General features: G+C 45.4%; 49 protein-coding genes and 1 pseudogene (2 of these 50 running past the window's edge). 23 read left to right on the top strand and 27 right to left on the bottom strand.

The window, feature by feature from the left end:
• The 4 genes from MSG33_RS06055 to MSG33_RS06040 all read left to right on the top strand — a co-directional run.
• Positions 1–361, top strand: partial view of a calcium-binding protein gene (locus MSG33_RS06055; RefSeq protein ID WP_005392412.1) — the 3' portion only. It extends 230 nt beyond the left edge of the window; 361 of the gene's 591 nt are visible here — the last part of the coding sequence; the start codon falls outside the window, past its left edge; its stop codon occupies positions 359–361.
• A 152-nt stretch (positions 362–513) separates the two neighbouring features.
• Positions 514–2,232 carry a type I secretion system permease/ATPase gene (locus tag MSG33_RS06050; RefSeq protein ID WP_104970486.1) on the top strand — a complete coding sequence of 573 codons (1,719 nt, stop codon included), beginning with the start codon at positions 514–516 and terminating at the stop codon, positions 2,230–2,232.
• Positions 2,207–3,547, top strand: coding sequence for an HlyD family type I secretion periplasmic adaptor subunit (locus MSG33_RS06045; protein WP_047008476.1), 1,341 nt, complete (start codon positions 2,207–2,209; stop codon positions 3,545–3,547). Before MSG33_RS06050 ends, MSG33_RS06045 begins: the two co-directional genes overlap by 26 nt.
• Positions 3,548–3,643: 96 nt before the next feature.
• A complete protein-coding gene (locus tag MSG33_RS06040; protein ID WP_005392418.1) occupies positions 3,644–4,492 on the top strand; it encodes a mechanosensitive ion channel family protein in 849 nt (282 codons plus the stop codon).
• 99 nt (positions 4,493–4,591) lie between these two features.
• On the opposite strand, the gene fhuB is transcribed toward MSG33_RS06040, so the two are convergent.
• Genes fhuB through MSG33_RS06020 form a run of 4 tightly spaced genes read right to left on the bottom strand, consistent with a single transcriptional unit; the run spans position 4,592 to position 10,419 of the window.
• On the bottom strand, positions 4,592–6,559 hold the full coding sequence (fhuB, locus tag MSG33_RS06035) for a Fe(3+)-hydroxamate ABC transporter permease FhuB (RefSeq protein WP_248380257.1): 1,968 nt from the start codon (positions 6,557–6,559) through the stop codon (positions 4,592–4,594).
• On the bottom strand, positions 6,556–7,485 hold the full coding sequence (locus tag MSG33_RS06030; protein ID WP_248380255.1) for an iron-siderophore ABC transporter substrate-binding protein: 930 nt from the start codon (positions 7,483–7,485) through the stop codon (positions 6,556–6,558). The genes fhuB and MSG33_RS06030 overlap by 4 nt, the downstream gene beginning before the upstream one ends.
• A complete protein-coding gene (locus MSG33_RS06025) occupies positions 7,476–8,261 on the bottom strand; it encodes an ABC transporter ATP-binding protein (RefSeq protein WP_248380253.1) in 786 nt (261 codons plus the stop codon). The genes MSG33_RS06030 and MSG33_RS06025 overlap by 10 nt, the downstream gene beginning before the upstream one ends.
• Before the next feature lie 52 nt (positions 8,262–8,313).
• Complete coding sequence (locus MSG33_RS06020; protein ID WP_248380251.1) at positions 8,314–10,419, bottom strand: TonB-dependent siderophore receptor; 2,106 nt, start codon at positions 10,417–10,419, stop codon at positions 8,314–8,316.
• Positions 10,420–10,564: 145 nt separating this feature from the next.
• Here MSG33_RS06020 and MSG33_RS06015 point away from each other — a divergent pair, with 145 nt between their 5' ends.
• From MSG33_RS06015 to MSG33_RS05990, 6 genes are all read left to right on the top strand, one after another.
• Complete coding sequence (locus MSG33_RS06015) at positions 10,565–12,418, top strand: ABC transporter ATP-binding protein (RefSeq protein WP_248380249.1); 1,854 nt, start codon at positions 10,565–10,567, stop codon at positions 12,416–12,418.
• 236 nt (positions 12,419–12,654) lie between these two features.
• Positions 12,655–13,689, top strand: coding sequence for an ATP-binding protein (locus MSG33_RS06010; protein ID WP_248380248.1), 1,035 nt, complete (start codon positions 12,655–12,657; stop codon positions 13,687–13,689).
• The gene (locus MSG33_RS06005) at positions 13,686–14,384 is read left to right on the top strand and encodes a response regulator transcription factor (RefSeq protein ID WP_248380246.1); all 699 of its coding nucleotides are present in this window, start codon (positions 13,686–13,688) and stop codon (positions 14,382–14,384) included. The genes MSG33_RS06010 and MSG33_RS06005 overlap by 4 nt, the downstream gene beginning before the upstream one ends.
• A gap of 151 nt (positions 14,385–14,535) precedes the next feature.
• The gene (locus MSG33_RS06000; protein ID WP_005375180.1) at positions 14,536–15,189 is read left to right on the top strand and encodes a TrkA family potassium uptake protein; all 654 of its coding nucleotides are present in this window, start codon (positions 14,536–14,538) and stop codon (positions 15,187–15,189) included.
• A 1-nt stretch (position 15,190) separates the two neighbouring features.
• Entirely contained in the window at positions 15,191–16,555 is a 1,365-nt protein-coding gene (locus MSG33_RS05995) for a TrkH family potassium uptake protein (RefSeq protein WP_248380236.1), read from the top strand.
• Between the two features lie 248 nt (positions 16,556–16,803).
• Positions 16,804–17,730, top strand: coding sequence for a LysR substrate-binding domain-containing protein (locus MSG33_RS05990; RefSeq protein WP_005392445.1), 927 nt, complete (start codon positions 16,804–16,806; stop codon positions 17,728–17,730).
• 92 nt (positions 17,731–17,822) lie between these two features.
• Here the strand turns inward: MSG33_RS05990 and MSG33_RS05985 are convergent, their stop codons facing one another.
• The gene (locus MSG33_RS05985; protein WP_248380234.1) at positions 17,823–19,559 is read right to left on the bottom strand and encodes a BCCT family transporter; all 1,737 of its coding nucleotides are present in this window, start codon (positions 19,557–19,559) and stop codon (positions 17,823–17,825) included.
• A 319-nt stretch (positions 19,560–19,878) separates the two neighbouring features.
• Here MSG33_RS05985 and MSG33_RS05980 point away from each other — a divergent pair, with 319 nt between their 5' ends.
• The 7 genes and pseudogenes from MSG33_RS05980 (at position 19,879) to MSG33_RS05950 (ending at position 28,203) form a co-directional block, all read left to right on the top strand.
• Entirely contained in the window at positions 19,879–21,066 is a 1,188-nt protein-coding gene (locus MSG33_RS05980; RefSeq protein WP_248380232.1) for an aromatic ring-hydroxylating dioxygenase subunit alpha, read from the top strand.
• Position 21,067: 1 nt separating this feature from the next.
• Positions 21,068–22,504, top strand: a complete 1,437-nt coding sequence (locus MSG33_RS05975; protein WP_248380230.1) for an aldehyde dehydrogenase family protein — start codon at positions 21,068–21,070, stop codon at positions 22,502–22,504.
• Positions 22,505–22,646: 142 nt separating this feature from the next.
• Positions 22,647–22,808, top strand: a pseudogene (locus MSG33_RS05970) (rubredoxin); the annotation flags it as partial.
• Complete coding sequence (locus MSG33_RS05965; RefSeq protein ID WP_237309053.1) at positions 22,797–24,080, top strand: FAD-dependent oxidoreductase; 1,284 nt, start codon at positions 22,797–22,799, stop codon at positions 24,078–24,080. The pseudogene MSG33_RS05970 and the gene MSG33_RS05965, both read left to right, overlap by 12 nt.
• 12 nt (positions 24,081–24,092) lie before the next feature.
• Positions 24,093–25,409 carry an FAD-binding oxidoreductase gene (locus MSG33_RS05960; RefSeq protein ID WP_134646012.1) on the top strand — a complete coding sequence of 439 codons (1,317 nt, stop codon included), beginning with the start codon at positions 24,093–24,095 and terminating at the stop codon, positions 25,407–25,409.
• Positions 25,406–25,756, top strand: a complete 351-nt coding sequence (locus MSG33_RS05955; protein WP_025768531.1) for an ethanolamine utilization protein EutQ — start codon at positions 25,406–25,408, stop codon at positions 25,754–25,756. The genes MSG33_RS05960 and MSG33_RS05955 overlap by 4 nt, the downstream gene beginning before the upstream one ends.
• Positions 25,757–26,157: 401 nt before the next feature.
• Positions 26,158–28,203 carry an EAL domain-containing protein gene (locus MSG33_RS05950; RefSeq protein WP_248380228.1) on the top strand — a complete coding sequence of 682 codons (2,046 nt, stop codon included), beginning with the start codon at positions 26,158–26,160 and terminating at the stop codon, positions 28,201–28,203.
• Positions 28,204–28,270: 67 nt separating this feature from the next.
• Here MSG33_RS05950 and azu read toward each other — a convergent pair whose 3' ends face one another.
• The 3 genes from azu to norR all read right to left on the bottom strand — a co-directional run bounded on the left by azu (position 28,271) and on the right by norR (position 31,357).
• Positions 28,271–28,723, bottom strand: a complete 453-nt coding sequence (gene azu, locus MSG33_RS05945) for an azurin (RefSeq protein ID WP_005392455.1) — start codon at positions 28,721–28,723, stop codon at positions 28,271–28,273.
• Between the two features lie 362 nt (positions 28,724–29,085).
• Entirely contained in the window at positions 29,086–29,736 is a 651-nt protein-coding gene (locus MSG33_RS05940) for an HAD family phosphatase (protein ID WP_225461277.1), read from the bottom strand.
• Between the two features lie 88 nt (positions 29,737–29,824).
• The gene (gene norR / locus MSG33_RS05935; RefSeq protein ID WP_248380226.1) at positions 29,825–31,357 is read right to left on the bottom strand and encodes a nitric oxide reductase transcriptional regulator NorR; all 1,533 of its coding nucleotides are present in this window, start codon (positions 31,355–31,357) and stop codon (positions 29,825–29,827) included.
• Between the two features lie 190 nt (positions 31,358–31,547).
• On the opposite strand from norR, the gene norV reads away from it, so the two are divergent.
• Genes norV through MSG33_RS05920 form a run of 3 tightly spaced genes read left to right on the top strand, consistent with a single transcriptional unit; the run spans position 31,548 to position 34,621 of the window.
• A complete protein-coding gene (gene norV / locus MSG33_RS05930; protein ID WP_248380224.1) occupies positions 31,548–33,050 on the top strand; it encodes an anaerobic nitric oxide reductase flavorubredoxin in 1,503 nt (500 codons plus the stop codon).
• Between the two features lie 9 nt (positions 33,051–33,059).
• Positions 33,060–34,208 (top strand): NADH:flavorubredoxin reductase NorW, encoded by a 1,149-nt coding sequence (gene norW / locus MSG33_RS05925; protein ID WP_248380222.1) that lies wholly within the window; start codon positions 33,060–33,062, stop codon positions 34,206–34,208.
• 44 nt (positions 34,209–34,252) lie between these two features.
• A complete protein-coding gene (locus MSG33_RS05920) occupies positions 34,253–34,621 on the top strand; it encodes a DUF1971 domain-containing protein (protein WP_248380220.1) in 369 nt (122 codons plus the stop codon).
• Between the two features lie 99 nt (positions 34,622–34,720).
• On the opposite strand, the gene manA is transcribed toward MSG33_RS05920, so the two are convergent.
• Positions 34,721–35,953 carry a mannose-6-phosphate isomerase, class I gene (gene manA, locus MSG33_RS05915; protein WP_248380218.1) on the bottom strand — a complete coding sequence of 411 codons (1,233 nt, stop codon included), beginning with the start codon at positions 35,951–35,953 and terminating at the stop codon, positions 34,721–34,723.
• Between the two features lie 75 nt (positions 35,954–36,028).
• The gene (locus tag MSG33_RS05910) at positions 36,029–37,936 is read right to left on the bottom strand and encodes a fructose-specific PTS transporter subunit EIIC (RefSeq protein ID WP_248380216.1); all 1,908 of its coding nucleotides are present in this window, start codon (positions 37,934–37,936) and stop codon (positions 36,029–36,031) included.
• Positions 37,937–38,321: 385 nt separating this feature from the next.
• Between MSG33_RS05910 and MSG33_RS05905 the strand changes: the two genes are divergently transcribed.
• Positions 38,322–39,164 carry an AraC family transcriptional regulator gene (locus tag MSG33_RS05905; RefSeq protein ID WP_006742228.1) on the top strand — a complete coding sequence of 281 codons (843 nt, stop codon included), beginning with the start codon at positions 38,322–38,324 and terminating at the stop codon, positions 39,162–39,164.
• A gap of 34 nt (positions 39,165–39,198) precedes the next feature.
• On the opposite strand, the gene MSG33_RS05900 is transcribed toward MSG33_RS05905, so the two are convergent.
• Positions 39,199–39,975 (bottom strand): PTS sugar transporter subunit IIA, encoded by a 777-nt coding sequence (locus MSG33_RS05900; RefSeq protein WP_069498896.1) that lies wholly within the window; start codon positions 39,973–39,975, stop codon positions 39,199–39,201.
• A gap of 8 nt (positions 39,976–39,983) precedes the next feature.
• Positions 39,984–40,286 carry a PTS fructose transporter subunit IIB gene (locus MSG33_RS05895; RefSeq protein ID WP_005463048.1) on the bottom strand — a complete coding sequence of 101 codons (303 nt, stop codon included), beginning with the start codon at positions 40,284–40,286 and terminating at the stop codon, positions 39,984–39,986.
• Between the two features lie 267 nt (positions 40,287–40,553).
• Here MSG33_RS05895 and MSG33_RS05890 point away from each other — a divergent pair, with 267 nt between their 5' ends.
• The gene (locus MSG33_RS05890) at positions 40,554–42,425 is read left to right on the top strand and encodes a fructose-specific PTS transporter subunit EIIC (protein WP_248380214.1); all 1,872 of its coding nucleotides are present in this window, start codon (positions 40,554–40,556) and stop codon (positions 42,423–42,425) included.
• Positions 42,426–42,605: 180 nt separating this feature from the next.
• A complete protein-coding gene (locus MSG33_RS05885) occupies positions 42,606–43,484 on the top strand; it encodes an NAD(P)-dependent oxidoreductase (protein ID WP_104970214.1) in 879 nt (292 codons plus the stop codon).
• Positions 43,485–43,650: 166 nt separating this feature from the next.
• On the opposite strand, the gene MSG33_RS05880 is transcribed toward MSG33_RS05885, so the two are convergent.
• The 15 genes from MSG33_RS05880 to MSG33_RS05810 all read right to left on the bottom strand — a co-directional run.
• A complete protein-coding gene (locus MSG33_RS05880; RefSeq protein WP_248380213.1) occupies positions 43,651–45,090 on the bottom strand; it encodes a catalase in 1,440 nt (479 codons plus the stop codon).
• A 289-nt stretch (positions 45,091–45,379) separates the two neighbouring features.
• Entirely contained in the window at positions 45,380–45,997 is a 618-nt protein-coding gene (locus tag MSG33_RS05875) for a glutathione S-transferase (protein WP_047008454.1), read from the bottom strand.
• A 15-nt stretch (positions 45,998–46,012) separates the two neighbouring features.
• Positions 46,013–47,047: an NADP-dependent oxidoreductase gene (locus tag MSG33_RS05870; RefSeq protein ID WP_006742222.1), complete on the bottom strand. Its 1,035-nt coding sequence runs from the start codon at positions 47,045–47,047 to the stop codon at positions 46,013–46,015.
• 149 nt (positions 47,048–47,196) lie between these two features.
• On the bottom strand, positions 47,197–47,796 hold the full coding sequence (locus MSG33_RS05865) for a TetR/AcrR family transcriptional regulator (RefSeq protein ID WP_006742221.1): 600 nt from the start codon (positions 47,794–47,796) through the stop codon (positions 47,197–47,199).
• 50 nt (positions 47,797–47,846) lie between these two features.
• Positions 47,847–48,167 (bottom strand): N(4)-acetylcytidine aminohydrolase, encoded by a 321-nt coding sequence (gene yqfB / locus MSG33_RS05860; RefSeq protein ID WP_005385855.1) that lies wholly within the window; start codon positions 48,165–48,167, stop codon positions 47,847–47,849.
• A 67-nt stretch (positions 48,168–48,234) separates the two neighbouring features.
• The gene (locus MSG33_RS05855; RefSeq protein WP_248380212.1) at positions 48,235–48,630 is read right to left on the bottom strand and encodes a VanZ family protein; all 396 of its coding nucleotides are present in this window, start codon (positions 48,628–48,630) and stop codon (positions 48,235–48,237) included.
• A 2-nt stretch (positions 48,631–48,632) separates the two neighbouring features.
• Positions 48,633–49,940 (bottom strand): oligosaccharide flippase family protein, encoded by a 1,308-nt coding sequence (locus tag MSG33_RS05850; protein ID WP_248380211.1) that lies wholly within the window; start codon positions 49,938–49,940, stop codon positions 48,633–48,635.
• Positions 49,894–50,979 carry a glycosyltransferase family 4 protein gene (locus MSG33_RS05845; protein WP_248380210.1) on the bottom strand — a complete coding sequence of 362 codons (1,086 nt, stop codon included), beginning with the start codon at positions 50,977–50,979 and terminating at the stop codon, positions 49,894–49,896. The genes MSG33_RS05850 and MSG33_RS05845 overlap by 47 nt, the downstream gene beginning before the upstream one ends.
• Positions 50,976–51,809, bottom strand: a complete 834-nt coding sequence (locus tag MSG33_RS05840) for a putative capsular polysaccharide synthesis family protein (protein WP_248380209.1) — start codon at positions 51,807–51,809, stop codon at positions 50,976–50,978. Before MSG33_RS05840 ends, MSG33_RS05845 begins: the two co-directional genes overlap by 4 nt.
• A gap of 15 nt (positions 51,810–51,824) precedes the next feature.
• Positions 51,825–53,078, bottom strand: coding sequence for an O-antigen ligase family protein (locus MSG33_RS05835; RefSeq protein WP_248380208.1), 1,254 nt, complete (start codon positions 53,076–53,078; stop codon positions 51,825–51,827).
• Positions 53,044–54,096 (bottom strand): glycosyltransferase, encoded by a 1,053-nt coding sequence (locus MSG33_RS05830; RefSeq protein WP_248380206.1) that lies wholly within the window; start codon positions 54,094–54,096, stop codon positions 53,044–53,046. Before MSG33_RS05830 ends, MSG33_RS05835 begins: the two co-directional genes overlap by 35 nt.
• 2 nt (positions 54,097–54,098) lie before the next feature.
• Positions 54,099–54,908: a putative capsular polysaccharide synthesis family protein gene (locus MSG33_RS05825; RefSeq protein WP_248380204.1), complete on the bottom strand. Its 810-nt coding sequence runs from the start codon at positions 54,906–54,908 to the stop codon at positions 54,099–54,101.
• Positions 54,886–57,066: a polysaccharide biosynthesis tyrosine autokinase gene (locus MSG33_RS05820; protein ID WP_248380202.1), complete on the bottom strand. Its 2,181-nt coding sequence runs from the start codon at positions 57,064–57,066 to the stop codon at positions 54,886–54,888. The genes MSG33_RS05825 and MSG33_RS05820 overlap by 23 nt, the downstream gene beginning before the upstream one ends.
• Positions 57,067–57,081: 15 nt before the next feature.
• The gene (locus MSG33_RS05815; protein ID WP_248380551.1) at positions 57,082–57,594 is read right to left on the bottom strand and encodes a polysaccharide biosynthesis/export family protein; all 513 of its coding nucleotides are present in this window, start codon (positions 57,592–57,594) and stop codon (positions 57,082–57,084) included.
• A gap of 33 nt (positions 57,595–57,627) precedes the next feature.
• Positions 57,628–57,671: the 3' portion of an outer membrane beta-barrel protein gene (locus MSG33_RS05810; protein WP_065645719.1), read on the bottom strand. Its footprint extends 1,162 nt past the window's final position; only the last 44 of its 1,206 coding nucleotides appear in the window; the start codon falls outside the window, past its right edge; its stop codon occupies positions 57,628–57,630.

Raw genomic sequence — 57,671 nt, 5'->3', positions numbered from 1 at the left:
TACAGGTAATGATTTGCTTTTGGGTTTGTTGGGTGACAACAAACTAAATGGCGGCGTCGGTGAAGATATTCTTGTAGCTGGTTCTGGTGATAATGTTCTAGTTGGCGGCAGCAATGGCGATAAGTTTGTGTTCACGGATAAGTTTGGTGGCCATGGCGAAGCAAAAGTTGTGGATTTCACCATTGGTGAAGATTCTTTGCACATTATTAGCGACTCGGTCACAGACTTCGGTGATTTAAGCTTTAGCTATGATGCTGTAGGTAATGCCGTGTTTACCGATGGTGCTGATCTAACCGTGAAACTCATTGGCGTTACCGAAACTGACATCAATACTTACGGTGCGGATTTATTTGCAATCTAAATGACTTAAATCACTCTAAATGGGATTAGTTTGTGTGGCTCTGTCACGCTGAGGTGAACTAACTCGGTCATTCTAGAGTGTATTTGAGGCTGTCTTAAGTTAGGTGCTAGCTTTTGCTAGCGCCTACATTTTCAATTTAAACGGAAATAGTCGTGCAAAAAACGGTTTTCAAAGAAGTGAGACAAAAACTATGCACGCTTGCGGGCTTGCTAATCGCTTTTAGCCTTTTTATCAACATACTAGTCCTCTCGATTCCCTTGTACATGCTTCAAGTGTACAACCGAGTGATATCCTCCTATTCAACCGATACTCTACTTTTGCTCACTATTATCGTGATTGTCGCGTTACTAACCATGTCGATTATTGATATCGCTCGCGCGCAAATGAGTAAATCATTTGGTTATTGGATGGACACCAAACTGTCCACTTTTATGCTTAAGCGCAGCATTCAATACCAATCGCACACAGGGAAGAGTTACACCTCGCAAACGCTGCGAGATATTCAGAACATCAAAAGCTTTTTGAGCAGCCAAGCACCCTATCCACTATTGGATGCGCCTTGGACACCGCTGTTTATTTTGTTCGTATATTTATTGCACCCAGTATTGGGTCACATCGCGTTACTCGGGTCTATCGTATTGTTTAGTCTCGGGCTACTCAATGAGCTAATGACGCGTAAAACCATGCAAGAAAGTGAAGTTAGGGCGATCTCTCATATCAACAACGCCGAGCTAGCCACGCAAAATGCCAATTCAATTCTTGCGATGGGGATGATGAACGCGTTTTTAGAGAAATGGCAGTCGCGCGTGAATGAAGTCAATGTGCTCGAAGAGCGAGTGGCAGGTAAGTCCATTTACATGGCTAACTTTTCTAAGTTTGTACGTGGTTCACTACAGATCTTTTTGTTGGGAGGCGGAGCATGGTTAGTGATCCAACATGAGATTACTGCGGGAGCGATGATCGCGAGTTCCATTTTAATGAGTCGGGCACTCTCGCCGATGGAGCAGGCGATTGGAACATGGCGAAGTGCTATGTCTGCTAAAGGCGCGTATAAACGACTAAAAGAAATCGACGCAATCGTGCGCCAAGATGAATCGAATATGCCACTGCCAAAGCCAAAAGGGCACTATGAACTTACTGGACTTGCTTATCGCCATCCTGGCACAGCAGAGCCTGTACTCTCATCGATCAACTTATCTATGCCTCCCGGAGTCGCTGTCGGAGTTATTGGCCCTTCTGGTACTGGTAAATCGACGTTTGCTCGGTTGTTATTAGGTACGATCAAGCCATTAGCAGGTAAGGTTACGCTTGATGGTATGGAAGTGTCTACTTGGGCATCGGAAGATCGCGGCGCCCATTTTGGTTATCTCGCTCAAGAAGTAGAGTTGTTTCCTGGCACAATTCGGGAGAACATCGCGCGCTTCAAAGAAGAAGACCCCGCTAAAGTCATTAAGGCGGCGCAACTAGCAGGATGTCATGAATTAATACTCAAGAAAAACAAAGGCTATGATTTCGTTATTGGCGAAAATGGCCGTGGTTTATCTGGAGGAGAAAGGCAGAGAATCGCACTTGCAAGAGCCGTTTATGGCGATCCATCTATTGTGATTTTCGATGAAGCTAATGCCAACCTTGATGGTGAAGGAGAGGCTGCATATCAACGTTTGATTGCCCATTTAAAGGCGCAAGGATCAACGATTATCGTCATTGCCCATAATCCGAGTACATTACGACAAATGGATAGATTGCTGTATTTGGCTGAAGGTCGAGTCAAATTATACGGTGATAAAGATGAAGTATTAAAACGCTTGATGGGCGAAGAAAGAACAGATATTCCAAGGGTAAGAAATGAGCAATCAACTGCCAGCCGTTAATCAGCATCCGTCTGAAACCGTTTATCGTTTTAGTCCGCAAGCGAAACTAAGCTTTCGAAAGCCAATTTTACTCGGTGTGGTGACGCTAAGTGTTTTTCTTGGCGGTCTAGGCTACTGGGCTGCGACAGCGAAATTAGAGAGTGCTGCGATTGCTTATGGCGATTTGTCTGTTCTCACTAAGCGCCAAGAAATTCAACATCTAGAAGGCGGCATTATTGAAAAGCTGTACGTGCAGGAGGGGGACTTAGTTGAAAAAGGTCAATTATTAATTCAACTCTCTAAGCGACAAGCTATGGCGAAGTTGGATTCATTAAGTGGTCAGTTTATTCATACTCTAGCGAAGGAAAACCGTCTAAGTGCTGAGCTAGATGAATTGCCAACGATCGTATGGTCTGATGATCTTGAAAGTATTCCTCGCGTCGATATCGTCCAAGAAGCTCAACTGGTTCAAAACAAGATCTTTGAAGCGAGAAAGCGATTCTTTGATAGTAAGCTGAGCATCATTGAGCAGAGTATTTCTGGGGCAAATTTGGAGCTGGAAAACCTCCAGCAAACCAAAGTAATTGAGAGAGAAAGACTCAATTTTATCGCCGAAGAAATAGACAGTAACCAAGCTCTAGTTCAAAAAGGTTTTTCGGGTAAATCCACCTTACTTCAACTCAAACGTCTTGCAGCGGAAGTGCGGAGTACCTTAAGTCAGTTAGACAGACAATCACTCACAGTAAGCAAAAGGTTGGATGAAAACCAAGCGCAAATTGAAGAGTTGAAGCTTGAAAGACTGAATGAGATTGTCGAGGAGCTACGAAACACCAAAAAGGAAATCGTAGCCATTCGTGAAGAGTATCGCTCAGCCCAAGATATTGTAGCGAGAACAACCATCAATGCACCTATTGCAGGCCGTGTGGTCAACATGCAGGTGTTTACCGAGAAAGGTGTGATTGGTTCGGGTGAAACGCTATTAGAGTTGGTTCCTCAAGACGATAAGTTGTTAGTCGAGGCTCGCGTGAATCCTCAGGATATCGATTTAGTTAACCCAGGTCAGCAGGCGCATGTTCGTCTGACCGCTCTGAATGCTAGAACGTTGGCACCATTAGACGGCACGGTGTTAACGATTTCTGCGGATAAGCTTTCACAAGAAAACCAAGAGGATTTTTACCTCGCTAGAATTGCAATTTCGCAAGAAGATGTAGCCAAACACCGCTTAACTTCAGGAATGAACGCGGAAGTGCTTATTTTATCTGAACCGCGAACGCCTTTAAGTTATTTAATAAAGCCAATCACTGAAAGCATGAATCGCGCCTTTAGAGAGGAGTAATCTCAAAAGTACTTGAGTGAACACGGACAACTGACAAAATAATTTGTTATGGTTACCCGTTACTAGGCCGTATTTTAATTCTAAGGGAGCCGTGGAATGGAGAAAGTGCAGTTAGTCGTCGATTTTCTTCTCACTCATAAACTGATTTTTACCGCACTGATCTTTGTGATTATGTGGTTAATTCGTCGTACCATTTTATCGATGATTCGTGGTGACCATGCCTTTCTTTCTGAAGATCAGCGCAGCTGGATGTCCAGAACTAAGAACGGCACCTTTGCCGTTACATTACTGATTTTATTTATTTTATGGCAATCAGAAATAAACGAGTTTGCTCTAAGTGTCACGGCGATAGCGGTTGCCATTGTTGTGGCATCCAAAGAGATAATTTTGTGTTTTACAGGCTCGATTCAAAGAGCAAGCTCACGTTCTTTTCGTGTCGGTGACTGGATTGAGGTCGGTAAACTGTGCGGCGAAGTGATCGAGCACAATATGATGGCGACGGTGATTCAAGAGATCGACCTGCACCATGGTCAATATCACTACACCGGAAAAACCGCGACCTTACCCAATAGTATGTTTTTTACTTACCCAGTAAAGAACCTCAATTTTATGAAGCGCTACGTCTACCACAATTTCTCTATCGTGGTGAAAGACTTCGTTAATTTGTATCCTCTGTTACCAATCTTGACCGACAAGATTGAAGAGCATTGTAGCTACTTCAGTGATGTTGCACATCGCTACAATGCGATGATTGAAAAACACGCTGGGGTCGATCTTCCCGGTGCAGAGCCACATATGCATATTTCTAGCAATATCAATGGTGAGCAGATTTTGCATGTTATGATTTTCTGCCCGACCGATAAAGCTAACCACTTGGAGCATTTGATTCGTAAAGACTTTATGGAACTTTATGAGCAGCGCTTTCCTGTGGTGAGTGAAAAATAGAGAAGTGTCGTACGCCAGTTAAAACAAACCCCGCTATCAAACATAGCGGGGTTTGTTTTTCTAACGGTATTTCCAGCTCTAACTATATTCCCTGAATACTTAGCTGAATTTACTTTTCAGCATTAAAAACAGAAAGTAAGTACTGCCTAAAATAGCGACCAGTGTGCCAGCTGCGACCTGACTTGGATAAATAGCGATTTGTCCCAGCCAATCTGCCCACAACATTAGGGTTGCACCAATTAAGGCTCCGACACTTAGTTGCTCTTTCACTTTTCTTGCTCCTAACATCATCGCCATATGGGGAGCGACCAAGCCAACAAAAGATATCGGACCAACTGTAGCGGTAGAAAAGGCGCATAATAAAGCAACGATGGTGAGCATTAGCGTATTGGCTACGGTGGGGTTAAGTCCTCGTGCATTTGAGAATTGTCGTCCGATGGAAATTAATGTTAGCCAGCGAGAAATCGCGAATACAGCGGTAAGCAGAACCATTATTGCCAAACATAGCATCAGTGCGGTGTCGGCTGTGACTCGATAAATTGAACCAGTTAGCCACAATAAAATTTTGTAACTGTCACCAGAACCTTGAGCTAGCGAAAATTGAACAAGGGCTTCTAATAGTGCCGTTAGTGCGATGCCGGACAACACGAAGTTAGATGGATTAAAATGGCTTCGTTTACCGATAATCAGCAATAACATCAATACGGACATACTTCCGAAAAAAGCGATACCCCAGTTAAATGCGGAGAGAAGTGACCCAGCGATGACTCCTGTCGTAATAATGGCAAACGTGGCTCCGGAAGACACACCGAGAATATCTGGGCTGGCCAGAGGGTTGTAAACAATGCGTTGCAAAATGATTCCGGCAACGGATAGCGCAATACCGACAGAAAGTGCGGTTAGCATTCGCGGCCAGCGTAATTGCCATTGGAACTCCCCTGGCACGGACCATTGGATCCCGTTTATACCATGGGTAACGAATGAGTAAGCTAGAATCCCAACCAGACTGAATAGCGCAATGCTACAAACTGCGCGCTTAGAAAGCGCCGTTTTTCCTTGGCTCATTGAAAGGTTAAGTTGATCGGTTGCCGTCAGCTTTTTACGAGTAAACCAAATTAAAGCGGGAGCGCCAATAGCTGCAGCCGCTACGCCGCTAGGAATGGTTTCCTCTAACCATAAGCTTAGCGAGATGGCGGCAGAGTCTGTGATGATTAATAGCATTGCGCCCATTAGCATGCTGCTGATCAATTCGTCACGTGGCGTTCTCGCTCCCATTGCACGGGCGATGTTTGGTGTTAACAAGCCGATAAAACTGATGATACCAACCGCAGTGATTGAGGCAGATACCAGCCAAATACCCATCACCATTAACGTGCTAAAAGCAGGTAATACCGCTAAGCCTCGGGCTGCTGCGCCTTCTTGTCCTAGTTTCATTAAGGTCAGAATACGTGGTGCGACGATCAAAATGACGATTGCAATAGCAGAGCGTGGCAGCAACCATTCAAACCAATCCCAGCTGTATTGTGAAAGGTCGCCCGCTCCCCACATAAAAATATTCTGTGCAAACTGGGCGTTTAAAATAATAATGGCTGTGGCGATAGAACCGAGCAAGATATTGATCACCATCCCCGAAACGACCAACGGCAAACCTGTCATATTACGCACACCGGCAATAGATACGATCAGGCCAAACGCCACTAAGGCGCCTACCATTGCGGCTAATGCAGAGTAGTCGGCTACCCAATCAACAAACCAAATGTTTACCACGACTAATGCAAGCCAAGCCCCAGAAGAGGTGCCAAGAGTCAAAGGAGAGGTGAGGTTATTCTGCGTTAATTGCTGCATTAAGCTGCCAGTGAGACCAAGCATGGCACCAACAAGTAGAGTAATACTTAACCTAGGAAGCTGAGCTTGCGTAAAAAATACGTCACGAAATTCGCTCGCTACCTCTGGTTTTGTTAATAATTGCCACTGTTCGAAGAGTGATAAGTTAGTGTCAATTTGTAGACTAAAGACGCTAAGTAACGTAATCAGCGCCAGGTAACCAATATAATGTTTCGTTCTCATTGCTTTGGTGCCAACTCTATTAGACTGTCGGTAATCGCTTCAGCGGTGTATTGCAAAGACATGGCACCGCCATACGCCCACACTGCTCTGACTGAATTTACCCGCTGCTTCTTTACAAACGGCATCGCTTGCCAAAGTGATGAATCTTTCAGTTTGCGTTCTTCTGGGAAAGGTTGTACGTAGAGAACGTAGCTGTTTTGAAGGTTTTGAAGTCGATTAATCCGATCTTGCTTTACCCCCCACGCACGTGGGTCCTCTTTAATTGGAGTCTGTAATCCCAGCTTTCTGACCACGTAGTCTGTGGTGGAATTTTCGGTTGCAAGTAATACAGTATTCGGGGTTGAAAATCGCATCACAAGAACACTGAGTGGTTCAGAGTAATAGTGGCGAATTCGCTGGCGCATCTGCGCAAATGAAGCATCTAATTCTGCCAGTTTCTGTTCAGCAAGAGCCTCTTTATTGAATAGCTTGCCGAGCGTACGAAAGTGACGAATGGCCGTTTCAGCTGCGGCCTCACTTTCAGAAAAATTAGGTAAATAGATTACCGGAGCAATTTGTTTGAGTAATGGAATCAAGTCTTGTTGTGGAGACGCAGCAAGGATGACATCTGGCTTCAAGCTGGCGATTTTTTCTAAGTTGGGCTCTGCTCGGGTTCCAATATCTTCAATTGACTCTGGTGCAGTTGGATTGACGACCCATTGGCGGTAGCCTGGTAAATTTGGGGCTGCGATTGGTTCTACGTTTAGCGCCAAAACTTGTTCTAAGATGTCCCAGTTTAAGGCAACAACGCGTTGTGGCGCTTGCTCAAAACAATGCTCACCATATTCATCGGTAATGGTGATTTTTGCATATGCGTTGGTCATAAAAAATGCCGATAGGAAGGCAGATTGCATAACCAAAGTAAGTAAACGAGCCACTATGCGCATACAACAGCCACCTTTTGGCTCGCCAATGTGTTGGCTGGAGTTGGATGATCAATGAGCTTAATTGGTGATTCGTAAAGTGCAGACAAACGCGCTTCATCTAACAACATGTCGGCGGTGCCTTCAAAGGCAATTTGACCTTTTTTGAGCGCGACAATGTGCGTTGCGTAGCGCAGTGCTAAGTTCAAATCGTGCAGGATCACGATAATGCCTACGTTCTCGGTTCGATTCAGCTCTGCAAGTAGCGCCATCAGTTGAAATTGATGGTGAACATCGAGCGCGGAGGTCGGTTCATCTAGGATCAAAATTGGTGATTGTTGAGCCAACAGCATAGACACCCAAGCGCGTTGGCGCTCGCCGCCCGATAAGTCATCCGCCAAAGCTTGAGCAAAAGGTGTAACTCCTGTTCGTTCCATAGCCTGCGTGATGATCTGTTTGTCTTCAGGTTTCCAACGACCAAGTGCGCCACGCCACGGAAAGCGGCCCAAGCGCACTAGCTCTTCTACCGTTAAACCAGCCGAGGAGGGCAGCTTTTGTGGCAAATAGGCGATCTGCTTTGCCAGCTCTTTGGTTTTGAGTGACGAAAGGGAAGTGTCGTTTAGTGTTACCGTGCCTTTATCTGGTGACATTTGACCAGAAAGCAAGTTCACCAGTGTCGATTTGCCTGAACCGTTATGGCCCAAAACGACAGTTAGTTCATTCGTTGGGATGTTAAGTTGGTCGATGCCGAGGATCTGACGTCCACCTCGAACGATCTCAATATTAGACAGTTGAAACATGGATGACTCTTAGGAGAAAACTCCCCTCAAGAGAGGGGAGTAGAAAGTTCAATTACCAGCGGTAGTTTGCGTTTAGCATGACAGAGCGAGACTGGCCGTAGTAACACCAGTAATCGCAACCTGAAACAAACTCTTTATCCAGAATGTTGTTCACGTTTAGCTGTGCTTGCCACTGTGAAGTGATGTCGTAAGTGACTGACGCATCCCAAAGAGTGACTGAAGGAACAGTTAGGTTCGAGCTCTTAGGGTTATCTTTTGACTCACCTACGTAGCGCACACCAGTACCGATATTGAGGCCTGGAATCAGGCTGTAGGCGCTGTAGTCTACCCATGCTGAAGCTTGGTGTTCAGGAATAAGTGCGGCTTGTTTTTTACCTTGGCCAAAACTCTCATCTGTTTTCGCTTTAGTGTAGGTGTAGCTTGCCATCAGTTTTAGATCGTCGGTTAGCTGCGCCGTGCTTTCAAGCTCAATACCTTGAGAAGTCACTTCCCCCGTTTGTGTCGCGATCCATGTTGAAGGGTTAGTCACCAACGCGTTCTTTTGCGTAATGTCGAACCATGCAAGGTTGAAAAAGCCATCCATAAAGCCTGGCTCATACTTCACACCTACTTCTACTTGTTCGCCTTCTAGCGGTTTGTATAGTTCATTGGTTGCTGTATCAATTGTACTGATCACTTCAAACGACTGAGAGTAGTTTGCGTAAGGTGACAGACCATTGTTTGCAAGGAACATAACACCCGCGCTGAGAGACAACTGACCATCATCACGAGATTCGTTTTGATCAACGCCTGCGCCTTTGCCAGAGTTTTCTGTTTTCACCCAGTCGTAACGAGCACCGATGTTACCAATCCACTGTTCATGCAGTTTCAATTGGTATTGTGAGTAGACACTTGCTTGAGATTTCTCAATCTCACGTTTCACGTTGTTGGCAGGATCAAGAGGGGTGAAGTTGCCGTAAACTGGGTTCCACGGGTTGATGGTGCCAAACGCGTAGTTGTCCTGCTCGTCGCCATCGGTTTTGTGGAATTGCAGATCCATACCGACAAGCACCGTGTGCTCTGCGTTGTCAGTCATCCAGTTGCCGACAGCGTTATTGTCGAATGTGATGCTCTGGTTTTTGCCGTCACGGAATACGATGCCTTGCGCTAATTCTTCTTTCGCAGGATCGTTGTTTGAGAATGCGTAAGAGCTGCGCAAGTACAACTCATTGGAGCCGTAGTTGAGGTTTTGAGAGAATGACCACGTGTCATTGATGTCGTGCTCTAGCAAGTAACCTAGAGAGAACTGCGTGCGTTCGTATTTATCGTAGTTTGGCTGACCAAGGTTAGTCGAGGGATCGATTTTGCCAAAGTTAGAACCAATCAAAGTTCCTGCTGCTGGGAAGAATGGGTTGGTTGGCACACCGTCATCACGAAGGTAAGTAGCCAAAATGGTCAGCATTGTACGGTCAGAAATGTCGAACTCGACGCTTGGCGCTAGATAAAAACGCTCGTTGTTAGTGCCGTCCAGTTCGCCATCTTGGCTTGTCATCAGGCCAACCAAACGGTAGCGGATTGTGCCAGCGTCGTTTGCTTCATCAGCAATGTCAAAACCTACAGACTGGTGTTGGTTGTTGCCTACTTCGACTTTTACTTCACCTTGAGGCGTAAACGTTGGTTTTTTCTGCACCGCATTCACGATACCGCCTGGTGCCGATTCACCAAACAGAATAGCTGATGGGCCTTTAACCACTTCCACACTTTCTAGGCCGTAAGGTTCGACCAACCATGTGTAGTAACCATCGCGGAATAGGCGGTTGCCGTTTAGGTAAGTAGCAGCATCAAAACCGCGAACTTTGAACCAATCGGTGTCGTTGTCGGCGCCATAAGGCTGAGCGGTTACGCCAGATGTGTAGCGTAATGCTTCGTCCAATTTTTGCGGTGCACGAACACGAAGTTCATCTTCAGAAATGATAGATACGCTGCGCGGCGTTTCTGCCGCAGGGGTTTCTACTTTAAGTGCTTGCGCGGTGACCGTAATGGTCTCCATTGCAATAATGTCATCTTGTACAACGTCTTCTTGAGCTTGTGCTGTGAATGCAACCACTGCTGCTGTTGGTGCCAAAGCACAGACCAACGCGTTACGGATCGCGATGGTCAGTAAGTTATTCTTTGTCATAAATATATTCCCGACAATTATGATTAACGCTAAGCTTAATTGTAATTATTATCATTTGAACTTTTGTTTCGGTATTTTACTGACTTTTGTATCAAAAGATAGTAAAACGTTCGCAAATTCATTCGCGGTACTTAAAGTCGTTGTTATGTTCAATTGGTTTGAAAAACTGACCCAACCCTTTCCCCAGATGGAAACCGAAAAGCCACCGAAGACACTTTTTGGCTTCTGTCGCTTTTACACTCGTGGCTTTGAAGCCCCTTTACTTGTTATGGCTGTGTTCAGTGCGCTTATTGCCATTACTGAGGTGACGCTGTTGCGTTATATGGGCGAGCTCGTCGATATTCTCTCTAATCAAGATCGCGCAACATTCTGGCAAGATCAGGGTGATCGCATGCTAATGATGCTGTTCTTAGTGGCGGTTGTGATGCCAGTTCTCGGTTTTGTCCACTCAATGGTGATGCACCAAACGTTATTGGGTAACTACCCGATGTCTATCCGTTGGTTGATTCACCGTTACTTGCTAAAACAAGCGGTTGGATTTTTCCAACGTGACTTTGCAGGCCGAGTTGCGACCAAAGTGATGCAAAGTGCGTTAGCGGTACGAGAAACGGTCATGAAGTTGGTGGATGTACTGGTTTATATCAGCGTTTATTTTCTTTCGATGCTTTGGATGATGGGCGAGGCCGATGGTTTGCTGATGTTGCCTATTGTGATTTGGATAGGAATGTACGCGGTTATCCAGTTCTACTTTATCCCTAAAATGAAACAAGTAGCGACAGAGCAAGCGGATGCTCGCTCTGCAATGACTGGGCGCATTGTCGATTCTTACACCAACATTTCTACCGTAAAACTATTCGCTCATTCACAGCGAGAGTTGGAATACGCAGAAAGCAGCATGAAGCAGTTTTTGGTGACGGTTTACCGCCAAATGCGCATGGTGACTTGTTTACTGTTTAGTGTGGATGCCATCAACTATTTGCTGCTGATGTCTATTAGTGCCATTTCGGTTTATCTATGGCTAGATCACGCTGTAACAATTGGTGCTATTGCGATTGCCATCAGTATTGCGTTGCGCGTACAAGGTATGTCGAAGTGGATCATGTGGGAAGTTAGCGCACTGTTTGAAAACATCGGTACAGTAGTAGACGGTATAAATACGATTTCAAACGATGTTGAAGTGAAAGACGTACCAAATGCTAAGCCTTTGCAAATCTCTCAAGGTGAGATCTGCTTTGATCACGTAGGTTTTAACTACAGTGATGAGAAGGCAGTATTTGAGAACTTGAATCTGACTATCAAACCGGGCGAAAAAGTCGGCATTGTCGGTCGCTCTGGGGCAGGTAAATCCACGTTGGTCAACTTGTTGCTGCGCTTTTACGACGTAAATAGCGGTAAGATTTGTATTGATGGACAGGACATTTCGCAAGTCGAACAAGAGTCGCTTCGCCAACACATCGGTATGATCACGCAAGACACCTCTTTGCTGCATCGTTCAATTAAAGAGAACATTCTTTACGGTGATCCAGATGCTTCAATGGATGCCGTTATCGCAGCTGCTGAGAAAGCACATGCCCATGATTTCATTCAATCTCTACGAGACGAGCAAGGTAACGTTGGCTATGACGTTGAAGTGGGTGAACGCGGTGTGAAGCTGTCTGGTGGTCAGCGTCAACGTGTGGCGATTGCTCGCGTGCTGCTGAAAAACGCGCCAATTTTGATCATGGATGAAGCAACGTCTGCACTTGATTCAGAAGTAGAATCGGCAATTCAAGAAAACCTTGAAGTTCTGATGGAAGGAAAAACTGTGATTGCGATTGCTCACCGTTTATCAACGATTGCCGCGATGGATCGTTTGATTGTGATGGATGACGGCAAAATCATTGAGCAAGGCTCGCATTACGAGCTGCTGCAATTGGGTGGTGTTTACGCTCAGTTGTGGAAGCATCAAACCGGCGGCTTTTTGTCTGAGCAAGGTGATGCTCAACTGCAAGTCATCTAATATGATGCTACACGAAAGAGGAGCAAATGCTCCTCTTTTTTATGTCTGCCGTTTATACCGAGTGAGTAGGCGTCAATGGGTGACGTTTACTTGTGATTATTCATTAAGTTAGGCTAACTTAATGATGGTTATGTTTATAACTGACTGTCGTTCTTGCATTTTTTACGCTTTTTTTACGCGAACTCCGAATGGGCTTTTGCTAAAGTTTCTGCATCGAATTTTGGTTGATGTACTTTATGTTTGCTCATTGGCGAGATAACACATTTCTCTTTTCTGCCATCGTGATTGTTGGCGCGGTTGTGGCCTCATGGCTGTTAGACCAATTGTTTGGCTCTACCGCTGCGGTCCTGCTGATTTTGCAGTTAGCAGTCGTGGTGGTGGCATTTCAATGCAACTCGCGATTCGCTTATACGGCGGCGGTGATCGAAGCGCTGAGCTTCAACTTCTTTTTCACGACGCCTCGTTACTCTTTACAGATGTTTCGTCCGGAAGACATTTTTAATCTAGTCGTGTTTATGGTGGTGGCATTTATCACCAGTACCTTTGCGGATCTCTATCGTCGCCAGCAGGGCGAGTTAAAACAAACCAAGCTGCAAAATAGCATCCTGCTATCGGTGTCCCATGACCTACGCACACCGCTGGCAACCATTATTGGAACACTGACCACACTCAGCGAGTACATGCCCAAGCTCAATGACTTAGAGCGCAAAGAATTGCTCGACAGTGCGACTTCAGAAAGCCACCGCTTGCATCAATATATAGAAAACCTCTTACAAGCGACTAAGCTCCAGCACGGTACATTAAAAATTACCAAAAAAGACGAGTCGATTGCAGATATTGTTCGGGATGCGGTTTCTCGTTTGCCGAATTACACCGAGAAAGTGTCCATGAATATAGATGATTCCGTTGGTCATTTGTCAGTAAGTCGTTCGCTCATCGAACAAGCGATTTTTAATGTGTTGGATAATGCCATGCGATTTTCACCAGAGAATGAATCTGTTGAGGTTTCACTTTCTAAGCAGGGTTCGTCGTGCGTGATTGATGTTCGGGACATGGGGATTGGCATCAAAGCTGAAGATGCGGAAAAAATATTCAACCTTTTCTATTCCGGCGTGAACAACAAATCGGCCGATTCAGGAACCGGAATGGGACTCGCGGTTGCCAAAGGCATCATCACCGCACACCAAGGAGAGATTCAATCTATGCCAGTATCAGAAGGGACGCTGATCCGCATTCGACTTCCACTCAATCAAGGAGCAGAGCAGGCGTGAGTTACAAAGTTTTAGTCGTGGACGATGAGCCTCGCATTCATACCTTTATTCGAATTTCGCTGTCTGCTGAAGGGTTTGATTACATTGGCGCGAGTACCATTGCAGAAGCCAAAGCGTGTTTCGAAGCGCATTCGCCACACGTCATTCTGCTAGATTTAGGCTTGCCCGACGGCGATGGGACGGATTTTCTCACTACGCTCCGTCAGACGTATAAAACGCCAGTGCTAGTGCTGACAGCTCGCGATCAAGAAGAGGAAAAAATCCGCCTTTTAGAAGCGGGCGCGAATGATTACTTGAGCAAGCCTTTTGGCGTAAAAGAGCTCATCGCGCGCATCAAAGTGCTGGTTCGAGATTTGGTGGGTGAGCAAACCGTCGCTGACGAGCTGGTGGCTGGCAGAGTCAAAATCATCAAAAGTACTCACCAATTTTGGTTGGATCAGAGGGAAATTCCACTCACCAAGAAAGAGTTTTCTTTCATTGAACAGTTGATTCTCAAGCCGGGAAAACTCATTGAGCAAACTCATTTGCTAGCGGTGATTTGGGGAAAAAGTCATGTCGAAGATACTCACTACTTACGCGTGTTAGTGAGTCAACTACGCAAAAAACTGAACGATAGTGCTGACGAACAGCGGCTATTAAAAACCGAGCCGGGGCTGGGTTATCGTTTAGTGCTTGAGACGTCCAAGCACCACTAAAGTCCAAATTTAATCAACGTTAATGCCAAGGTTTAGTGCTGGTTATCGGCACTCGAACAGGATTCGTGTTGCCTATTTTCCGTGACGGAAAATCAGTCTAGCCCTTAACGCATTAGCATTTTCTATACATAAAACACAGTTAGGGATTGATATGGCTCACTTTACAGTAATTGGTTTAGGGCGATTTGGCGTTGCCGCCAGCTTAGAACTTATTCATCTTGGACACACCGTAACGGGGGTGGACAGCGACCCGAAAATCGTCGAAAAATACGTCGAAGAGTTAACGCAAGCGGTCATATGTGACGCAACAGACGAAGGTGCACTCAGAGAGTTAGCGTTAGCGAACAGTGATGTGGTGTTGGTGGCGATTGGCGAAGACATGCAAGCCAGTTTGTTGTGTACTCTGGCGCTGAAAAATCTGGGTGTGAAATCCATTTGGGTCAAAGCGAGCACCAAAGCGCACCACACCATCGTGTCTAAGCTTGGTGTGCAACGCATTATTCATCCGGAAGAGGAGATGGGCGTAAGAGTCGCGCAGGCACTCAACTATCCGATGGTGAACAACTATTTAGAAATGGGGCATGGCTTGTATGTGGTGGAAATCCACGTTAAATCCAATCTGCACGATACGCCGCTTTCTAAGTTGATCAGCCGAGGCAGTTACAACATTCAGCCTATCTTGGTGAAGCGCGAAGAAGCCGTCTACACCAATATCAATGATGAGTTTGTGCTTAATGAGTTCGACACGCTGTTGCTTTGCGGTAGTCGCGCTGAGCTGAAATACGTCGCTCCAAGGTTGGTGTAACATGGTTTTGTGGCATCCCTCTATTATCCCAATCGAGCGAAAACCCAAAGCGGGTAAAAAATTGTTGGGCGCCCCTCCATTGATACTTAGCCTCAGTTTTGCGTGCTTGATCATACTCGGCACAGTTTTACTCAAACTGCCGATTGCCACCACAGAGCCCATCACTTGGATTCAAAGCTTGTTTACTGCGACATCGGCCATTACGGTGACGGGATTAGTTGTGGTAGACACGGGCACGGCGTTTACGCCTTTTGGGCAAGTGGTTATCGCTTTCCTGATTCAATGTGGTGGCCTAGGTTTAATGACGTTTGCCATCGTGACCTTGCTGGCTCTGGGCGGAAAAATTGGCTTTTTGGAGCGAGCAGTCGCGAGAGAGGCGTTCAACCAAACTGACTCATCGACACTCATTGCCACTGCTAAATCTGTATTGATGTTCGCTCTGCTCGTTGAACTTATTGGTTTTACCATTTTGAGCGTTTATTGGAGTGAAGAGCTGGGCTGGAAAACCAGTTTGTTCCATGGTTTCTTCTACACCATCAGTGCGTTTAACAATGCAGGTTTTGCGTTGAGTGCCGATAGCTTAATGCCTTACGTCGACGACCCGGTCGTTAACTTCACCATTACCAGTTTGTTCATTATTGGTGGTTTAGGCTTCTCGGTTTGGATTGACTTAAAACGCAATCGCCGTTGGCACCGACTCACCGTTTACAGTCGAATGATGATCTTAGGCACGATGATCATTAACGTGGTGGCACTTATCGCCATTTACCTGATTGAATATGATAACCCCAACACGCTTGCCCCTTTGAGCGAAGCAGGGAAATGGTGGGCATCGTGGTTTCAAGCGGTGACGCCAAGAACGGCGGGGTTCAATACTTTAGCTATCGATCAGTTGGAAGATGCCACAACGGCGATCATTCTGGTGTTGATGTTTATCGGCGGTGGATCATTGAGCACGGCAAGTGGCATTAAAGTTGTGACATTTATGGTGTTAGTCTTGGCAACTTACAGCTATTTGCGTCGCGATGAAGCAACCTATGCCTTTCAACGCGAGATTCCCAAAGAGACCATCAGCAAGGCATTGGCGCTGACTCTGATCTCGGTGGGCGTGACTTGGTTTGCCATCTTCATGCTGTTACTGACAGAGAAAGCGTCTATGTTAGACATTATGTTTGAAGCGGTCTCAGCGCTGGGTACGGTTGGGTTATCGCGAGGCTTAACGGGCAGTTTGTCCGAACCGGGTGAGTTAGTGATCATCTTCATGATGTTTATGGGACGATTAGGCCCACTTACTTTGGCGTACTTCTTAGCCAGCCCAAGAAAGAAAAAAGCGCGTTACGTGAGTACTAAACTGGCAATAGGGTAAATGGGCTAACTCGGAGAAAATGACCAAAAGGCTAAGCATAAGAGGAGTAACTGCTCCTCTTTTTTGTGCTCGTTGTAGCCACGAAACTGTATACGGCAGTCTCTCTCACAACAATTTATGATTCATCTCTATTTTTTATCATTTATAAATTGTCGTTTTTGAGGTGTTGTCCAGAATGGCATTATCCACGTGCAACATAAGATTGCCGGGAATAAAAATAATTACAATACTGCCTTACTGGAAGATACATGAAAATCAAACCCCTCCCACCTTTAAATAGCCTCGTTGCGTTTGAAGCGTCGGCGCGGCACTTGAGTTTTACGTTAGCCGCTGACGAGCTAAACGTGACCCAAGGTGCTATCAGTCGCCAAATTAGACAATTAGAAGAATACTTAGGCAAGGCTATGTTCACGCGAGCCAATCGAAGCATTAACTTAACGCCTACAGGTCTTCAATATTATCAAGCTGTCAGCCAATCTTTGCTCGATATTGCTCAAATCACGGGTGAAGTGAAGAAATGGCAGGGCGAACAAAAGATCACGGTTGCGACGACAAACGCAATGGCCGCTTTGTGGTTGTTGCCTAAGGTCGCTCAATTTCAAAATGAACATGATGACATCGATATAAGGATATTGGCCTCAGATAATGTGTTGGACTTACGCCGATTAGATTGCGATATCGCCTTGTTTTATTGTCGCACTCCACCTGCGGAAATGGATGTGACAACGCTATTTTCGGAAGAAGTATTCCCTGTGTGTAGCCCGCTTTATTTAGAGAAAATCGGCCAGCCTAGTGAGCCAGAAGAAATCTTCAATAAAACGTTACTCTATCTGGAAGAGTCTCAAAGAGATTGGGTGAATTGGGAGCAGTGGTTTGCGAGTGTGGGGTTGCCAAATATTTCGCCTCGTAATCGCATGAACATCAATAACTATCCAATGCTGTTACAAGCGGCAATTAATGGTCAGGGCATCGCGTTAGCCTGGGGCTCATTAGTGGACGACTATTTACAAAGCGGCGCTTTGGTTAGGCCAGTCGAGCACGTGCTTTCAACACCTTCCAATTTTTCTATGCTTGAACCTAAAAATAGAGGTTTAATCCCAGCCAGCGTCAAACGTTTTAGAGAATGGCTTTTGCATCAGTTGCCAGATGAGGTGGGTGATCGAGGCTTAGCCTAAATCAATAAGCAGAGAAAAGAACAGAGTTTGGTAATGTTAAAAAAGCGGGAATATCAGTTCCCGCTTTTTTAATTGATTGATGAAACGACGCACTAACTTAGTACTGGTCCCTGATTAAGTGTGGAATCATCTTTTAGTGAGGATGTTGAAGCGATAGGCTCGGAAGCCACAGTTTTGCTTTCAACAAGCGGTTCAACAGGACCATCAAGTTTCTCTTGCTCTGGGTGAACATGCTCAGGAAGCATTGCCCATGGCTTAGGCTCGCGTCGAATACTATGAAATAGCGTTAAGCTCATCACCGCGATAAAAATGGCGATAGGGAAACCAGCAATAATGGAGGCCGTTTGCATTGCTTTTAACCCTCCTGCATATAGAAGCACTCCCGCAATGGCGGCGATCATGATCCCCCACAATACGCGTATAGACGTAGGAGGCTCACTGTGTCCAGCGGCATCGAGGGTACATAGAACTAAGGTACCCGAGTCAGCGGAGGTAATGAAATAAGTACCGAGTAATAAACACGCAAGTACGCTAAGTAGTTTACCAAACATACCTGTATCTAGATTGTCGAATAGCGTAAACAAAGCGCGTGTCGTATCGGCTTTAGTCGCTTCAAGAATCGGGCCGCCAGAAAAATCTGCAGGTGGTGTTTGTTTTGCTTCTTGTGCCGCAGTGACTTGCTCTTGATGAGCAACACGAGCGTCTTGCTCTACCTTCAACGCTGCGCCACCAAATACTGAAATCCATAAAAACGTGATCAGCGTGGGTACGATGAGAGCACCGCCGATAAGCTCACGTATTGTGCGCCCTTTAGAGATACGAGCCACAAACATGCCAACGAAAGGTGCCCAAGTCATCCACCAAGGCCAGTAATAAGCCGTCCACCAGTTTTGCCAGCCAGAGTCATTCTGTGCATCGCTCCATAAGCTCATACCGACAATGTTTTGTGCATAAAGCCCCGTGCTTTCAAGTAGCGTATTTAAGATATAGCGAGTTGGGCCAATATAAAGTACGACCAGCACGAGTGCGAGTGAAAGCAGCATGTTCCATTCTGATAAACGGCGAATACCTTTCCCTACACCAGATAGCACCGACGCAACCGCACAAGTACAAAGGGAAACGATAATAAAGAGTTGAATCCCCAAACTAATGTCTAGACCAAAGGCTTGATTCAAACCAGAGTTTATTTGGATAACTCCCATCCCCAAGGTTTGAGAGATACCGAAAGCAGTCACCGCGACTGTTAGGATATCAACCGTGTGTCCGATAGGCCCATAAATACGATCGCCAATCAAAGGGTACAAGATAGAGCGTAGGGTAAAAGGCAGATCTTTACGGTAGGAAAAGTAAGCTAATGCGAGTGCAACAATGATAAAGACAGACCAAGGATGTAGACCCCAGTGAAAGAATGTCAGTTTCATTGATGTTGTTGCGGCTTCATTGGTCAGGCCTTGAGTAAATGGGTTGTCAGCGTAATGCCACATCGGTTCGGCGACCGACCAGAAAATTAAGCCTATCCCCATGCCTCCGGAAAAAAGCATGGATACCCAAGACAAATAACTAAACTCTGGTTTTTCGTCATCTTTACTCAAACGAATATGTCCATATCGACTAACCATAAGATAAAGAAGAAAACCGACAACGAGTGAAACAAGTCCGATGTAAAACCACTTCATATTCTGCAGCAAAATGCCGGAAATCGTTTCGAAGTATTGGCCCGCTTGGTTGGCGAGAATGGCGCAGAAAAGTACAAAACCGCTAACGACGATCTTTGATGCGATAGTCACAGTCGGATTGAGTCCTTTCAATATCCCAGATGTTGCTCTCATAGGCATCCCTCACAGTGCTTTTGTTTTAGCGTTATTGTTTGTTGCGTTATTGTTAATTTTTGAAAGAGAGTAGAGAGAGGGCTTTTGTGTTTCAACTGATTAATACTCATCGGTTAATGAGTATTAATCATGACAAGAAGAACCTTGTTAATTAAAAGGTTATTTTGTTGTTTGAGATCAATGCATGAATGACAAAAACTCATCCAAACCCGGCGAAAAAGTCGTTTGTTTGTTGCTGGGTTGTTAATCAAAATCATCTCCACTAACACAACACGATGTTGTACGCACTGGATGCAACTCGACTCTCGGAGATAAGAATATGAGCAATGTCAACCAAACCATTATTCCTGTTGAACTTGTTGATAATGCACTGAACCCAATCAGTGAAGCAACAGGGATGCCGAATCAGGCCTACACCAGCGAAGAGTATTTTACCTTTGAGCGTGATCAGGTGTTTGGTAACACTTGGGTATGCATTGGTTTTGCATCAGACCTGCTTAAAAATGGTTATGTGATGCCACTTGATTTCATGAATCTTCCACTACTCATGATGAGAAATCGTCAAGGTGAAGTCCAAGTCTTCCACAACGTATGTAGTCATCGTGGTATGAAGCTGGTGCATGAGGCAGGCGAAGTTCAAGGCATGATTCGCTGTCCTTACCATTCATGGACGTACGATCTTGACGGTAATCTAAAAGGCACACCACACATCGGTGGTATCGCAAAACACAAAGATGACCGATTTAAGTGTGAAAAACACGGCCTTAAGCCACTTCGTTCAGCCGTTTGGATGGACATGGTATTCGTTAACTTATCGGGCAATGCAGAAAGCTTTGAAGATCATATCGCGCCACTAGAGCAACGTTGGCAGCAATTCTTAGGTGAAGATGGGTTAGGGCTTCTTCGCCGCGTGAACATGGGTGGCAACTTAGAGATCGAAGTGAAAAGTAACTGGAAGCTTGCCGTAGAAAACTACTGCGAGGCTTACCACTTACCTTGGGTGCATCCGAGTTTGAACAGTTATTCTCGCCTAGAGGATCACTACAACATCATGTTTGCAGAGCGCTTTGCTGGTCAAGGTAGTCTCGCGTACAACCTTTCTGATACAGCAGGAACACACTTACCTAAATTTCCAAGCTGGCCAGAAGATAAACTGCGTCATGCAGAATACGTTGCACTCTTTCCAAACGTGTTGCTTGGTATTCAAGCCGATCATGCCTTTGCAATGATGATTGAACCAATCACTGCGAATCAGAGTGTTGAGCACCTACGTGTTTTCTATGTGGGTGATGAAGCAACGAAAGATGAGTTTGCTGCGTGTCGTACCGCTACCGTTGAGTCGTGGCGAGTCGTGTTCGGCGAAGATATTGGAGCGGTCGAAGGTATGCAGGAAGGTCGTTACTCACCTGGCTTTAGTGGTGGCGTGTTCTCACCAGAAATGGATGTTCCGACGCATTTCTTCCAAACCTGGTTGGCAAAGCAAGTGAAAGCGGCACTGGAGCAGTAAGATGATGCATTACCTTAATTATATTGATGGTGAGTGGTGCGATTCAGAGCAAGCGCTGACCGTCATGAATCCTGGCACAGCCGAAGCGTATGCGACGATTGCAGAAGCCACTATCACCGATGCCGATCGCGCAATGGCAGCGGCACGCCGAGTGGTCAATCAAGGCCTTCTTTCGGACGTTCGTCCAGCCGTCAGAACCGAGTGGATGTTAAAAGCCGCCGCAGCTATTCGTGAAATGATTGATGAAGGTGGGTTAGTTGCCTGTCGTGAAAATGGGAAATCTTTGCAAGATGCCAAAGATGAGTTTTTAGAATCGGCACGTTACTTCGAATACTACGCTGGCATGGCCGATAAGCTGGAAGGCACGTCAATTCCGTTGGGTAAAGACTATGTCGACTTCACTCAATATGTGCCGTTTGGCGTGTCGGTGCAGATTGTGCCGTGGAATTTCCCTGTCTCTATTTGTGCACGCTCATTGGCACCTGCATTAGCTGCTGGTAATGCAGTGGTGATCAAATCGCCAGAGATTTCTCCACTTGCCATGACGTTGTTGATTAAAGCGATTGAAAAAGCGGGCTTCCCAAAAGGCACGATTAACTTGCTATGTGGGAAAGGCTCAGTCGTTGGCAGCCACTTGGTGCAGCATCAAGAGGTCGATCAAATTGTCTTTACAGGTTCGGTACCGACCGGCCAACGCATTCTGCAAGATTCAGCGCAACGCGCTACTCCATCGGTGATGGAGCTGGGTGGTAAATCGGCTGCTATCGCACTGAAAGATGCGAACCTCGAAACACTTTTGAAAAGCGTTCAGGTCGGTATTTTCTTTAACGCTGGTCAAGTTTGTTCGGCAATGTCTCGTTTGCTGATTCAAAAAGAGCGTTATGAAGAAGTAAAAGCGGCGGTAGTGGAAATGGCAAAAAGCCTAACTATTGGTCAAGGCGAAAGCCAGCCGGACATCACACCGTTGGTATCTGCTGATCAGCAAGCACGCGTGCTTGAAATGATAGAACAAGCAAAAGCCGACGGCGCGAATATCCTAACCGGTGGCTACGCACCTGATTTATCGGGCTATTTTGTCGCTCCAACAGTGATTGAAGCCACGCCAGATATGCGCATTGCACAAGAAGAAGTGTTTGGTCCTGTGTTGGTGATTACACCGTTTGAAACTGAGCAAGAAGCAATCGAAATCGCGAATGGCACCGATTTTGGCCTGGTCGCTGGTGTCTTTGGTGAAAGCCTAAACCAAACATTGCGTGTGGCGCAGCAACTGCGTGGTGGGCAAGTGTTCATCAATGAATGGTTTGCTGGTGGTATCGAAACACCATTTGGTGGCGTGGGCTTGTCCGGTTTTGGGCGAGAAAAAGGACAAGAAGCGATTTATAGCTATGTCCAGACACGCAATATTGCCATTCGTTTGCAGCAAGACAGCAACGTATAGCTACCGTGTAACTTGATTTTCATCACCTCGCACCGGCTTGGATTTCAGACCACAAGCTAGGGCGAGGTTGATGGAATCGCTACAAATCTGACAGTGGTTTGTAAACACGGAAATTCTGAACAAGGTAGTTGGAGTAAAAGTGATGAGAAAGTGGCTCTGTATTATTTGCGGCTTAATCTATGATGAAGCACAAGGTTGGCCATCCGATGGCATTGCACCAGGAACAGCATGGGAAGATGTGCCGGATGATTGGTTATGCCCCGACTGTTTAGTGGGTAAGGCCGATTTTGAAATGATCGAAATCACCGACGATGAGCCAGTAGAAGAGGTCGCGGCAGTGTCTTCGGTATCGGTAGGATCGTCTGTTCAGCCAAATTCGGCTCAGCCACTTCCATCTGAAGTCACTCAACCTATATTTTCAGCTGACCCTATCGTTATCATCGGTAGTGGCCACAGTGGTTACCAGTTGGCAGCGGCACTTAGAGCGCAATCTGAAACGGTTCCGATCACTGTCTTTACCGCTGATGATGGCGCACTGTACAGCAAGCCTGCCTTGTCTAATGCACTGGCCATGAAGAAAGATGGCGACGCGCTACAAAGTGAGAGCGCGTTGGAGTGGGAAAGCCGTCTCAATGTCCGCGTTTACCCGCATACCCGCGTTGAAAAGATCGAGCGTGCCAATTCAACGCTACACACCTCTATCGGTAAATACGCCTACAGCCGTTTGGTACTGGCAACAGGTGCATCACCGATTGAAATCCCAATTGAGGGCGATCGCTCTTGTGTTATGAGTGTGAACGACTTAGTTGATTACCGCCGTTTCAGAACCCAGCTACAGAACAAAAAGCGCATCGCAATCCTCGGCGATGGCTTAATTGGCTGTGAGTTCGCGAATGACCTGATCGAAGGCGGCTATGAAGTGACAGTTATCGGGTTAGGTCAATGGCCAATGGAGCGTTTGATCCCGCAACAGTTGGGTGAATCATTACAAAGCGCACTTGCAGATCGAGGCGTGCAATGGGCTCTACAAGACAGTATCGCCAGAATCGAGCCAAGGTCCGAATCCAGTGCGGTTTTACATCTGAACAGTGGCAAGCAGATTGAAGCAGACCTAGTGCTAAGCGCGGTTGGACTCAAGCCAAATGTATCGCTGGCTGAGCAAGCAGGGCTAGAAGTAGGCCGCGGCATTAAAGTAAATCAATTTGGCCAGACGAGTGATGAGAATATTTACTCGCTAGGCGACTGTGTTGAAACGGAGCAAGGTTGGCAGCCGTATATTGCGCCGATTAATCAAATGATTCCTTCCGTAGCGAAAAGCTTGCTAGGCGATGTCGCGTCAATCTCGTTAACGCCAACTCCTGTGATTGTAAAAACGCCGATTCTTCCACTCACTATTTTCCCGGTTGCCCCGAACGAACTGGGACAATGGTACATCGAGAGTCAGGCAGATGAATTGACCGCTGCGTTTTATTCTCCTGAGGGAACGATGCTTGGCTTTGCGTTGCTAGGAAGAAAAGTACAGTCATTACGTGGTCCTTGGCTAGATCAATTGTCATTGAAACTGTCAGCAGCGTAACGGAGAAAGAAGATGATTCATTTACCCAATGATGATGCAACATGTGGTTGGTACCATGCGTTGCCAAGTATTGCAGAAAAACCAGCGTTAAAAGGTAAACAAACTGCTGACTATGCCGTGCTAGGTGCCGGTTTCGCTGGGCTAGCTATGGCAAGACGTTTAGCTGAGCTTCAGCCTAACGCACGAATTATACTGATTGATGCGCAACGTATCGGCCAAGGGGCGTCAGGGAGAAATTCGGGCTTTGTGATCGATTTGCCTCATAAGTTTTCACTTGAGCATCCCGACCCTGAGCACAAACAAAAGTTATTATCGCTCAACCGTTCTGCGATTGCTCAGCTGGACACTTTAGTGTCGAAGCACAGTATTTCTTGTCAGTGGTCAGCAAAGGGCAAATATCAAGGAGCCGTAGGGGCGCGCGGTGAAGCGTATCTCGATCACTTTGAGCACCTAATGAAAGACCTTGGCGAACCATACTTCCATGTTAATGGTAGTGAGCTGGCGAAAGTCTTAGGGACAAATTACTACAGCCGCGCAATTTACACGCCAGGTGGTTATTTAATGCAACCTGCTGCTCTGGTGCGTGGGCTAGGGGAAAGCCTTCCAGAGAACGTCGAGGTGTTAGAAAACTCGCCAATCCGCAAACTCAGTAAAGAAAACGGTTACTGGGTATTACATGGAGATAGTGGTTCTGTTGAAACCACTGAACTGTTACTTGGCACCAGCATTTTTACTCGTGAGTTTGGTTACCTTAAAAACAGATTACTGCCAGTGATGACGTTTGCAAGCTGGACGCGTCCATTGACCGACGCAGAAATGCAACGATACGGAGGTGAGCTGAATTGGGGTTTAACTCCAGCAGATCATGCGGGAACGACGTTACGTATGACCGCCGATCGACGTATTTTGATCCGAAATACTTACAAACACGTGCCGAAGTATGGCTCAAGCATGAACGATAAAGTCAGAGATCAAATCCGAGACGATCATCGTCAAGTCTTTTTGGCGCGTTACCCAGAGCTGGCCGACGTACCATTTACTCACACATGGGGTGGGGTATATGCCATCTCTCGTAACTTTACTAACTTTTTTGGTCAATTAGATGAAGGTGTTTATGCCAGCGCTTGTGACAATGGTGTTGGTGCTGCGTGGGGAACCATTTCTGGAACGCTGTTAGCTGACTATGTCGTTGGTGCGACATCTAAATCATTGGATGACATACAGCAAGTGACAGGAATGCCTTGTTTGAATCCGCCAGAGCCTTTTTTAGGCATGGGAGTAAAAACGCGTATCCAATTAGCAAAATGGCAAAGCCGGAGTGAGTTATGAAGCAAGTCAAACTCGTTGATAGTAAAAACCTAGATTTTAATGTTCGTGGTGATACGCCGGGAATGGCGTACGTAGCCCGAGCGTTAAGCCCGGAAATTTCACCAAACATTGGCGTAGGCTTTGCTAAATGGGAAGGCGCTCAAGTGGCTTGGACGGTGCTTTATGATGAGGTTATTTTTGTGATTGAAGGCTGTTTCGAGCTGACCGCAAACGGTGAGACACATTTTGTGCACCCAGGTCAGATGCTGTGGATCCCGGAAGGAACCGAGCTGGTTTATGGTGGGCATGCCCTGTTCGGCTATGTGGTTCATCCAGGAAACTGGAAAGAGCTACACGGGATTGAATGATTTTTTTACAGACGAGACAACGACTTGAAGTTCTACTCGTGCTAAATCAAAAATCGTTCACAGTGTATGTGAGCCAAATCAACTCGCCCGTTAAGGGCGTGTCACCGAAGCCTCCTTCTTGAAGTCATTAGGGTATATACATCAGTTTTAACGATAGCCATATCGAGATGCTTGGTATGGCTTTTATCGTTAAGGATAATAATCTCATTGGATCAAGGGGTATATAATCGTTAAATTGCACTTGCGACATCTTTGCGCTGTGACTGGCAATTCAAACTATTGTTTTAGCCAATAGAAACACTAAAAATTATCCACCAAATAATACGTTACTGAGTCTGGCCGTTGCATTTACGGCTGCCTATTTCGCAGCCGATGATTATTACTTAATATAAGAACTCACCATGCACACTCGTCGTGAACGCGTACTTGATCCCTTTCATCGTCTAACGGTATTTACAGATAAATGGCGACTTGGATCTAAATCTTATCTTACTGATCTCGCTTCTATTGCCTTATTGCTGTTACCGCTGACGCTATCTAACGCACTTGCCATCTTTCTTGGTCACGCTTCTAGAATCCTAGGGGTGTCAGAGGTTTCTCAGTTATTGTTCCATCTTTCTGATATTTTAATCAATTTATATCCCACAGCGTTTTGCATTGTGGCTGGTTACTATTTATCGCATAAAGTGAACGTGTCGAGCGCGATTATCATCATTTATTCGTTGGTCATGTTCTATTTAATTTCAATAGAGAATGACAGCCTTTCTAGTAATTACATGTTGCCGAATAACCCGTTATTAGCACTCTTTAGTGCAACGGTGTCATACGTTTATTGTAAAAGTTTCCGAATTGAGCTGCTTGATCCTCAAGCAATGGATTTCTCTTCTCGTCTTTTTAAAAATGTCTTACATTTTTTCGTATTCGTTTTATTTGCGGTTTGCTTATCTCATGTCACCGCAGCGGTGATGAATGCTTTTACTACAACAGTGGCTGGACTTAACTTTGATCCGCTGACGTTCACAGGAGGATTATTTTATCAATCCATCTTGAGCTTATTAGGAGCAGCGGGCATTAATGGTCACAACATGTTGTTTGCCATCAAGCAGCAAATATACGCTGCGACCGAAGCCAACATGGCTGCTTGGCAAACAGGCGAAGCGTCGCTTAACGTTATTAGCCAAGGTTTTTACGACGCATTTTTATCCATGGGCGGGTCAGGGAATAGCATTAGTTTACTCCTGTGTCTGTTATTGTTCGCTAAAGAGCGCAATCATATTTTACTGGCGTTAGCGGCAGCACCATTGGTGATGTTCAACATCAATGAAGTGCTGCTATTTGGCTTGCCTATCATCTTTAACCCTATTCTGGTGGTCCCATTTGTATTAGTACCGCTGGTAAGTTTTATCATCACCTACTGCGCGATTACTTCCGGCTTAATTGCGCCTATTGAAAATATTGTGAACTGGATGACACCTCCTCTGTTGAGTGGTTATGTTGCAATGGGGCATCAGGTTCAGGGGGCGATACTTCAACTGGTGGTGATTGCGATTGGTGTACTAATTTATCGACCTTTTTATCTAGCCTATGCAGGCAAATATGGGGGGCAACTTGGTGTAAGTAATACTTACAATGGTTTAGAACAATCCCTATTTAAATCACTACTCAGTAGTGTGAAAGATGCGAACACATCGAGTATCAGCAAGTCATCCGCGCAGAAGCGTTTAACTTCCATTCTTCGTGAAGGCGAGTTGGTGATGTTTTATCAAAAGCAGCATTCAACAAAGGATGCGGAACAGTATTCTTACGAAGCGCTTATTCGATATAAAGATGAAGATGGAAACTTACTTTCACCAACGTTTATTGAAGATTTTCACCGGTTAGATGCCATGCCACTGCTCGATAAATTAGTACTCGAAAAGGTGTTGTCGGATATGAAGGAAATGGGATTATCTGAGCAGCGAAGAGTGGCCATTAATGTTTCTGTTGCTACCATTCAACAAGTGGATTTTGTTCAGCATTTACAAGGCAGGTTGGTCTATTTTGGAATCCCGGCTGAATGGCTTGAAATTGAAATTACTGAAGAAGCCGTATTAGACAATGAAGTTTCTTTAACTAACACCATGAAAGCTCTACAGAGTATGGGAGTTCGTATCACAATGGATGATTTTGGTACGGGCTACGCATCGTTTCCTCATTTGTTCAAGTATCCATTTAACAAGATTAAGCTAGACAGATCGCTGCTATTGGACGCTAACGATCATCGTGGACGGCAACTGTATCGATTGGTTGCTAAGTTAGGACATATTGCAAATTGCGAGGTCGTAGCGGAAGGGGTGGAAACGCAGTCTGACTATGACTTTGTGCGGTCAAGTGGGGTTGATAAAGTTCAAGGTTTTTACTTAGCAAGGCCTGTACCTTTGGATGAGATTATCCATCGACGTGCTTAACTAAGGTGCAATAAAAAGGGAAGCGATGGCTTCCCTATAGTGAGTCTTGTTTTGACTTTGTTAGCTCTTATTTGAACTCAAATTTACCCTGCATGATCGCCCAGTGACCAGGGAACGAGCAGAAGAATGAGTAGTCGCCACCAGCTTTCATTTTTTCAGTGCTGAAAGTAATGCTGGTGCTTTCACCGCCGCCAATCACTTTTGTGTGAGCGTATACACGGTCGTCATTTGGCTTCACGTAATTGTTTTCTGCACCTGCTGCCATGCCGTCCGTACCTACTGCTTGTAGATTAGCGGTATCTGCGATAACGACGTTGTGACCCATTGATTGTGCAGGCATTTTACCTGTGTGGTTTAGCGTCAGTTTTACTTCTTTACAAGTGGCTGGAACGCTCAGTGTTTTAGTAGAAAACTGCATCATATCGTTAGCATCTAGGGACACTTCACACTCGGCACTGGCTTGGGCACCAAAGCTCATTCCTACTAATGCGAAGGTTGCTGCTAATAAACGTAAAGACATATAACACTCTCCATTTTATATTTTGGGCTGACTTGGATTAATCTCATCCAATAGTTCTCATTATCAGCCAATTTTCACTCGAAAAACGTGCTTCAAGCGGTATATTGACGTTTTGTTGCAAAGTTGTACTGGTTAGTTCCACTATTTGATCACTCATAGGCCCTATTTCATGCGATGGCGTGAGGTAAATCAAAAAAGAAAGGAATACGCTCCGTACAGAGATTAGGTCTATCTTATTAAGCCTTTGGAGCAGTATCTTGGCATTCATTAGAAGTAGATTAGAGAAGGTGAGAGGAGAGGTTCAAGTATAAAAAAGCTCAGCCAAATTGCTGAGCTTTAACAGTTAGAGCGGCAGTTGACGTTTAGCGATTTTGCTTCAACGCATCTAACGCTTCATGTAATGACGGCACGATGAAATGACCAAATTGTTTTACCTCTTCGCAAGGTTCAACTAAATCCGGAATCTGATAAGTAACCATATTCGCTGCCACGGCTGCGCGAACACCGTTATTGGAATCTTCAAAGGCCAAACATTGGCTTGGTTCTACATCCAGACGATTCGCTGCCAGCAAATAGATTTCTGGATCGGGTTTACCGTGGTTTACCTCGCAGCCTGTGGTGAGGTTGTCGAAGTACTTACTCAAACCCGCTAATTCCAGTTTGATTTTCGCTACCTCCTTTGCCGTAGAAGTCGCTACTGCGATTGGTAAGCCTTGTGCTTTCAGCCATTCTAGCAGCTCAACAACACCATTTTTCACTGGGATGGCTTGGTGTTTGACGACAGCATTGTAACGAGTACGCCATTCATGATGCAGGCGGTCTAGGTTCTCACCGTAGGCTTTGCGGAAAATTGCTTCAATACCTGCCGCATTGCGACCAATGATCGACAGGTAAACATCTTCATAAAACGGAAGGTTTTGGACTTCACATGCTTCTTGGAAAATACGCATACAGACGCGCTCAGTATCAAGGAGCAAACCATCCATATCAAAAATAGCAGCTTGGTAGTTCATTACATTACAGACTTTTCGATTGTGATGGTGCATTTTGACATAAGCGAGATAGATTTTCTTGCGGAATTCAAACCGTCCGTATCCTTTTTTACTTTATACCTAACCGTTTGGCTAAGCGGTGTAAATTACCATTATCGAGTTCTAACTGACGTGCTGTTGCAGCCCAGTTTCCTTGATTCTGCTCTAGTGCTTTTATAATCATGGCTTTTTGGAAGGTGTCAGTGGCTTGCTTTAAACCATCGTCTGACAGTTCAAATGAAGAGCTAGGTATACCTGACTCTTCAGTGGTGGGCTGATTGTTCGACGCTTTGATATCGAAATCTTGTTCCACCAATTCGATATCCAGCGATTGATTTCTAGCTTTGGCAAGCACGCCCGCTCGTTTGATGACGTGTTCCAGTTCACGCACGTTGCCCGGCCAAGAGTAATCTTTAAGTGCTTGAACTAGAGTGGGAGAGAGTCGAATACTGTTCAGCCCCAACTTGCTGCGTAGTTGCTCTGCAAAGAAACCAGCCAGTAGCACGACATCGTCTTCACGTTCACGAAGTGGGGGAACATGAAGAGGGAATACACTCAAACGGTGGTACAAATCTGCTCTGAAACGGCCAGCTTTTACTTCTTCATGCAGAACACGGTTCGTTGCCGCCACAATGCGTGTGTTGACTCGAATATGTCGGTCATCCCCAACACGCTGGATATCGCCATATTGCAATGCGCGAAGTAGCTTGGCTTGCAACTCCAGAGAAAGTTCGCCAACTTCATCCAAGAATAGTGTGCCGCCGTCGGCTTGCTCGAACTTACCCTTGCGATTACTGATAGCACCAGTAAAAGCACCTTTGATATGACCAAAAAGTTCACTCTCTGCGACAGATTCAGGTAACGCGGCACAGTTTAAGTACACCAAGGTATTATTGGCTCGGTGAGAGCGATGATGAATTGCGTTTGCGACGAGCTCTTTACCAACCCCTGTTTCACCCATTATCAACACTGATAGCTCGGTATCTGCCACCGCATCGATTTGCTCTTGAAGTGCTTTCATCCCAGCCGATTTGCCAATGATTTCGTTGCTCAAGGTGCGTTTCTCAGTGTAAGACTCACGTGGCAAGCTTGCTTGTGTTTCTAACTGCTCCAGTAGTAGAGCAGTGTGCAAGCCCCCCGCGGCTAACGCACTTACAAAGCGTAGTTCTTGATTGAGTAAACCATCGAACTGATTCGGGTCGAAGGCATCAATAGTGATCGCGCCAATCAATTGATCGTCGATCAACAAAGGGAGACCAATACATGAATGGACGTGCAGCTTGTCGTCGTGGTTCGGAATTAACCCGTCATAGGGATCGGGTAAGTCGCTATTCGATGGAAACCGTACGATATCGCCAGCGCGTGCAATGGCTTCCAATCTCGGGTGTTGGTTTATAGAAAAACGGCGTCCCAATACTTCCTTTGCTAAGCCATTGATAGCCAGCGGCTTAAAGTGCTGATCTTCATACAAAAGAAGAGCAGAAGCATCACATTTTAATATCTCGCGAATCGTTGTTAATAAGGTATCAAATCGAGCTTGCCGAGTGAGCGCTGAATTTAGGTCTTGCGTGATGTGTAGCCATTGCGCGATTAAAGAAGTCATAGCCAATACCAATTGTGTCAATATGACTATTGTAGTGTCTTAATGACAATTTTCAACTGTGTCTAAATGACAGTTTTTAAAGTTTTATTTTAATTAAATTATTGAAATATATGGCAATTAAAAGTTGGCATGCCCAGTGCAGTACAAGAAGAAATTATTTTTGTTTATCCCGTCATTCAAGGTAGTAATTATGACAATTCACGTAAAAAACAACATCCACTGGGTAGGTCAACGCGATTGGGAAGTTCAAGATTTCCATGGTACAGAATACAAAATGACAAAAGGCACCAGTTACAACAGTTATCTAATTCGTGAAGAGAAAACCATACTGATCGATACGGTCGATCATCGATTCAGCCAGCAATTTATCCAGAACCTAGAAATGGAAATCGATCTTAAGACGATCGATTTTATCGTCGTGAACCATGCAGAGGAAGATCACTCGGGCGCATTGTCTGCATTGATGGAGAAGATTCCGAACACGCCAATTTACTGTACGGAAGCGGCGATTGATTCGATTGTTGGCCATCACCATCATCCCGAATGGAACTTTAAAACGGTAAAAACGGGTGACAGCATCGATATTGGTAACGGTAAGCAATTGGTGTTTGTGGAAGCGCCAATGCTGCATTGGCCAGACAGCATGATGACATACCTAACGGGTGATGCAGTGTTATTCAGTAACGACGCATTTGGTCAGCACTACTGCGATGAACGCTTATTCAATGATGAAGTGGATCAAAATGAGCTGATGGAACAGTGTCTGCGTTACTACTCAAACATCCTAACGCCATTCAGCAGCTTGGTAACCGCTAAAATCAAAGAAGTGTTGAGCTTTAATTTGCCTGTCGACATGATTGCAACTTCACACGGTATTGTATGGCGCGATAACCCAGTTCAAATCATCGAGCAATATTTGGAATGGGCGGATAACTACCAAGAAGATCGTATTACCATCTTCTACGATTCTATGTCGAACAATACCCGAATGATGGCAGATGCCATTGCGCAGGGCATTCACGATGTTGACCCTAGCGTGGCGGTCAAAGTCTTCAATGTCTCTAAACATGACAAAAATGAAATCCTCGCCAATGTGTTCCGCTCAAAAGGCATATTGGTTGGTTCATCTACCATGAATAACGTCATGATGCCGAAGATCGCAGGCATGCTAGAAGAAATTACCGGTCTGCGCTTTAAAGCGAAAAAAGCCGCTGCCTTTGGTAGCTACGGTTGGAATGGTGGTGCGGTAGACCGTATCCACGCACGGTTGACCGACGCGGGTTTTGAAACGGCAGTCAGCCTGAAAACTAAATGGCGACCAGATGGTAAAGCGATGCGTGAGTGTCGTGAACATGGCAAGAGCATCGCGAAACTGTGGGCGAAACATCCACTAACAAGTCCTGTTGCGGCTCCGATGATGGCTGCGTCTGCACCGCAAGTTCAATCACAGCCCGTTGTACAAGTAGAAACGCAAGCCGTGGTCGAAAGGGAGCTTATTAATCCAAGCTCAGAGGCACATCCATCAGATTGCCAATGCATGATTTGCACCGTTTGTAACTGGGTGTATGACCCTGCTCAGGGGGAGCCTAATCAAGGAATTGAACCGGGTACCACGTGGTCAGACGTTCCGGATTACTTCCTTTGCCCTGAGTGTCACTTGGGTAAAGATGTATTTGTTGAGTTCAAGGGTTAAGGAGCTGTGATGCAAGCACCAATTGTAATCATAGGCAGTGGCTTTGCTGCGTATCAACTGGTTAAAACTGTGCGTCGAATGGATGCACAGGTGTCAATTCAAGTATTCACCGCTGATGACGGTGCGGAGTATAACAAGCCCGATTTGAGCCATGTGTTCAGTAGAAAACAGACCGCGAGGGATCTGGTGGTAAAAACGGGAGAAGCGTTTGCTCAAGAGCATCATATCGAGTTATTAACCCACACTAAAATTGATAGTGTGGATACGCAAGCCCAACAAGTGGTAGCAGATGGACAAGTTTATGCGTACTCCAAACTGATTTTTGCAACGGGCGCGAAAGCCTTTGTTCCTCCAATGCGAGGTGATGCTTCTGGCGATGTCCTAACGCTCAATTCGTTACAAGAGTATCAGCTCGCAGAAGAGAGAATCAGTCAAGCAAGGCGCGTAATGGTTATCGGTGGTGGTTTGATTGGCGTTGAGATTGCAATGGATATTGCGAGCAGCGGTAAAGCCGTTACGGTGGTTGAATCAAACCAACGCTTGCTTGCCAATCTTATTCCTGAGTTTGTGGCGTTGCCTCTGGAAAGCCAACTTAAGCAGCAAGGCATTCAACTGGCGTTGGGAAATGGGGTTGTTGAGATGAATCGTACAGCCGATTCGTTGGTAGCGACTTTGAACTGCGGTGAAGTGATCGAGACTGATGTAGTGATTTCTGCTGCTGGCTTGCTTTCAAACACTCAATTAGCGAATGCTTGTGGATTAGAGGTTGGGAAAGGCATTGCTGTCGACGCTAAGCTGCAGACTTCTGCGAACAATGTATTCGCTCTGGGCGATTGCGCCGAGATACAAGGGCGCATGCTTCCATACCTTCAGCCAATCGTGTTGAGCGCTAATGTTTTAGGTAAGCAGTTGCTTGGGCAGGAAGCGCAATTGAAGTTGCCGCCAATGATGGTAAAAGTCAAAACGCCGAGTTACCCAATTCAGCTTGCCGGGGACTTCAGTGCTGTCGCGAATTGGAATGTGCAGATTTCTCAATCTGGCATCGTAGCAAAAGCTGAAAATGAACAAAGCATATTGACAGGGTTTGTTGTGACGGGCGAGCAAGTGGCTCAGGCTTTTCCGTTACTGCGTGAACTGTCTCAAGTCGCGCAATCGTAACTCGCTTCAAGCAGCACAATTTTATATTCAAAGAGGGGATAACCATGTCACATCTTCGTATTCCGAAAGACTGGACGGTTCAACGTTCGACGCCATTTTTTACCAAAGGCAGTGTGCCTCCTGCTCTTCTAACTCATCACAACACAGCCGAAGGCGTGTTTGGGCAGTTATGCGTAATGGAGGGGCAAGTCACCTATTATGGTTTTGCAGATGAATTCGCGACAGAGCCTGAAATGGTCGTCGTGATCAATGCAGGTCAGTTCGCGACAAGCCCGCCACAGTATTGGCATCGTATTGAAATGAGCGATGATGCACAGTTCAATATTAACTTTTGGTCGAATAAAGATAAAAGTGGACAAGCGATGTTCCACGCTAAGCAGCAAACCTTTCTAGACAATTTGATTATTGCGTGAATTTATCGGGAAAAGCGCATATTAAGTAAAAGAGCAGAGACGTTTCTCTGCTCTTTTTTGCTTGTTGGCAGTAACGACATGTGAACTTAATCAGCGATATTAACTGTAAGCCCGCGCCACACGACCTTCGCAATTCAAGGTGTATTGTTTTGCGTAAGCCGGAATGAAAACAGATTGGCCTTTATCTACTACACATGTTTCACCATTTGCGTGTGTAATCACGAGCGGGGAATCTAGCGGCAACAGGATTTCTGCGGTTCTTACAGCAAGCGTTCGTTGGTTGGCTTGTTTTACAATCGCGAATTTGAAATCGTCGACGGGAACTGGGTATTCCAATATGTCGTCGATTTCATTTGGTGCGAGCAATAGGCTGTCGAATGGTTTTTCTTCGAAGCGTGTGCATGCAACGAGTTCTTTTACATCCATATACTTCGGCGTTAAACCTGCGCGTAGTACGTTGTCTGAGTTCGCCATGATCTCAAGACCTGTACCTTTCAAGTAAGCGTGTGGCGTTTCTGCATCTAAGAACATGGCATCGCCCGGTTGTAGGGTAATCACATTGAGCATCAGTGGTGCAAATAAACCAATATCGCCAGGGTATTGCTTCTCTAAATCAAGAATCAGGTTGAACAGAGGTAAGTCGGTGATGCGAGCTTGAGCTAATAGCACCGTCAACGCCATCTCTTTCTGTTCGCCCTCTAGTGACAGTAGACCCGAGAAGAAGGTTGCTAAGCCCGTTGGCGTTTGGTTTGCGAGAAGGTCATCCACCAAGCCTTGTAGCTCAGGAATCGCCAGTTCAGAGAAGAAGCTGATGATTTCACTGGTTGGGCGGAAGCCATTCATCGCTTGGTATTCGGTTAGCGCGTAAACCAACTCAGGTTTGTGGTTTGGATCTTTGTAGTTACGGTTTGCAGCGGTTAGGGGAATGCCTTGTTTTTCTTCCAGTGCAAAGCCTAATTCTGCTTGTTGTTTGTTTGGGTGAACTTGAATCGACAGCGCTTTCTCAGCGGCAAGTACTTTAAATAGGTATGGAAGTTCACCAAAACGGTTTGCGACTTCTTCACTCAGAAAGGCATTCATGTCTTGAGCAATCAGTGAAGACAGTTTGGTCTCCTCACCGTTTACCATCACCAATGAGCAACCGTTTGGATGCGCGCCCATCCATACTTCTGCTTGTGGTTCGCCCGTTGGGTTTTCAATGCCAAACAGTTGGTTAACAGAAGTAGTACTTCCCCAAGCGTAGTTTTGAATCACGTTGTTCATCAGGAAAAACATCGGATGCTTAGCTTGAGTTTGAATCGTTTGTGTATCGGACATCGTTAAATCAGACATAGAGTGTCACCATGCGAGAAAATCATGGCTTGGGCGACATTGCCCAAGCCATAGGAGCCATTTGGGGGAGGGGGATTAAGCGGCTGCTTGCATCATTTTTGCTTTACGTACTTTCTTCAACGTTACACACGTTACTGCGGTAACCGTTGCGCCAGCTGCCATACAAATCAGAGCAAGGACTGGGTGGTTCATCGCGCCAAGTAGAGCGACAACTGGACCGCCGTGAGCAACGCTGTTGGTGATGCCGAATGAGAACGCCATTACTGCCGCCACCATTGATCCAAGTACGTTTGCAGGAATCACTGACATTGGATCTTGCGCTGCGAATGGAATAGCACCCTCAGAGATACCAACCAGACCCATTGCACCTGCGGCTTTACCCGCTTCGGTTTCTGATTCTTCGAACAGGTCGAACTTACGACCAAGCGCCGTTGCCAGTGCCATACCTAGAGGCGCAACTGGAATTGCACACGCCATCGCACCCATAAATTGAGTTTGACCGCTCGCAATCATGCCCACAGAGAATAGGAATGCGACCTTGTTGAATGGACCACCCATATCGAAGCCAGCCATACCTCCAAGTACGATACCCAGTAGAACGACGTTACCTGTACTCATGCTCGTTAGTAGCGCAGTCAGACCGTCCATTAGGCTTGCGATTGGCGCGCCGATAATGAAGATGAAAAGACCTGCGATGAACAACGAACCTGTGATTGGCGCAATCATGATTGGCACCAAAGGTTGAATAAACTTGTGGTAGTTAATCGACGTAATCCACCTCACGAAGTAACCCACAAGCAGGCCTGCGATGATGGCACCGATAAAGCCTGTACCTGCGTCTGCGCCGTAGAAAGAACCGTTGTTTGCAATCCAACCACCGATCAAGCCAGGAGTTAGAGCAGGGCGGTCAGCAATCGCGTAAGCAATGTAACCCGCTAGAATTGGGATCATCAGCGTAAAGGCAACCACACCGACGTTGAGGATTTGGTTCCACATGCTGCCTTCAGGGATGGCCATGCCGGCTTCACTTGGCTGACCGCCGATTGCAAGAGCAAGTGCAATCAACAGACCCCCCGTTACGACGAAGGGGATCATGTGTGATACGCCGTTCATCAAGTAGCGATATAAGTCAGAACGAGCTTGAGAAGCTTTGTCGGCAACCGATGCTTGCGTATTGCCATTGGACTCAGCTTGGTAGGTCGGTGCGTTTAACGCTTCGTTAATCAGACCTTGAGCATCGCGGATTGGGGCTTTTACGTTGGTTTTAACCACGCGTTTGCCCGCGAAGCGGTTCATGTCGACTTGTTTGTCACAGGCGACGATGATGGCATCTGCACGCTCGATTTCTTCTGCGGTTGGGCTGTTTTTCACACCGATTGAACCGTTCGTTTCAACCTTGATTTCGTAACCCATCGCCGCTGCACCTTTCTCTAGCGCTTCTGCTGCTAGGTAAGTGTGGGCAACGCCAGCAGGACAACCAGTAACACCAATGATGAAACCTTGGTTTGCTGGAGCATCTGTCACTGGTTGCGGTTCTTCTTTAGCAAGAAGGAGTGCCAGTGCGTCGTGGCTGTTTGTTGCGCCTAAGAACGCATCGATGAAACCATCTTCAATCAGTTTTGAAGACAGTTCTGCAAGTACTTCGATATGGTGGTTATCGCCACCGTCTGGAGAAGCTATCATGAAGAACAGTTTTGAAGGCAAGCCGTCTTCCGCGCCGTATTCGATACCTGATTTGCTTACGCCGATCACAACCGCTGGTTCAATCACAGCTGCGCTTTTCGCGTGTGGAATTGCCACGCCATCTTCAAATCCAGTATTTCCTAATTCTTCACGTGCTTTTATATCTGCAAGAAATTGTGTTTGGTCAGAAATACGACCTTGGGCATGAAGAACGGCAACCAGTTCTTTAAATACGTCTTCTTTTGAAGACGCTTTAAGATCAAGATTAATTAAGTCTTCATTTATTAGTTTGGTGATCATTGTCGAACCCCTATAAATATAATTTTTATTTCAGGGGTATTTTTAAATTACTGATGAAAAGACTGTAGTGAAGAAAAAATGCATTTACTGGAGGATTGTAACCGACTAACTATAGTGTGATTTAGATCGTTCACTGGACAAATCTAGCTGTATATCTGTGACATGATGGATAAGAAGCCAAACGATAAGTGAAATGTGGCTTTGCTCCCATTTGAAAAGGGATTGAGTGTTATTGATAGAGTTTTTGTTACTGGAAAATTGATGCGTTAACTGGATTTTTGTAACATAAAAATGGAAGTGTGATTTTGCTCAATAGCACAAAAGTCCAGTCCGGTGTATATCTATAGTAAATAGCATCATTGATGCATATATAGAGTGTGAAACAATGATTTTTCATGATTTAATTTCAGCGGTATTAAATGAAAGAGAGCCATTTCATAATATTTGGTTTGCAGGAGATTTTCATACGCCGCCTGAATTTAGCTATCAAGTTAATTTCCCTCGCCTAGAGTTGGTTCTGGATGGGGAATATATTAATGAAATGGAAAGTCATGATCGAAAAGTAACGCACATCGTTGCTAAAAAAGGCGACGCGATATTTATTCCACCCAACTGTTGGAATAAACCAGACTGGGATACCGATTGCTCAGTGTTAAGTATTTTGTTTGGGCGTCGACAACTTGGGTTAAGTTTGGTGAGCAAACGCAAAGGTGAGGCAAACTTTTACGATATTCAAAAGCATAGCATCCAAACACGCTCAGGATTTGCGATAGATAACATCTTAGAAGCGTTGAGCTCACTGGCTCGTGAGAATACTAAAAAACCAATGGATGAGCTTTTACTGCAAGCATTGCTGCAATACGCGAAGACGATGTTGGATGCGCCAGTCGAGCAGCAGTCACATAGCCGTGTGCAAGATCTCTATCAAGGGATCTGCATCTACATTCAAGAGAACTTCCATCGCCCAATCACGCGTGACAGCATTGCGTCGAGATTCAGTATTTCCTCGAACCATTTGTCGCGCTTGTTCCGTCAGCAGGGGCACATGACCTTGGCAGACTACATTACTTGGGTACGCGTGGATCGCGCGAAGTTTATGCTCAAGAAATACAACTTCAAACTCAATGACGTGTCAGTGCGCTGTGGATTTAAAGACGTGAACTATTTCTGCCGAGTATTTAAGAACCGTACAGGCAGAACGCCGACGGAATATCGTGGTTCGATTTAAGCCTTCAGTCAGAGAGCGTAAATCATAGAGAAGTTTAGGCAAGCAGCCTCGACATGGCGTACATCAGCAGCGCTTGTAAGTCGACGCTGCTTTTTGTTAGTAGTAGGCGTTCCGCCATTTGATCGGTAAGCAGATTTCGTGTGAGGTTAGTAGCCGCAATGATCTGATCTCGGGTCGGCCTTTCTGGCATCACCAGTGCTATAGCCAGATGAACATCACCCATCTTTGAAGCCCAATCCATCGACTTTTCATTTGCAATAACGGCAATGGAAATGTGGTCAACACCTGAAAACATCACATGTGGGAGAGCGATCCCCGGAGTCACGCAAGTTGATGAACGTTCTTCGCGTTTAATAAAAGCAAGAATCAGTTCGTCGGGATGAATGGGGTGGATCAGCTGAGCTAATCCTTTAAGGCATTCAAACTTGGTGAGCGCGGTATGCGCTTTGGCGTAGTGCCATTTGATTTCACAAGGTGGGCAAATTTGCGGTAAACGCTCGGCCAGTTGGCTAGAAAACTCATAGTTGATATGAGATCCCACCACCGTAAAGTGTTCAGCAATCATGTCTTTGATGACGAAGCAGGCCAACTCTGCGTCAATGCCAATCGCTGTGATTTGACACAAATCACCTTGTTGTAGACCTGCTTGCAAAATCGCCACGGACTTGGTGAGTTCCGCAACACGATTTTGCGTTACATTAATGATATGTAAGGTACTTTTGAACTTCTTTGCCACTCGATTGAGTGGCTGAGCAAGGTGCGCACTGGCATTTGCATTATCGACGAAAAAGGTGATTTGGTATTCGTTCATCTGCAAATTTAGTCGCGGCAGTGGACGAGGAATACTTTGTCGACGTTCAGCAAAACCTCTTCAATGGGGATTTGAATTTTGCGCGTCCCTTCGAATCGGCCAGGTTGTTCTATCTCAATATCTGACACAATCAAAACCCGATCCGCTTGAGCGATATCGTGAGGAGTGAGTTGATTTTCTATCCCCATCGCACCTTGCGTTTCTACTTTAATTTGCACGTTATGTTTTGGCGCAGCTTTCATTAGTGCATCTGCCGCCATATAAGTATGAGCGATGCCTGTAGGGCATGCTGTCACCGCTACGATTTTCATGTTCTATCCATTTTATTTTTTGTGGATATTAGCACAGCCACCGCAGATTGAATTGATTTGAGCTGGATTAACGCAAGAGCTCTATCACAGTTTGAATCTCATGTTACATTAATCCAGTTAATGCACTTTTAGTCCTATATATCAAAGGGTAGGCACTGGTTAATCTATGCCCAAATAAAATGAGTAGGAACGCATACGAGCCAGGGGATCCTGTATCTCAAACTCACTTGGGTATATATTCGAGCGTGAATATTGGAAGGTAAAACAATGGACATCACAAACCTAATTGAGCTAGAAACGATATGCTTAGATCTAAAAGCTCAAACCAAAGATGAAGCGCTCAAAGAGCTGGTCGATATGCTAGAGGCCGCCGGCAAGCTCAATAGTCAAAGCCAGTTCTTGGCAGATATCTGGAAACGAGAAGAGATCGGTAACACAGGATTTGATGATGGTATTGCGATCCCTCATGCCAAAAGTGATGCTGTAGCGAAACCGGCTGTCGCGGTCGGGATCAGCCGTAATGGGATTGATTATGGTGCCGAAGATGGCGAGCTGTCCGATGTGTTTTTTATGCTGGCGTCTCCAGATGGTGATGATCATCATCACATTGAAGTATTGGCACAAATTTCCACCAAAATTATCGAAGACGGCTTTGTTGAAAAGCTCAAACAGGCTCAATCGCGAGAAGAAGCGCTTGAGATGCTGACTGATATTCAAACCCAATCCAATGAATTTCTCCCGACTTCTTTAGAATTTGCATCAGAACCCCTTAGCCCTTGGGCGCAAAAACTTGGCCGCATTAAAGAGCACTTGCTGTTTGGCACATCCCACATGATCCCGTTTATCGTTGCGGGCGGTGTGTTGTTGTCGTTGTCGGTGATGATCTCTGGTCACGGTGGTGTACCACAAGAGGGCATTCTGGCCGATATTGCCCAAATGGGGATTGCTGGTCTGACATTGTTTACTGCCGTTCTTGGCGGTTACATTGCTTATTCCATTGCCGACAAGCCGGGCCTTGCGCCGGGTATGATTGGATCTTGGATTGCTGTCAGTCATTACAATACGGGTTTTTTAGGTGCGATTGTGGTCGGCTTTTTTGCTGGCTTTGTCGTTTGGCTATTAAAGAAAATTCAGCTACCAGACAGCATGAGTTCGCTTGGCTCGATTTTTATTTATCCGCTAGTCGGTACGTTTGTTACTTGCGGCGCGGTGATGTGGGTGATAGGTGCTCCGATAGCCAGCGCAATGACCACCATGAACGAGGTGCTGACGGGCATGGCGGGCTCAGGCAAAGTAATGCTCGGAACTGTGCTTGGGGCAATGACCGCGTTTGATATGGGCGGCCCAATCAACAAAGTGGCGACTTTGTTTGCTCAAACCCAAGTGAACACGCAACCATGGTTGATGGGCGGGGTCGGTATTGCGATTTGTACGCCGCCATTGGGTATGGCACTAGCCACGTTTTTGGCGCCGAGTAAATTCAAGCGAGATGAACGCGAAGCGGGGAAAGCCGCAGGTATTATGGGGATGATCGGTATTAGCGAAGGTGCGATTCCTTTTGCCGCTGGCGACCCTGCACGAGTATTACCCGCTATTGTGGCGGGGGGCATCGTCGGTAACGTGATTGGCTTTATGTTCCACGTAATGAACCATGCACCGTGGGGCGGTTGGATTGTTCTCCCGGTTGTGGATGGAAAAATTGGTTACATCATCGGCACGATTGCGGGCTCTGTTACCACGGCGTTGATCGTGATTGCACTAAAGAAAACCGTCACCGAAGATGAAAGCTACACAGGTCATTCTCAAGTATATGGTTCCGTTCAAGGCGAAGGTGACGCGGATGTTTTGGCGGTCACATCTTGTCCATCAGGTGTGGCGCATACGTTCTTAGCGGCTAAGTCATTGGAAAAAGCAGCGTGTGCACTCGGCATTAAGATTAAAGTCGAAACCCAAGGCGCGAATGGCGTCATCAACCGAATTACCGAGAAAGACGTCGAGAAAGCCAAGTTTGTGATTTTTGCTCACGATGTGGCGATTAAAGAACCGGAACGTTTTCGAAAAATCCAAGTCTTGGATGTCAGTACCAAGGATGCCATGTTGAACGCCACGGCTTTGTTGCAATCGCGCAGAGTGTCTTAGCATTTTACTTCTGATAAATGTCTTCTCGATGACCCTGATGAATGCTTTTGGTATTTACTCCAACATCGCGGTTCGCTTTTATTTGTGCCGCGAGTGAAGGATAAATTACGAGTAATGTTTTCAATTCTTTAGTAGCATGTTACAAAACATTTCAGTCAGGTGAACTAAGGGAAGCGTGCAATGGAAAAACAACGAGTAGCATTTATTGGTTTGGGTGTTATGGGTTACCCAATGGCGGGCTATTTGAGCAAAGCGGGATATGAAACCAAAGTATACAACCGCACCAAAGCCAAAGCTGATAAATGGGCTGCAGAATACAACGGCATTGCGTGTGAGACACCGCGAGAAGCGGCAGAAGGTTGCGATATCGTATTTACTTGTGTCGGTAATGACGATGACGTGCGTAGCGTTGTATACGGTGAAGAAGGGATTCTAGTCGGTCTAAAAGCAGGCGCGGTACTGGTTGATCACACCACGACTTCTGCTGATTTAGCCGTTGAATTGGCCGATGCTTGTACCAAATATGGCAATCACTTCATTGATGCTCCGGTATCTGGTGGTCAAGCAGGCGCAGAAAATGGTGTTCTAACCATCATGTGTGGTGGTGAACAAAGCATTTTTGATCGTGTTGCTCCAGTGATGGACGTATATGCGAAGCAAATGACACTTCTGGGTGAAAATGGCCAAGGTCAACGTTGTAAAATGGTAAACCAAATCTGTATTGGTGGTGTGCTTCAAGGCTTGAGCGAAGCGTTGTTACTTGCGCAGAAATCAGGTTTGGATATTGAACAAGTAGTTGAAACACTCAAGCACGGTGCTGCAGGGTCATGGCAAATGGAAAACCGCGCCAAGACGATGGCGGAAGATCAGTTTGATTTTGGCTTCGCGATTGATTGGATGCGCAAAGACTTAGGCTTCTGTCTGCAAGAAGCAGAGCGAGTGGGTCTGGAGCTCCCACTGACTAAGAAAGTGGATGAGCAATACGCAGACCTTCAACGCGATGGTTTAGGTCGCATGGATACATCTGTTCTGATTAAAGCCGTCGCTAAGAATCAGTAGTAGATAAACAGTTCTTTGGTATCAAAGAGCTTGAAGAAATTTAAGTTGATCATAATAGTTCCCCTTGAACATTAGTGTGTGACTAACGAACTTGAATGAGGAGGTGCTTTGGGGCACCTCCTTTTTTATGTCTTCTTATCACAGCATTTGCTGGTGCAGTGTCCGTTTACTTGTTTAAGCCTAGCGCAATCTCAAGGCCTTTGCCGTAAGCTTCGTCCGCTTGGTAGGCGTGGTTAACGTGACGTTCTTTGATGAAGTCTGGCACACCATCCATTGCACGAGTGGTGTTGTCGAATAGAGTTTGACGCTGTTCTTCGCTCATAAGACGGAATAGGTCACCCGCTTGGCTGAAGTAGTCTTCGTCTACACGGTGATCGTAATGATCAGCATTGCCGTTGATGCGTAGAGGTGGCTCAGAGTAATCTGGTTGCTCTGCCCATTCTTGTTTGTAGTTTGGCTCGTAACCTAGTGTTGAACCAAAGTTGCCATCAACGCGCATTGCGCCATCGCGGTGGTAGCTGTGTACCGGACAACGAGGCGCGTTAACTGGAATTTGGTGATGGTTTACACCTAGGCGGTAACGCTGCGCGTCTCCGTATGCAAACAGACGGCCTTGCAGCATTTTGTCTGGCGAGAAGCCAATTCCAGGAACGATAGCTGCCGGGTTAAACGCGGACTGCTCAACTTCCGCATAGAAGTTTTCTGGGTTACGGTTCAGTTCAAACTCGCCTACTGGGATCAATGGATAATCTTTTTGTGACCATACTTTTGTTAGATCGAACGGGTTAAAGTTCACTTCATCCGCTTCTAGCTCAGGCATGATCTGTACGTACATCTTCCATTTAGGGAAGTCTTGACGCTCAATCGCTTCGTAAAGGTCACGGTGATGGCTTTCGCGGTCTTTACCTACGATCGCTTCTGCTTCTTGGTCAGTCAGGTTTTTGATGCCTTGCTGAGTTTTAAAGTGGAATTTCACCCAGTAACGTTCGTTTTCTGCGTTGATAAAGCTGAATGTGTGGCTACCGAAGCCGTGCATATGACGGTAAGACGCTGGAATACCACGATCACTCATAACGATCGTAACTTGGTGGAATGCTTCTGGTAGTGATGTCCAAAAATCCCAGTTGTTTGTCGAGCTGCGCATGTTGGTGCGTGGATCGCGTTTCACCGCGTGGTTTAGATCTGGAAATTTTAGTGGATCACGGAGGAAGAACACTGGCGTGTTGTTACCAACCAAGTCCCAGTTGCCTTCTTCGGTGTAAAACTTTAGCGCAAAACCACGGATGTCGCGCTCTGCATCGGCGGCACCGCGCTCCCCCGCAACGGTGGTAAAGCGAGCAAATAGTTCGGTCTTTTTACCAATCTCCGAGAAGATCTTCGCGCGAGTGTATTTTGTGATGTCATGAGTCACAGTAAAGGTGCCGTAAGCGCCTGAGCCTTTGGCGTGCATACGACGCTCAGGAATCACTTCACGATCAAAGTGTGCCAGTTTTTCAAGGAACCAAACGTCTTGCAGTAGTTGGGGACCACGAGGACCTGCAGTCATCACATTTTGATTATGGGCGACAGGACAGCCTGCGGCGGTGGTTAATTTCTTATTTGTCATTTTTCTTCCCCTCCAGGGATCAATACCTTAGCAACTGAAGAGAAGATTATTACGGAAAAGCTGGAAGCAAAAACTGATACTGCTTATCAATTCAATAGGTGGGAACGATGATGAAAAGTAACTTAGAATCAGATTCTTAGCTGATTTTTATGATTGGTTTATTAACGTATTGGCGAAAAGGGTAAAAAGAGCACGCTGGCATTTGCATGAATTGCGCTTTGTTGACAAGGTTAATGTCGGAAATCGCCCCTTTGATATCGCTTTATTGATCATCAAAGGGGCGGAGTGATTAGGAGTACTTCACTTCAATTTGCTCAGCTTTTTCAAACGCTGGATGCGTTGCAAGTTGTTTTCCATAACGTTCAATATTCGGGAAGTGACCAGCCAAACCGAACTTATGCACGAGCTCGACAATAAATGACATCATGATGTCTGCGCCAGTTAAACGTTCTTCTACTAGGTAAGTTTTGCCTTCTAGCGATTGCTCGAAATAACCCAGAACGTTCATCGCTTCTTTGTCAGCATAGCCTGATAGAAATTGAGTTTCGTTTGGCTCTTTGCTAATAAAGATTTTTAACAACATTGGTAAGATTGCTGAACTTTCAGCAAAGTGCATCCATTGCAGGTACTCAGTGTGCGCCTTCGTCCCACGCTCAGGAGCAAACGCACCATCACTGTACTTCTCAATCAAATATTCGGTCATCGCGCCAGATTCAATGATGAACTCGCCATCATCTTCAAGCAGGGGCGATTTACCAAGCGGATGAACGCTCTTTAGCTCAGGCGGTGCCATGAAGGTCACTTTGTCACGAACATAAGGCACGATTTCGTAATCCACATTTAGCTCTTCAAGTAACCAAATGATGCGCTTTGAGCGAGACTGATTGAGATGGTGAAGTTTAATCATTTATTTATCCCTTCCTTATAATGGGTCGTTAATCTGTACTACAAGCTTGCCGAAGTTCTTACCTTCCAACAGACCGATAAATGCTTCTGGTGCATTCTCCAGTCCTTGTACTAGATGTTCACGGTATTGGATCTTTCCTTCTGCCAACCATTGATTAATATCTTGCGCAAATTCACCGTAACGATGTCCGTAGTCATCAAAAATGATGAAGCCTTGCACCTTGATTCGTTTAGTCAGCAGCTTGCCCATTAATAATGGAAGATGGTCGGTACCTTCAGGCAGTTCTGTTGCGTTGTATTGAGAAATCAAACCACAAAGTGGGATACGTGCGCTGGTATTCAGAAGTGGCATTACAGCTTCGAATACTTTGCCACCTACGTTTTCGAAGTAAACATCGATACCTTGGTCACAGGCGTTTTTCAACTGCTCTGCAAAGTCGTCAGCTTTGTGATCTATACATTCATCGAAGCCAAGGACTTCTTTGGCGTAACGGCACTTTTCTTCTCCGCCTGCAATACCAACAACACGGCAACCTTTGATTTTGCCAATTTGACCAACAGTCGCGCCCACAGGGCCTGTCGCGGCCGCTACCACAATGGTTTCACCTGGTTTTGGCTGACCGATATCGAGCAAGCCCATATACGCGGTAAAGCCTGGCATGCCAGCAACACCTAGAGCGTATGATGGGTTTTGTGGTTCTTTGCCAAGTTTAATCACCATCTCACCAGTTGAGATGGCGTAGTCTTGCCAGCCAACAGTGTATGCAAGAACCCATTCACCCGCTTCATAATCTGGGTGGTTCGATGCTTCTACCTGACAAACTGTGCCAGCGATCATTACGTCATCAACCGCAACAGGATCGGCGTATGACTCGGCATCGCTCATGCGACCGCGCATGTATGGGTCGAGAGATAAGTAAACGGTTCTCAGTAGCATCTCACCATCTTGAGGAGTCGGTTTCGCCACTTCTTCTAGACGAAAGTTTTCTTTTGTTGGTGCACCGTGGGGACGTGACGCGAGTACGATTCTGCGATTTGTTGCGTTAGTCATATTTATCTCACTTATTAATTAGACCGGTCGTCTAGTTTTAATTTCAAAATATCCCGCTCATAGAGCGGGAAGGTGTATTGTGCAATCACAGGAGTTATTACCAACTGTGAAACACATGTAGGGTGTTCATCTTACTTTTACGCTACCTACTATGGGCAAGTTCGCGTGTTTTGCAGTAGATGTTGAGTATAGGTCAGACTTTGCGTTAATGCTGCCTGATCTTGATACAGTTTGTTCAGCAAGCTTGCGCCGTTCCAAAGGTAGTATATCTGCCTTGCCAATAAAGCACTGTCACCATTTGGGATAGAGCCATCTTGAATGCCTACGTCAATGCAATCCGCCATTGCTTGAATGGTTTTGTCTGCACCTTGGCGTAACGCTAGACGCATGGACTCTGAGAGATCGGAGACTTCCGCACTTAACTTGACCAACAAACATTTGTTCGCATTACATACGTCGTCTTCTACTTTGACCATTTCTTCAAAGTAGCTCATCAGGCGTTGGTAGCCATTCAGATCGGTATTGGTAAAGCGTGCGTTTAAACGCTCAAAATACTTAGTAAAGTAGTCTTGAATCATCGCTTCACCAAATTGTTCTTTGGATTTGAAGTAATGATAAAACGAGCCTTTCGGCACCGCGGCCTTTTTTAAAAGCTCTGAAAGGCCAACACTCGTGAACCCTCGGTTTACGATCAACTCGTATCCGACGTCGAGAATATGTTGGCGTGTGTCATTCGTCTTTGCGTTCATGAAGTGTACTATAGAATGAATTAGACCAGTCGTCTAGTATTTGTTGTGGGTTATTTAATCAGCTCATACTCAATAACAAAGAGCGTGTCGGTATTTGGGTAGATTTCTCGAATTAACTGCTTGAGTTTTGGTAGTTCGATGGCTTCTTGTTCTGCATGAAACTCATTAATATCTTCAAAGTGAAGTGGTTCTACAGAACGTATCTTGATATCGCAGACTTTACGATCCGTTTCTAAGGTAAAAACTTCGACTTCTGTATTGGGAACGTAATGGCTTTCTGATTCATCTCGAATCGTTATCGTCTTTTTGCCTGACGTGATCAACGGGGTTAAGAATTCAAAAAAAGTAATCTTGGTTGGATGAGATGGCATGATGTACTCGTTAGTCTAGTTGTTTGGCGTAATTATATACCCAAATCCCCCAGAGATTCCTGTATTACTAGAACGATCGAGTGCGGATGAAGCGAATTAACTTGGCACTAAAGTAACCTGAGATAACGCCTATCCAGTTGGTGCTGAGATCATCAAAACTAAATGATCGATTTGGAATAAAAAGTTGGCTTATTTCTTCCATTGAAACGATAGCCAACAGCAGTAGCAAAAGACGAATCCCAAAAAAGTCGGTTTTATTCGAGCTCACCAGAGAAGGGAACGTGAAGACCGATAAAAAGCCGATCAATAAACTGAAAGTAAAGTGAAGCGTACTCGATCCGCCTAAGTAGGTTTCCATTTGCAGATAAGCGGTATGGTGTAGGTCAGAGCTTTTCCACAAAGAAAGTGAAGCGGTTAGCATCAGGACTAAAACAAAACTCGTGCGTGCCAGTATTAAAGCCATAATTAACCTATTGGAAAGAAGCCTAAGTAACGTTTTACAAAGTACAGTGCAGCTAAATTCTGGATAGCCATGCCAATTGCCATTGCCCACGCTGCACCAATCACCCCAAACATTTGACAAAGCGTAACAAGTAGGCAGATGGACACCGTACCGGAGGAAATTGTAATGTATTTCATGGTTCTCTCATGACCACTCATTAATAATAAAAAACCTACTGAACCAGTCGCAACATTGACTAACTGCCCCAGAGAAAGGACGACTAATAGTGGTGCCGCGGCGAGAAACTCCTCACCAAAAAACTGCATTACAAACTCGGGGAAGAGGGTGCAAATAATTACGGGAACAATCGCTAAACCAACATTGGCTCGGCACGCCAAGCGGCTCAGATTCTGCAGTTTGCGCATTTGGCGCTCTTTGTAGAGAGAGGCAAACATCGGGGCGACCACAAAGTTAATGGTAATCAGCACAAAGCCAATCAGTAGTGATGTACGTTGGGCTGCGGCTAACAAACCGAGTTCCGCTGTTGAGATAAAAAAGCCCGCAATAACAAGGCTTCCCCATTGAAGAACATTCGTGAAGATACTGCCAACCCAGACTTGCTTGGCAGAAGAGACCATTTTTTTGTTTGGTACGAAAGCCGATGTTTGATATTGATCTGAGCCTAGCCAATTGACACTAGATATGACCGCGACACCTATGCTCGCTAAAAGCAGTGCGGTCATTAGATTGTTGATATTTTGCTGACCGATATAGTCTAGGGCAAAGACAAAAATGACCATCAACATGCTTACCCCAAGCTGCAACGCAAACAGAGATGATACAACTTTTCTACATGCTTGAAGCACCCGACTGTTGGTTTGCGCAAGCACCAAGAAAGGTATGCAAAGCAAGCATAAAGTAATCGCATACATTGGTGATTGAGTCTGGTTTAGCTGCTCTGGAAACAGATTAAACCCTGCCAACAAAACGCCTATGGCGAGCAAGCAAAATGCCATACTTCGATAAAGTGCGGTTTTATAGTTTTGGCTTTGTTCAAGCTTCTCTTTGTTATTAAAAGCGATCGCATTGTAACGAACTAACGAGACATCAAAACCTAGCTGAGAAACGATGGCGAGTAGCGAGACTAGGTTGAATAAAAAGAAAAATTGACCGGCCGTCGAAGCGTCACTGGTCTTCGATACAATCAGAGTCAGTAAAAAAGCAAATAGCGCACTCAACACACGCGTGATTGCGGTTTTTAATCCAGTAGATAGCAAGCTTTTTTTACCGCTGGGCATCAACAGTAATTTTTGTTGAATAGTGTGAAACATAGGGGCATTTACCGTAAATATTATTGAGTGCGAGGCGCTGCTTTTCTTCACTGAAGGCATCGTTTAATTCTGCTGTATATTGGCGAAAATCGATCTCTTCATAATGATTGACACAATGCGCGATCTGCTTGGCCATTTCTTCAGGTGTGAGCGCTAAAAACGGGTAGTTGAGATCTTTGGTTGCGCCGATGGTCCGAATAACCATAGGAAGATGTAACTTGGATGCTTCTAGAATGGTTAACGGCATCCCTTCCCATGCTGCAGTATGTAGATAAAGGTCTGAACCCTTGAGCTTTTCAACTACCTCATCGCGAGGCAGCATACCCGTTACATCCACATTTTCAGTACGTAATTTCTGTTCGAGTACGTGGTCACCGCCACCTATCCATGTGATCTCTATCGGGCGGTTAAGCGCATACCGATTAAGGAACTGCAATGTGCTGATAAGAAACTGAGGATCTTTTTGGGGCGCGACACGACCAAGTACAACGATCTTCAGCGCTTCTTGCTTGTCTCGCTCTATACGATCTTCACTTTGATAAGACACGTAGTTGTTGAGCAGTTCGGCATGTTTCGCACCAATGCTAATGGCTAGGTCACACTCTCGTTGGCTACAGCCTGCAACCACATCAATTTTGCTCAGTTTTACTTTCTCTAGTGCTTTATAGATCTGGCGTGCAAGCTCTGAGATATCTTCACGTTCGAAGGCATAACAGTGCGGTGTGTAAACCAAGCGTGCCTTGCCAAGCTTTAGAAATCGGCCGAGAAATCCTGCTTTACTCGAGTGCAAATGCACGACGTCGGGACCAAGTGATGCAATCATGTGGTTTGCATCGCGAATAAATTGAAGCAAGCCGCCTTCTACCCACTTTGTCTGTACGAAAATGTGGTGGTTGTTCTCATTGGTCAAGTCGTTTTCTCGGGCTCTGGCTAGCAAGAAATGCTGATAAGGCTCGTCTCTGGATGAGTGAACATAACTATAGAGGGCGGTTTGAACGCCACCTCCAAATGCTTCTGTAACATGGAGCACTTTCTTCATGATGATTTTGTCCCTGGTGTTTGCATCCATTTGTGTTTAAAAGCATCACGCTCTTGTTCTGAATAAACGTGGCGATACAAGGGAAGATCGTACATATAGAACAGTTTTGAGAAGTCGTAGTGATTCTTAAAGTGTTGGTGGATATTGGAGTACCACTTGTTTTTTGCTTCGTTGCTGTTTTTCAGCACGAAGTCTTGCAACTCAAGAAACTCACCGATTTCTTTATCAAGAGAACTGAGCTGTTCGCATTTGACTAGCATGACGTTGGCCTGATCGTTCTGGAATGTGAAGAAAGGTTGAGTGTTGTCCAGTTCTTGGCGCATCACATCGATATTGAAATTACGCTTTAACTCGTTGTCGAACCAGTCCGCAAAATAGTTGAGATTGATATAGTTATCAAAGCAATGCTCGAGGTGCTGATACGTGACTTCCATATCTCGGTGAATTGCATCGTTCTTTTTGCCTTCGATAAATTGCAAATGGAGATCTTGAAAGAAACGAGAAAAGACAGTTGCGATTGGATCGCGGACCAGCGTAACGATTTTAATCTGCTCGCGTTTTTGTAAGATACGTTTTCGTTGCTTGAGCACTAAGCGATAGAGCGCTCGGTTTTTGAAATCGAAAAATTTACTCACGTCTTTTTTATTGTGATACATGTGAAATTCTTCGTGATCATCAAAGGTGTGGATGTGATAGCTTGGGATATTTCTTTCTCCCAGCGTGTGCTCAATTGACGATGAGCCAACTTTGCCCATTTGGTAAACTAAAACAAAATTGTCAGCTTGGAGTTCTCGGTTCTTTTCAAATTGTCGAGAGATTGAATACTTCATCTATCCTATCCTTGATTATTCAAATTCGTGGTGATGGTTTACCGGAAAAGTATGAGCAATGGTGTTGACCTTTGACTCGCGGCTCATGCTTATCATGACGGGTAATAAGAGTATTAAAATGATGGTGGTATTTACCGCAACGAAGAACACCATGATGAGGGCGTATATCGCGAGTAAGAGGCTTTTCCTGTTGTCATTGAGACTACGGAAGCAAAAGCGAATAAACAGAAAATAACCACCAAATAATAGGGCGATACCGAGCAACCCGTATTCAATTGCGGTATCTAACACAAAGTTGTGGGTGTAGATCGCCAGCTCATCATAGTTAAAGTAACTGATCATAAAGTTGGGCAGCATCTTCGCGCCGACACCTAACACCGGGTGTTGAAGTAAAATATCTAGCCCATTGGCAAGTAAAAGCTTTCTATGAAGATTCGATACCCAGCGGGCTTCACTTTGGTTGGCAAATAAGACGTCTTCTTGGGTTATTTCCAATGTGTCCGCTAGCGTTTCAAACCCAACGTAGAGTGTGGTTGTGACGGCAGTAAACACAATGAAGCTTAAGGCTAATAAAATCGTCCACGTGTACGTTTCATTAAGCGATTTTCTCATCAGGTTTTTTACGAGCAGCTGGTCAAAGAAGAAAAGCAGACAAAAACCAAGTAGTGCTTTTCTTTCTTGCGACAACACCAGTAATACCAAAGCAACGAGCATCAAAAGGTGGAAAGCGCGAATTTTATCCCGATAAAGGTACAGTAGTGAGCAAAGTACACCGAACCCGTATTTACTTACCCCGAGTAACTTAAACCCGCTTTGATAGCCTTGAGCAAAGTGCCATAAGGCAACGAGCGTGCAGATCAAAAACAGCAAGTAAGTGAAATAAACCATAACCCTTTCATCATCAAACACGCCATAGGCGTACATTAGGCTAAGCAAGCAGAGAATCGCCAGCCATTGCACGGTTTCTATAACTAGTGGCATTAAGGGGACGCGATTTAGCAGGCCATTTAAGAACACATACCCAGTGAACAATACGAGGAACCCCATACAGGGATGCATGAGTTTTTCAGCTTTTCCTTCCAATACCACTAACGCTGTAAAACCAATGGACAAAAGACTTACGATGTCTGATGGTGCTAGTGCTATTCCTCCAGCACGAAACTTCATAGGAATAAAGAATAATGCCAGTAGGCATGCCGCAAACCATGAGGCTCGCTGGCTCGATGGCGCGGAACTATTTGTTGGCACAAAGCTGCTGGTAGATTCCATAGTAACCTTCACGAAATTTATCGATGGTGTAGAGAGAGGCCCTATTGACTGAGTATTGACTTGCAGCGTCATACCGCTCAACACTTTCACACAGCTGGAGCACTTTTTGGCTCAGCTCATTTGAGTTACCTACCTGAAATAAATATTCGGCACGTCCGGTGACGTCATCCAAACCGGGTACGTCCGATGATAATACGGGTAAGCCTGCTGCCATGGCCTCAACCGCCGCCAAGCCAAAGCCTTCGACATGCGATGATTGCACGTAAATGTCCATGTCGTTCAAAAACGCTGGAACATCAGAAACTACCCCATGAAAGTGAACACGTTGCGTGACGTTGAGCTTTGTTGCCAACGCTTGCAGTGACGATTTTTTTTCGCCATCTCCAGCAAGATGGAGCTCGTATCGTCTCGGTAAATGGACAAGTGCTTGGATAAGCGTTTCATGATCTTTATGTTGATGAAGTCGGCCCACCATTCCAATCTTGATAACTGGTTTGTCGATTAGGTGGCTGGCGCATCTTGGCGTCATAGAAAACCTTTTTAAATCAACGCCATTGTGCACCACGTGATATTTATGTTGGTAGCGAGGCATGAACTTCACCAGTTCATCTTGTACTTTTTCACTAATACTGACCGTCAAGTCGTGGCCCCAATATAAGACGTACTCCATGAACTTAAACAGCGGGTAGTCACGTCGACGGTTGTAAGAACAGTGCTCAGTCTGGATTCGTTTTTTACCTACCGCCAATAGTGCTAGATAAATGGAAGGGTAGAGGTGCCCGTGAACGACATGCGGCCAACGCAGCAAACAGTATTTCTCACTCAATGACAAAGTGCGCCAGTTAAAACACTCTATCCCTTGGGCGGATAGCGTTGGTAAGAAATCATTTTCATCACACAAGACCAAAATTTTGATTTCGTATTCAGGCTTATGTTCTAAAACAAGGTCGACTAAGAACTTCTGAGCACCGCCGTTCTGAGAAAGATCATTAATAATATGTAGAATCTTGGTTTTCATGATTAATTGGTCAGATATTGTTGTTTAAGGTCGGTGATTTCTGCATTTGAGAAAAAGTGCTTCGCCAATTTAGAATTCAGCATTTCTTCAACGTACTCGGGTGTAGGTTGAAATTGCGTTTTGAATTCTTTCATTAGTGGCGAGTACCATTTGTTGTCTGATTGATTTTCATAGACAACATCCACGGGGTAACCTAAAAAGTCTTCAACTGCGGAGTTAGCCTTCGCTAGCTTGTCACTTCGAATGACCAACAGTGAGAAGTTGTTGTTATGGTATGTCTGATAGCCCACTTCGTGATTAAAAGGTTCGTTAAACACATCAATCCCTGTTAGTTGTTTGATTTCGTTGTCAAACCACTGCAGCGGATATTGATGATTCATGTGCTTATCAAATGCCTCTTGGAGTAATTGCGGTCGTTCGGTACGTATTGCGCTGTCATCCTTTAGATATTTGTCCGCCATCCAAAAAGGAAGTGCTTGAAAGAACATTGAAATATTTCGTCCGATCGGTTCACGCACCAGTGAGATAATTCGAACTTTTTTCTTGTGCTTTAACATACGGCTCATCGCTATGCGCTTGAGTCGTCGCTTTAACGCATTGATCTGAGGTTTATGCAATTGCGCTCTAACAGGGGATATCTGTTTTTGCGCATCGACAGTCATAAGGTCGTGCAAGTGAATCGAGTTAGGAATGGAATGTTCTAATGCACTCGAACCTACTTTGCCCATTTGATAGATCAATACCGGTTGTTCTTGGCTTTTCAACGTTTGGTACCAAGATGCGTTTGAGTTAGTAGGCGTATTTCTGGACATAAAGCGTTTCTCCTTCCTTAGTCTTGGCTTGTGTGATTAAGACGCCAAGAGATGGAACTGAGTGTTGTATTTGTTTAGATAACGCAAGGTTAACCAGTGATGATTTTGTCGATTCTGAGCGAATGACGGTAATCAGACCATTGGCATACTGACCAAGAATAAGTGCATCACTCACTGACAGTAGGGGCGGTGTATCGATAATGATCCGGTCATACTTATTTTGAAAATGTTCGAGCAACTTTTTAAAGCGATCAGAAGCCAGTAATTCCTGTGGGTTTGGCGGAATTAGGCCGGCCGATAATACATCTAAGTTGGCTTCTTTTATATGTGTAACACAATCTTTGATTGGCGTATCCATCGTCAGGATATGCGTTAAGCCAGGGCTTGATTCAGCAATACCGAATCGCTTTGCGATGGAAGGTCGACGTAAATCGCAGTCGATGATCAATACCTTTTCCATTTTTGAAAACGACACCGCCATATTGATACTGGTTGATGTTTTTCCTTCTTCTGGAATAGCAGAGGTAAAGGGCAATATCTTTTGCTTCGTGTTGGTTAATCTGAGCAGAAGCGAGGTTCTGACCGAGCGGCAAGCTTCACTAAATAGCTTTTCTTCATCATCTAAATACGCGGTATAACTGACGCCGTTTTTACGCAAATTGCGTTTTTTGACCATAGGAATCACACCTAAACACGTAACACCAAGTTTTTCCTGCACATCGGCTGTGCTTCGGATAACTTCTCGCATCGTTTCTAAGATGATGACCAGAGCGCAAGCAATGGCAAAGCCAAAAAAGGTGGCAATCAGTACCAGTTTGATTCGTTGTGGTGCCACCGGGAATAGAGGAATGATGGCTTTATCAGTAAAGCGAGCCGTGACATTCTTGTAGTCGCTGGTGGCGTTGGTCTCTTTCTCACGATTTAAGAACGCTTCATAGAGTGCCTTATTGGATTCAACCTCGCGTTTTAACTGTTCGTAACGCGCTTTTTGTGACCCTAACGATTGGAAGTCTGACTTTTTGTTATCGAGTTCTGCTCGAAGCATGTCCTCTTGCGCTTTTGCAGCAAGAAGGTCTTGTTGCTTACTGAAGGAAATGTCACGGATGAGTTGCTGTGTTCTTGATTGAATTTCAGCAAGCTGTGCTTTCGCCTGAATCATTCGATCATGCTTAGGTCCGTAGCGCTGTGCCAGTTCAGAGAGATTTTTGGCTGCCTGTGCTTCCGACAATTTTAGATCGCGGATCTGCGCTTGATTAGCGAATTCATCAATTGACAGCAAGCTGTCTAAACTTTGTGAAGATTTACGTCTTAACAGTTGGATTAACGTCTGCGCTTCAATGCGCTTATTAACAGCGACATTTAGCTTGCGAGTGAGTTCTTCTAGCTCATTTGCGTAAATTTCATCAATACCGTTTATATCGATCAACCCTTCTTTTAACAAGAACTCTTGCAGCGCTTGCTCAGAGTTACGTAATCGCTCCTCCAATTTTTGTGAGTTATTTGTCAACCAAGTGGCCGCATTTTGTGTAACGACCAATTTGGCTTCAAAATTTGCGTCAATGTAGGCTTGGCCGACCGCGTTGGCGATTGTCGTTGCAAGCTTAGGATCGGTAGAACGAAAGCGAATTCTGACTAATTGGGTGTTACGTACTGGCTCAATATCGAGTTTACTTCTGAAAGCTTGAAGTGCCTGATAATAGGACTCTGAAAATTGGGCGGTTTCTTTTGGGCTTGGTGCCACATTCAGTAGGTCTTGAACAAAAGGGATCGACTTTATTTGGTCGATCTTTTGATTTAATCCACCTGAGCGTGTGAACTCCGTTAGTTGAGTTAGGTTCAGCTCTCTAATGACCTTATCTGCGATATGATTCGATTTTAAAATGGCGATTTGCGTTTGAAAGTACTCTTTTTTTGTCGTGTCGACGCCATATACTTCCTCGATTGAAAGGGCGCTTTTTTGTTCCTCTTGGATGAGTAGCGTAGCTGTAGCTTGGTATACCGATGCTTTGGAGTAGATATACCAAGTACAAGTTAATGAGAACAGAAGCGTGAATGCTGCGATGCTTAGCCAATTCTTTTTAATCGCTTTGAAGTGATGGCCAAAACGAATCAGTTCTACTTTGTTCATCTGGAGATTATTTGGATGAGTCCCGTTCATTTGATTCCCTGTCACTTAAAAGAAGCTCTGGTCGATAAATACAATGTCACCAGGCTCAACGTTGCGGTGCATACTGACACCCTCTATCGTTTGACCCGTTTTATGTTTGGTGAGGTTAATGCCTTTGCGTGAGGCTCGGTCGGTCAAGCCACCAGCTAAAGCGATGGCCTTTTCGATAGTTAATCCTGGTCGATATTCAAATCCACCTGGTTTCCTGACTTCGCCATTGACGTAAAACAGACGAAAGTTATTGATGGTGACCATCACTTTTGGGTTGATGAGATAATCGCCTTTTAAGCCCATTTCTATTTCGTACTTGAGTTGTTTCGGTGTTTTTTTGATTGCTTTGATTCGGCCAAGGTAGGGGTAATCAAAATAGCCATCTGACGTTATTAGAATATTTTTAATCGTAAGATCTTCTTCACCATAGACCTGCACGGAAATGGTATCGCCCGTGTCGAGTAAGTAATCTTCTTCGTTTGAGTCAGCGTTTACCAAGGTGCTAAATAGCAATAACGCGACGCTCATGAATGTGATGAATGACTTCATTAATAATCCTTGTTACAGAGAAAACTGTGCGCTTAAAGTCCAAATGTTCTGTTCGA

The sequence above is a fragment of the Vibrio sp. 1CM7H genome (genome assembly GCF_023161645.1).
Lineage (GTDB): Bacteria > Pseudomonadota > Gammaproteobacteria > Enterobacterales > Vibrionaceae > Vibrio > Vibrio diabolicus.
Note: the sequence above shows the minus strand (reverse complement) of the source record. Positions and strands in the feature narration are given on the sequence as shown.

What these genes read in the sequence shown, in the direction of transcription:
- norW (WP_248380222.1), top strand. Translation starts at nt 33,060, where the DNA reads ATGCAAGCACCAATTGTAATCATAGGCAGTGGCTTTGCTGCGTATCAA.
- MSG33_RS05975 (WP_248380230.1), top strand. Translation starts at nt 21,068, where the DNA reads ATGATGCATTACCTTAATTATATTGATGGTGAGTGGTGCGATTCAGAG.
- norR (WP_248380226.1), bottom strand. Translation starts at nt 31,357, where the DNA reads ATGACTTCTTTAATCGCGCAATGGCTACACATCACGCAAGACCTAAAT.
- MSG33_RS06015 (WP_248380249.1), top strand. Translation starts at nt 10,565, where the DNA reads ATGTTCAATTGGTTTGAAAAACTGACCCAACCCTTTCCCCAGATGGAA.
- MSG33_RS06020 (WP_248380251.1), bottom strand. Translation starts at nt 10,419, where the DNA reads ATGACAAAGAATAACTTACTGACCATCGCGATCCGTAACGCGTTGGTC.
- yqfB (WP_005385855.1), bottom strand. Translation starts at nt 48,167, where the DNA reads ATGCCATCTCATCCAACCAAGATTACTTTTTTTGAATTCTTAACCCCG.
- MSG33_RS06000 (WP_005375180.1), top strand. Translation starts at nt 14,536, where the DNA reads ATGGCTCACTTTACAGTAATTGGTTTAGGGCGATTTGGCGTTGCCGCC.
- MSG33_RS05990 (WP_005392445.1), top strand. Translation starts at nt 16,804, where the DNA reads ATGAAAATCAAACCCCTCCCACCTTTAAATAGCCTCGTTGCGTTTGAA.
- manA (WP_248380218.1), bottom strand. Translation starts at nt 35,953, where the DNA reads ATGTCTGATTTAACGATGTCCGATACACAAACGATTCAAACTCAAGCT.
- MSG33_RS05875 (WP_047008454.1), bottom strand. Translation starts at nt 45,997, where the DNA reads ATGATTAAACTTCACCATCTCAATCAGTCTCGCTCAAAGCGCATCATT.
- MSG33_RS05905 (WP_006742228.1), top strand. Translation starts at nt 38,322, where the DNA reads ATGATTTTTCATGATTTAATTTCAGCGGTATTAAATGAAAGAGAGCCA.
- fhuB (WP_248380257.1), bottom strand. Translation starts at nt 6,559, where the DNA reads ATGAGAACGAAACATTATATTGGTTACCTGGCGCTGATTACGTTACTT.
- MSG33_RS06045 (WP_047008476.1), top strand. Translation starts at nt 2,207, where the DNA reads ATGAGCAATCAACTGCCAGCCGTTAATCAGCATCCGTCTGAAACCGTT.
- MSG33_RS05820 (WP_248380202.1), bottom strand. Translation starts at nt 57,066, where the DNA reads ATGAACGGGACTCATCCAAATAATCTCCAGATGAACAAAGTAGAACTG.
- MSG33_RS05850 (WP_248380211.1), bottom strand. Translation starts at nt 49,940, where the DNA reads ATGTTTCACACTATTCAACAAAAATTACTGTTGATGCCCAGCGGTAAA.
- MSG33_RS05845 (WP_248380210.1), bottom strand. Translation starts at nt 50,979, where the DNA reads ATGAAGAAAGTGCTCCATGTTACAGAAGCATTTGGAGGTGGCGTTCAA.
- MSG33_RS05835 (WP_248380208.1), bottom strand. Translation starts at nt 53,078, where the DNA reads ATGGAATCTACCAGCAGCTTTGTGCCAACAAATAGTTCCGCGCCATCG.
- MSG33_RS05980 (WP_248380232.1), top strand. Translation starts at nt 19,879, where the DNA reads ATGAGCAATGTCAACCAAACCATTATTCCTGTTGAACTTGTTGATAAT.
- MSG33_RS05920 (WP_248380220.1), top strand. Translation starts at nt 34,253, where the DNA reads ATGTCACATCTTCGTATTCCGAAAGACTGGACGGTTCAACGTTCGACG.
- MSG33_RS06030 (WP_248380255.1), bottom strand. Translation starts at nt 7,485, where the DNA reads ATGCGCATAGTGGCTCGTTTACTTACTTTGGTTATGCAATCTGCCTTC.
- MSG33_RS05960 (WP_134646012.1), top strand. Translation starts at nt 24,093, where the DNA reads ATGATTCATTTACCCAATGATGATGCAACATGTGGTTGGTACCATGCG.
- MSG33_RS05895 (WP_005463048.1), bottom strand. Translation starts at nt 40,286, where the DNA reads ATGAAAATCGTAGCGGTGACAGCATGCCCTACAGGCATCGCTCATACT.
- MSG33_RS05880 (WP_248380213.1), bottom strand. Translation starts at nt 45,090, where the DNA reads ATGACAAATAAGAAATTAACCACCGCCGCAGGCTGTCCTGTCGCCCAT.
- MSG33_RS05910 (WP_248380216.1), bottom strand. Translation starts at nt 37,936, where the DNA reads ATGATCACCAAACTAATAAATGAAGACTTAATTAATCTTGATCTTAAA.
- MSG33_RS05815 (WP_248380551.1), bottom strand. Translation starts at nt 57,594, where the DNA reads ATGAGCGTCGCGTTATTGCTATTTAGCACCTTGGTAAACGCTGACTCA.
- MSG33_RS05940 (WP_225461277.1), bottom strand. Translation starts at nt 29,736, where the DNA reads ATGAACTACCAAGCTGCTATTTTTGATATGGATGGTTTGCTCCTTGAT.
- MSG33_RS05825 (WP_248380204.1), bottom strand. Translation starts at nt 54,908, where the DNA reads ATGTCCAGAAATACGCCTACTAACTCAAACGCATCTTGGTACCAAACG.
- MSG33_RS05870 (WP_006742222.1), bottom strand. Translation starts at nt 47,047, where the DNA reads ATGACTAACGCAACAAATCGCAGAATCGTACTCGCGTCACGTCCCCAC.
- MSG33_RS05890 (WP_248380214.1), top strand. Translation starts at nt 40,554, where the DNA reads ATGGACATCACAAACCTAATTGAGCTAGAAACGATATGCTTAGATCTA.
- MSG33_RS05955 (WP_025768531.1), top strand. Translation starts at nt 25,406, where the DNA reads ATGAAGCAAGTCAAACTCGTTGATAGTAAAAACCTAGATTTTAATGTT.
- MSG33_RS05985 (WP_248380234.1), bottom strand. Translation starts at nt 19,559, where the DNA reads ATGAGAGCAACATCTGGGATATTGAAAGGACTCAATCCGACTGTGACT.
- MSG33_RS05855 (WP_248380212.1), bottom strand. Translation starts at nt 48,630, where the DNA reads ATGGCTTTAATACTGGCACGCACGAGTTTTGTTTTAGTCCTGATGCTA.
- MSG33_RS06025 (WP_248380253.1), bottom strand. Translation starts at nt 8,261, where the DNA reads ATGTTTCAACTGTCTAATATTGAGATCGTTCGAGGTGGACGTCAGATC.
- MSG33_RS05885 (WP_104970214.1), top strand. Translation starts at nt 42,606, where the DNA reads ATGGAAAAACAACGAGTAGCATTTATTGGTTTGGGTGTTATGGGTTAC.
- MSG33_RS06010 (WP_248380248.1), top strand. Translation starts at nt 12,655, where the DNA reads ATGTTTGCTCATTGGCGAGATAACACATTTCTCTTTTCTGCCATCGTG.
- norV (WP_248380224.1), top strand. Translation starts at nt 31,548, where the DNA reads ATGACAATTCACGTAAAAAACAACATCCACTGGGTAGGTCAACGCGAT.
- MSG33_RS05865 (WP_006742221.1), bottom strand. Translation starts at nt 47,796, where the DNA reads ATGAACGCAAAGACGAATGACACACGCCAACATATTCTCGACGTCGGA.
- MSG33_RS06040 (WP_005392418.1), top strand. Translation starts at nt 3,644, where the DNA reads ATGGAGAAAGTGCAGTTAGTCGTCGATTTTCTTCTCACTCATAAACTG.
- MSG33_RS05965 (WP_237309053.1), top strand. Translation starts at nt 22,797, where the DNA reads ATGATCGAAATCACCGACGATGAGCCAGTAGAAGAGGTCGCGGCAGTG.
- MSG33_RS05995 (WP_248380236.1), top strand. Translation starts at nt 15,191, where the DNA reads ATGGTTTTGTGGCATCCCTCTATTATCCCAATCGAGCGAAAACCCAAA.
- MSG33_RS05900 (WP_069498896.1), bottom strand. Translation starts at nt 39,975, where the DNA reads ATGAACGAATACCAAATCACCTTTTTCGTCGATAATGCAAATGCCAGT.
- MSG33_RS05840 (WP_248380209.1), bottom strand. Translation starts at nt 51,809, where the DNA reads ATGAAGTATTCAATCTCTCGACAATTTGAAAAGAACCGAGAACTCCAA.
- azu (WP_005392455.1), bottom strand. Translation starts at nt 28,723, where the DNA reads ATGTCTTTACGTTTATTAGCAGCAACCTTCGCATTAGTAGGAATGAGC.
- MSG33_RS05950 (WP_248380228.1), top strand. Translation starts at nt 26,158, where the DNA reads ATGCACACTCGTCGTGAACGCGTACTTGATCCCTTTCATCGTCTAACG.
- MSG33_RS05830 (WP_248380206.1), bottom strand. Translation starts at nt 54,096, where the DNA reads ATGAAAACCAAGATTCTACATATTATTAATGATCTTTCTCAGAACGGC.